60 protein-coding genes (2 of these 60 running past the window's edge) are annotated in these 57,671 nt (G+C 38.1%); 48 read left to right on the top strand and 12 right to left on the bottom strand.

The genetic code is table 11. The features are described 5' to 3' along the window. The 5 genes from ACZ5L8_RS01435 to ACZ5L8_RS01415 all read left to right on the top strand — a co-directional run. Positions 1-1,042: the 3' end of a S41 family peptidase gene (locus ACZ5L8_RS01435; protein ID WP_464439228.1), read on the top strand. 2,189 nt of this gene lie to the left of the window's left edge; only the last 1,042 of its 3,231 coding nucleotides appear in the window; the start codon falls outside the window, past its left edge; it ends in the stop codon at positions 1,040-1,042. A gap of 400 nt (positions 1,043-1,442) precedes the next feature. Beyond that, a complete protein-coding gene (locus tag ACZ5L8_RS01430) occupies positions 1,443-1,880 on the top strand; it encodes a thioredoxin family protein (protein WP_464439226.1) in 438 nt (145 codons plus the stop codon). A gap of 5 nt (positions 1,881-1,885) precedes the next feature. Beyond that, positions 1,886-2,869 carry an FAD:protein FMN transferase gene (locus tag ACZ5L8_RS01425; RefSeq protein ID WP_464439224.1) on the top strand — a complete coding sequence of 328 codons (984 nt, stop codon included), beginning with the start codon at positions 1,886-1,888 and terminating at the stop codon, positions 2,867-2,869. Next, positions 2,866-3,078: a DUF4266 domain-containing protein gene (locus ACZ5L8_RS01420; protein WP_462599247.1), complete on the top strand. Its 213-nt coding sequence runs from the start codon at positions 2,866-2,868 to the stop codon at positions 3,076-3,078. The genes ACZ5L8_RS01425 and ACZ5L8_RS01420 overlap by 4 nt, the downstream gene beginning before the upstream one ends. 11 nt (positions 3,079-3,089) lie before the next feature. After that, positions 3,090-4,421, top strand: coding sequence for a DUF3570 domain-containing protein (locus ACZ5L8_RS01415; RefSeq protein ID WP_464439222.1), 1,332 nt, complete (start codon positions 3,090-3,092; stop codon positions 4,419-4,421). A 3-nt stretch (positions 4,422-4,424) separates the two neighbouring features. Here ACZ5L8_RS01415 and ACZ5L8_RS01410 read toward each other — a convergent pair whose 3' ends face one another. Further along, positions 4,425-5,375, bottom strand: coding sequence for a sterol desaturase family protein (locus tag ACZ5L8_RS01410; RefSeq protein ID WP_464439220.1), 951 nt, complete (start codon positions 5,373-5,375; stop codon positions 4,425-4,427). 163 nt (positions 5,376-5,538) lie between these two features. Here ACZ5L8_RS01410 and ACZ5L8_RS01405 point away from each other — a divergent pair, with 163 nt between their 5' ends. Further along, a complete protein-coding gene (locus ACZ5L8_RS01405; protein ID WP_464439218.1) occupies positions 5,539-6,159 on the top strand; it encodes a tetratricopeptide repeat protein in 621 nt (206 codons plus the stop codon). Positions 6,160-6,215: 56 nt separating this feature from the next. Here ACZ5L8_RS01405 and ettA read toward each other — a convergent pair whose 3' ends face one another. From ettA to ACZ5L8_RS01390, 3 genes are all read right to left on the bottom strand, one after another. Beyond that, positions 6,216-7,907 carry an energy-dependent translational throttle protein EttA gene (ettA, locus tag ACZ5L8_RS01400; RefSeq protein WP_464439216.1) on the bottom strand — a complete coding sequence of 564 codons (1,692 nt, stop codon included), beginning with the start codon at positions 7,905-7,907 and terminating at the stop codon, positions 6,216-6,218. 423 nt (positions 7,908-8,330) lie between these two features. Continuing rightward, positions 8,331-8,792 carry a DinB family protein gene (locus tag ACZ5L8_RS01395; RefSeq protein WP_464439214.1) on the bottom strand — a complete coding sequence of 154 codons (462 nt, stop codon included), beginning with the start codon at positions 8,790-8,792 and terminating at the stop codon, positions 8,331-8,333. 10 nt (positions 8,793-8,802) lie between these two features. Then, positions 8,803-8,979 (bottom strand): CAL67264 family membrane protein, encoded by a 177-nt coding sequence (locus tag ACZ5L8_RS01390; RefSeq protein WP_464440897.1) that lies wholly within the window; start codon positions 8,977-8,979, stop codon positions 8,803-8,805. A 349-nt stretch (positions 8,980-9,328) separates the two neighbouring features. Between ACZ5L8_RS01390 and ACZ5L8_RS01385 the strand changes: the two genes are divergently transcribed. The 8 genes from ACZ5L8_RS01385 to ACZ5L8_RS01350 all read left to right on the top strand — a co-directional run bounded on the left by ACZ5L8_RS01385 (position 9,329) and on the right by ACZ5L8_RS01350 (position 18,062). Beyond that, positions 9,329-10,450: an acyltransferase family protein gene (locus tag ACZ5L8_RS01385; RefSeq protein WP_464439212.1), complete on the top strand. Its 1,122-nt coding sequence runs from the start codon at positions 9,329-9,331 to the stop codon at positions 10,448-10,450. 108 nt (positions 10,451-10,558) lie between these two features. Next, on the top strand, positions 10,559-11,404 hold the full coding sequence (locus tag ACZ5L8_RS01380; RefSeq protein ID WP_464439210.1) for an SDR family NAD(P)-dependent oxidoreductase: 846 nt from the start codon (positions 10,559-10,561) through the stop codon (positions 11,402-11,404). Positions 11,405-11,462: 58 nt separating this feature from the next. Then, a complete protein-coding gene (locus ACZ5L8_RS01375; RefSeq protein ID WP_464439208.1) occupies positions 11,463-12,383 on the top strand; it encodes a helix-turn-helix domain-containing protein in 921 nt (306 codons plus the stop codon). A gap of 156 nt (positions 12,384-12,539) precedes the next feature. Further along, the gene (locus tag ACZ5L8_RS01370) at positions 12,540-13,268 is read left to right on the top strand and encodes an ankyrin repeat domain-containing protein (RefSeq protein ID WP_464439206.1); all 729 of its coding nucleotides are present in this window, start codon (positions 12,540-12,542) and stop codon (positions 13,266-13,268) included. A gap of 320 nt (positions 13,269-13,588) precedes the next feature. Beyond that, on the top strand, positions 13,589-14,500 hold the full coding sequence (locus ACZ5L8_RS01365; RefSeq protein ID WP_464439204.1) for a DUF6263 family protein: 912 nt from the start codon (positions 13,589-13,591) through the stop codon (positions 14,498-14,500). Positions 14,501-14,509: 9 nt separating this feature from the next. Further along, positions 14,510-15,124 (top strand): HD domain-containing protein, encoded by a 615-nt coding sequence (locus ACZ5L8_RS01360; RefSeq protein WP_464439202.1) that lies wholly within the window; start codon positions 14,510-14,512, stop codon positions 15,122-15,124. Positions 15,125-15,320: 196 nt separating this feature from the next. Continuing rightward, positions 15,321-16,433, top strand: a complete 1,113-nt coding sequence (locus ACZ5L8_RS01355; RefSeq protein WP_464439200.1) for an acyltransferase family protein — start codon at positions 15,321-15,323, stop codon at positions 16,431-16,433. Positions 16,434-17,630: 1,197 nt separating this feature from the next. Then, positions 17,631-18,062: a hypothetical protein gene (locus ACZ5L8_RS01350; RefSeq protein WP_464439198.1), complete on the top strand. Its 432-nt coding sequence runs from the start codon at positions 17,631-17,633 to the stop codon at positions 18,060-18,062. A gap of 233 nt (positions 18,063-18,295) precedes the next feature. On the opposite strand, the gene ACZ5L8_RS01345 is transcribed toward ACZ5L8_RS01350, so the two are convergent. Beyond that, positions 18,296-18,937 (bottom strand): DUF6266 family protein, encoded by a 642-nt coding sequence (locus ACZ5L8_RS01345; RefSeq protein ID WP_464439196.1) that lies wholly within the window; start codon positions 18,935-18,937, stop codon positions 18,296-18,298. Between the two features lie 401 nt (positions 18,938-19,338). On the opposite strand from ACZ5L8_RS01345, the gene ACZ5L8_RS01340 reads away from it, so the two are divergent. From ACZ5L8_RS01340 to ACZ5L8_RS01235, 22 genes are all read left to right on the top strand, one after another. Then, on the top strand, positions 19,339-21,531 hold the full coding sequence (locus ACZ5L8_RS01340; protein WP_464439194.1) for a S8 family peptidase: 2,193 nt from the start codon (positions 19,339-19,341) through the stop codon (positions 21,529-21,531). Between the two features lie 221 nt (positions 21,532-21,752). Then, positions 21,753-22,394, top strand: a complete 642-nt coding sequence (locus ACZ5L8_RS01335) for a hypothetical protein (protein ID WP_464439192.1) — start codon at positions 21,753-21,755, stop codon at positions 22,392-22,394. 141 nt (positions 22,395-22,535) lie between these two features. After that, entirely contained in the window at positions 22,536-23,156 is a 621-nt protein-coding gene (locus ACZ5L8_RS01330; RefSeq protein ID WP_464439190.1) for a hypothetical protein, read from the top strand. A 128-nt stretch (positions 23,157-23,284) separates the two neighbouring features. Continuing rightward, complete coding sequence (locus ACZ5L8_RS01325) at positions 23,285-23,758, top strand: hypothetical protein (protein ID WP_464439188.1); 474 nt, start codon at positions 23,285-23,287, stop codon at positions 23,756-23,758. 128 nt (positions 23,759-23,886) lie between these two features. Then, positions 23,887-24,987: a toxin-antitoxin system YwqK family antitoxin gene (locus ACZ5L8_RS01320; RefSeq protein WP_464439186.1), complete on the top strand. Its 1,101-nt coding sequence runs from the start codon at positions 23,887-23,889 to the stop codon at positions 24,985-24,987. Positions 24,988-25,040: 53 nt separating this feature from the next. Then, complete coding sequence (locus tag ACZ5L8_RS01315; protein ID WP_464439184.1) at positions 25,041-25,970, top strand: hypothetical protein; 930 nt, start codon at positions 25,041-25,043, stop codon at positions 25,968-25,970. Between the two features lie 51 nt (positions 25,971-26,021). Beyond that, positions 26,022-26,498, top strand: coding sequence for an energy transducer TonB (locus ACZ5L8_RS01310; RefSeq protein WP_464439182.1), 477 nt, complete (start codon positions 26,022-26,024; stop codon positions 26,496-26,498). An 84-nt stretch (positions 26,499-26,582) separates the two neighbouring features. Continuing rightward, positions 26,583-27,146, top strand: a complete 564-nt coding sequence (locus ACZ5L8_RS01305; RefSeq protein ID WP_464439180.1) for a hypothetical protein — start codon at positions 26,583-26,585, stop codon at positions 27,144-27,146. Between the two features lie 105 nt (positions 27,147-27,251). After that, on the top strand, positions 27,252-27,602 hold the full coding sequence (locus ACZ5L8_RS01300; RefSeq protein WP_464439179.1) for a tRNA-binding protein: 351 nt from the start codon (positions 27,252-27,254) through the stop codon (positions 27,600-27,602). A gap of 95 nt (positions 27,603-27,697) precedes the next feature. Continuing rightward, the gene (locus ACZ5L8_RS01295; protein ID WP_464439177.1) at positions 27,698-28,192 is read left to right on the top strand and encodes a hypothetical protein; all 495 of its coding nucleotides are present in this window, start codon (positions 27,698-27,700) and stop codon (positions 28,190-28,192) included. A 271-nt stretch (positions 28,193-28,463) separates the two neighbouring features. Further along, the gene (locus ACZ5L8_RS01290; protein WP_464439175.1) at positions 28,464-31,025 is read left to right on the top strand and encodes an MORN repeat-containing protein; all 2,562 of its coding nucleotides are present in this window, start codon (positions 28,464-28,466) and stop codon (positions 31,023-31,025) included. A 188-nt stretch (positions 31,026-31,213) separates the two neighbouring features. Then, positions 31,214-31,690, top strand: coding sequence for a hypothetical protein (locus ACZ5L8_RS01285; protein WP_464439174.1), 477 nt, complete (start codon positions 31,214-31,216; stop codon positions 31,688-31,690). Positions 31,691-31,833: 143 nt separating this feature from the next. Continuing rightward, positions 31,834-32,370 (top strand): YcxB family protein, encoded by a 537-nt coding sequence (locus ACZ5L8_RS01280; RefSeq protein WP_464439172.1) that lies wholly within the window; start codon positions 31,834-31,836, stop codon positions 32,368-32,370. Further along, the gene (locus ACZ5L8_RS01275) at positions 32,361-32,963 is read left to right on the top strand and encodes a VOC family protein (RefSeq protein ID WP_464439170.1); all 603 of its coding nucleotides are present in this window, start codon (positions 32,361-32,363) and stop codon (positions 32,961-32,963) included. Before ACZ5L8_RS01280 ends, ACZ5L8_RS01275 begins: the two co-directional genes overlap by 10 nt. A gap of 95 nt (positions 32,964-33,058) precedes the next feature. Then, positions 33,059-33,658 (top strand): hypothetical protein, encoded by a 600-nt coding sequence (locus ACZ5L8_RS01270; RefSeq protein WP_464439168.1) that lies wholly within the window; start codon positions 33,059-33,061, stop codon positions 33,656-33,658. A gap of 132 nt (positions 33,659-33,790) precedes the next feature. Next, a complete protein-coding gene (locus ACZ5L8_RS01265) occupies positions 33,791-34,291 on the top strand; it encodes a hypothetical protein (protein WP_464439167.1) in 501 nt (166 codons plus the stop codon). Positions 34,292-34,408: 117 nt separating this feature from the next. Beyond that, complete coding sequence (locus ACZ5L8_RS01260) at positions 34,409-35,107, top strand: TVP38/TMEM64 family protein (RefSeq protein ID WP_464439166.1); 699 nt, start codon at positions 34,409-34,411, stop codon at positions 35,105-35,107. A 133-nt stretch (positions 35,108-35,240) separates the two neighbouring features. Next, complete coding sequence (locus tag ACZ5L8_RS01255) at positions 35,241-36,869, top strand: acyl-CoA carboxylase subunit beta (RefSeq protein ID WP_464439165.1); 1,629 nt, start codon at positions 35,241-35,243, stop codon at positions 36,867-36,869. 70 nt (positions 36,870-36,939) lie between these two features. Further along, the gene (locus ACZ5L8_RS01250) at positions 36,940-38,340 is read left to right on the top strand and encodes an MFS transporter (RefSeq protein ID WP_464439163.1); all 1,401 of its coding nucleotides are present in this window, start codon (positions 36,940-36,942) and stop codon (positions 38,338-38,340) included. 15 nt (positions 38,341-38,355) lie between these two features. Continuing rightward, positions 38,356-38,805 carry a large conductance mechanosensitive channel protein MscL gene (mscL, locus tag ACZ5L8_RS01245; RefSeq protein WP_464439161.1) on the top strand — a complete coding sequence of 150 codons (450 nt, stop codon included), beginning with the start codon at positions 38,356-38,358 and terminating at the stop codon, positions 38,803-38,805. A gap of 96 nt (positions 38,806-38,901) precedes the next feature. Then, positions 38,902-40,956, top strand: coding sequence for a polyphosphate kinase 1 (gene ppk1, locus ACZ5L8_RS01240; RefSeq protein WP_464439159.1), 2,055 nt, complete (start codon positions 38,902-38,904; stop codon positions 40,954-40,956). Continuing rightward, positions 40,956-41,807, top strand: coding sequence for a substrate-binding domain-containing protein (locus ACZ5L8_RS01235; protein ID WP_464439157.1), 852 nt, complete (start codon positions 40,956-40,958; stop codon positions 41,805-41,807). The genes ppk1 and ACZ5L8_RS01235 overlap by 1 nt, the downstream gene beginning before the upstream one ends. Positions 41,808-42,089: 282 nt before the next feature. On the opposite strand, the gene ung is transcribed toward ACZ5L8_RS01235, so the two are convergent. Further along, entirely contained in the window at positions 42,090-42,755 is a 666-nt protein-coding gene (ung, locus tag ACZ5L8_RS01230; protein WP_464439155.1) for a uracil-DNA glycosylase, read from the bottom strand. A 42-nt stretch (positions 42,756-42,797) separates the two neighbouring features. Between ung and ACZ5L8_RS01225 the strand changes: the two genes are divergently transcribed. Then, positions 42,798-44,972, top strand: a complete 2,175-nt coding sequence (locus ACZ5L8_RS01225; protein ID WP_464439153.1) for an endonuclease MutS2 — start codon at positions 42,798-42,800, stop codon at positions 44,970-44,972. Then, complete coding sequence (locus tag ACZ5L8_RS01220; protein ID WP_464439151.1) at positions 44,969-45,382, top strand: hypothetical protein; 414 nt, start codon at positions 44,969-44,971, stop codon at positions 45,380-45,382. Before ACZ5L8_RS01225 ends, ACZ5L8_RS01220 begins: the two co-directional genes overlap by 4 nt. Here the strand turns inward: ACZ5L8_RS01220 and ACZ5L8_RS01215 are convergent. Beyond that, on the bottom strand, positions 45,369-46,376 hold the full coding sequence (locus ACZ5L8_RS01215) for a 3-oxoacyl-ACP synthase III family protein (RefSeq protein ID WP_464439149.1): 1,008 nt from the start codon (positions 46,374-46,376) through the stop codon (positions 45,369-45,371). The genes ACZ5L8_RS01220 and ACZ5L8_RS01215 overlap by 14 nt on opposite strands. Positions 46,377-46,606: 230 nt before the next feature. Here ACZ5L8_RS01215 and ACZ5L8_RS01210 point away from each other — a divergent pair, with 230 nt between their 5' ends. The 5 genes from ACZ5L8_RS01210 (at position 46,607) to ACZ5L8_RS01190 (ending at position 50,136) form a co-directional block, all read left to right on the top strand. After that, positions 46,607-47,365, top strand: a complete 759-nt coding sequence (locus tag ACZ5L8_RS01210; protein WP_464439147.1) for a carboxypeptidase-like regulatory domain-containing protein — start codon at positions 46,607-46,609, stop codon at positions 47,363-47,365. Between the two features lie 3 nt (positions 47,366-47,368). After that, positions 47,369-48,079 carry a carboxypeptidase-like regulatory domain-containing protein gene (locus tag ACZ5L8_RS01205; protein ID WP_464439146.1) on the top strand — a complete coding sequence of 237 codons (711 nt, stop codon included), beginning with the start codon at positions 47,369-47,371 and terminating at the stop codon, positions 48,077-48,079. A gap of 68 nt (positions 48,080-48,147) precedes the next feature. Then, positions 48,148-48,645, top strand: a complete 498-nt coding sequence (locus tag ACZ5L8_RS01200) for a hypothetical protein (RefSeq protein WP_464439144.1) — start codon at positions 48,148-48,150, stop codon at positions 48,643-48,645. Between the two features lie 260 nt (positions 48,646-48,905). Then, the gene (locus tag ACZ5L8_RS01195; RefSeq protein ID WP_464439143.1) at positions 48,906-49,568 is read left to right on the top strand and encodes a YqcI/YcgG family protein; all 663 of its coding nucleotides are present in this window, start codon (positions 48,906-48,908) and stop codon (positions 49,566-49,568) included. A 1-nt stretch (position 49,569) separates the two neighbouring features. Further along, positions 49,570-50,136, top strand: coding sequence for a DUF1989 domain-containing protein (locus tag ACZ5L8_RS01190; RefSeq protein WP_464439141.1), 567 nt, complete (start codon positions 49,570-49,572; stop codon positions 50,134-50,136). On the opposite strand, the gene ACZ5L8_RS01185 is transcribed toward ACZ5L8_RS01190, so the two are convergent. From ACZ5L8_RS01185 to ACZ5L8_RS01165, 5 genes are all read right to left on the bottom strand, one after another. Then, positions 50,137-50,820: a peptidoglycan DD-metalloendopeptidase family protein gene (locus ACZ5L8_RS01185; protein WP_464439139.1), complete on the bottom strand. Its 684-nt coding sequence runs from the start codon at positions 50,818-50,820 to the stop codon at positions 50,137-50,139. It abuts the gene before it with no gap. 111 nt (positions 50,821-50,931) lie between these two features. Beyond that, positions 50,932-52,647 carry a hypothetical protein gene (locus ACZ5L8_RS01180; RefSeq protein WP_464439137.1) on the bottom strand — a complete coding sequence of 572 codons (1,716 nt, stop codon included), beginning with the start codon at positions 52,645-52,647 and terminating at the stop codon, positions 50,932-50,934. Between the two features lie 5 nt (positions 52,648-52,652). Further along, positions 52,653-53,276 carry a hypothetical protein gene (locus tag ACZ5L8_RS01175; RefSeq protein WP_464439135.1) on the bottom strand — a complete coding sequence of 208 codons (624 nt, stop codon included), beginning with the start codon at positions 53,274-53,276 and terminating at the stop codon, positions 52,653-52,655. Continuing rightward, entirely contained in the window at positions 53,260-53,751 is a 492-nt protein-coding gene (locus ACZ5L8_RS01170) for an RNA polymerase sigma factor (RefSeq protein ID WP_462599313.1), read from the bottom strand. Before ACZ5L8_RS01170 ends, ACZ5L8_RS01175 begins: the two co-directional genes overlap by 17 nt. Positions 53,752-54,049: 298 nt before the next feature. Then, positions 54,050-54,643, bottom strand: coding sequence for a trimeric intracellular cation channel family protein (locus ACZ5L8_RS01165; protein ID WP_464440895.1), 594 nt, complete (start codon positions 54,641-54,643; stop codon positions 54,050-54,052). Between the two features lie 105 nt (positions 54,644-54,748). On the opposite strand from ACZ5L8_RS01165, the gene ACZ5L8_RS01160 reads away from it, so the two are divergent. From ACZ5L8_RS01160 to ACZ5L8_RS01140, 5 genes are all read left to right on the top strand, one after another. Continuing rightward, positions 54,749-55,666, top strand: coding sequence for a sugar phosphate isomerase/epimerase family protein (locus ACZ5L8_RS01160; RefSeq protein ID WP_464439133.1), 918 nt, complete (start codon positions 54,749-54,751; stop codon positions 55,664-55,666). Positions 55,667-55,831: 165 nt separating this feature from the next. Further along, on the top strand, positions 55,832-56,065 hold the full coding sequence (locus ACZ5L8_RS01155; RefSeq protein WP_464439131.1) for a DUF7218 family protein: 234 nt from the start codon (positions 55,832-55,834) through the stop codon (positions 56,063-56,065). A 53-nt stretch (positions 56,066-56,118) separates the two neighbouring features. Then, a complete protein-coding gene (locus ACZ5L8_RS01150) occupies positions 56,119-56,538 on the top strand; it encodes a VOC family protein (protein WP_464439129.1) in 420 nt (139 codons plus the stop codon). Continuing rightward, positions 56,535-57,569 (top strand): AI-2E family transporter, encoded by a 1,035-nt coding sequence (locus ACZ5L8_RS01145; RefSeq protein WP_464439127.1) that lies wholly within the window; start codon positions 56,535-56,537, stop codon positions 57,567-57,569. Before ACZ5L8_RS01150 ends, ACZ5L8_RS01145 begins: the two co-directional genes overlap by 4 nt. Further along, on the top strand, positions 57,569-57,671 hold the start of the coding sequence (locus tag ACZ5L8_RS01140; protein ID WP_464439125.1) for a DCC1-like thiol-disulfide oxidoreductase family protein. It continues 383 nt past the right edge of the window; 103 of the gene's 486 nt are visible here — the first part of the coding sequence; it begins with the start codon at positions 57,569-57,571; its stop codon lies beyond the right edge, outside the window. Before ACZ5L8_RS01145 ends, ACZ5L8_RS01140 begins: the two co-directional genes overlap by 1 nt.

Genomic DNA, 57,671 nt, shown 5'->3' with positions numbered 1-57,671 from the left:
CTGGCAAATGTATCATGATGAGTATGCTAAGTTCTTACCGCATATCAATAACAATTATGACTTCCAGGAGTTGCTTAGCGAAATGCTAGGAGAGCTTAATGCTTCTCACACCGGTGGTCGCTATCGTCCTCGTCATGAGAATGGCGATTCTACAGCTTCTTTAGGTTTACTGTATGATGAAAGTTATACTGGCGAAGGAATCAAGATCTCTGAAGTTATCGCAGGTGGACCAGTGAACAAAGCAAACAACAAGATCAAAAAAGGTGATATCATTACCGCTATCAATGATCAAGAGATCAAAGCTGGTGACAACTGGAATAAATACCTTAATAACATTCAAGGAAAAAATGTCCTGCTTACTGTAAAAAGCGGTAGCAATACATTTTCACAAACCATCAAGCCAGAAAGCATGGGCTCTCAAAGTCAGCTTATGTACAAACGCTGGATTGATATGATGGAGCATAAAGTTGACTCTTTAAGTAATGGTCAACTGGGCTATGTTCACATCCGTGGGATGAACGATGGCAGTTTTAGAGAAGTGTATGACAACGCCATGGGCCGCAATCTTGACAAAAAAGGTCTTGTGGTAGATACCCGTTTTAACGGTGGTGGTTGGTTACATGATGATCTTAATACTTTCCTTAGCGGGAAAAAGTATCTAGAATTTGCACCACAGGGCAAAACCATAAAAGGCGGTGAATCTATGACCCGCTGGAACAAACCTAGCATTGTGGTAATGGGCGAAGGCAATTACAGTGATGCCTTTATCTTCCCGTATGTTTACAAGCAAAACGGCATAGGTAAACTTGTGGGTAAACCAGTTCCAGGAACAGGAACCGCTGTATGGTGGGAATCTCAGATAGATCCTACCATCGTATTTGGTATCCCAATGGTCGCTACAATAGGTAAAGAAGGCAGACCTACAGAGAACCTAGAATTAAAGCCAGACATTGATGTTGCCCTTCCGTATAACGGATTCTTAAATGGTGAAGACGCGCAGATACAAACTGCAGTTAAAGAACTTCTTAAAGAGGTAAAATAATTTGGCTTAAAGCCAAAAAAACTAAGAACCGCCCCAACCGGGCGGTTTTTTTATGCAAGCAATAAATTGATCAATAGATACCAATTTCTAAACTAACTATTTATGATTTTATAACATACAGCACTACCCTTGTGTAACAAATGTTACACAAGCCCGCCTGTTAAAATCCTTATTTTTACAAGTGCTTTTGTGCTCAGCGAACAACGATTTTTAGGGGTTTCGTTAAAGCATTGCACAATTCACAAAACCCAGTTGCACACTTAAGGGAATTTGGCGACTGGGTTCTTTTTTAAATATAATTCTGCTTCTCAAGACTCAATCTGGTGCTCGAGAACATTTCTTTTAACGTTACTAAAAACCAATAGACAAAAAGTTTCGTTAATTTTATATAGACCCCAATATGAAAAAGTTACTCCCCATACTCCTATTCTTCATCAGCTTAAATGCTTTTGCACAAGAGTGGCAAACAGATTTGGCTGCAGCCAAAAAAACAGCGTCACAAGAGAACAAAGAGATTTTACTCGTATTTCAAGGGTCAGACTGGTGTGCGCCGTGCATTAAGTTAGATCGCGAACTGTGGAGTACAGATGAATTTAAAAAGTATGCCGCAGATCATTATGTGATGTTGCAAGCAGACTTCCCGCGTAAGAAAAAGAACGCCCTACCAGAAGCACAACAAAAAAAGAATAACGCACTTGCTGAAAAATATAACAGCAACGGCATCTTCCCACTTGTAGTTAAGCTAGACAAAACGGGAAAAGTGCTTGGCAAGACCAGTTACACACCGGGTACATCTGTGCAAGAGTATATCAAAGTTTTTAACTCCTTTAAATCTTAGAAGACTTGCGCAACACCACGCTAACCATATTTGCTTTTCTTTTTATACAGTTTGCGCACGCGCAGCAAACCTTTAAAGAAACGCTTAAACTTATGGGTAGCAGATTTGACATCACGGTTGTTGCTCAAGATGCTACACAAGCAAAAAAAGATATTGATCTCGCTGTCGCAGAAATCACTCGTATAGAAAAACTCATCTCCTCTTGGGATGCAAACTCACAAACATCACTCATTAATCGCAATGCCGGAATACAGCCGGTAAAAGTTGCTCCCGAGCTTTTTAACCTTATTGTGCGCGCTATAGGAATTTCAAAACTTACTGATGGCGCCTTTGATATAAGTTACGCCAGTATGGATAAGATCTGGTATTTTGATGGCAGCATGAAAGCAATGCCTAGCGCCGAAGCTATCAAAAACTCGGTTGCGAATGTGGGTTTTAAAAATATCATTCTTGACAAAGAGAACAGCACAGTTTTCTTAAAGAACAAAGGAATGAAAATAGGTTTTGGAGCCATAGGTAAAGGATATGCGGCAGACATGGCAAAAAATCTACTTATCGAAAAAGGAGTTACCGCTGGTATCATAAACGCCTCAGGCGATATGAATACTTGGGGTAAACAACCAGACGGTTCAGACTGGAAGGTTGCTATCACAAATCCGCTAGATAAGAACAAGGCCTTTGCACTGTTGCCCATCACACATGGCGCAGTGGTGACTTCTGGTAATTATGAGAAGTATGTTACCTTCAACGGCACAAAATATACACACATTATTGATCCACGCTCAGGTTATCCTTCTACAGGGATCCTGAGCGTTACTGTTTTTGCTCCTAAGGCAGAACTGGCAGATGCGCTAGCAACATCAGTTTTTGTAATGGGCAAAGATGTAGGCCTAGATCGCATTGAACAATTACCCCAAATTGATTGTATCATCATTGATGACAAAGGCGGCATTCACACCACCTCAAATATTAAAATAGACCAGCTATGAAAATAAAGATCCTCATCGCTTGCTTTGCTATCAGCTCGCTCACATCGTGTGTGGCGGTAAAAGAATACGAAAAGATCGCTATCAATGACCCAGACATGGCCTTAAGCGATAAACCCTGCGACAGAAATATCTCAACATTTCATTCATACCGCGAGGCAGCCTCAGGCGGTAACGGCGGTAAAACTGGCGGTGGTTGTGGTTGTAACTAAACAATAAGCGTATGAAAACTCAATTACTTAAAAACACGGTCTTATTCTTCGCTTTTGTCTCGATGTGCCTTTCGGCGAAAGCCCAACAAACAGAAGATCAAACAGCATACAAAAAACGTGTTCTTGAAACCACTGAAGTTGACTTGCTAAGCAGCTATTATGGTCAGGATGGTAACAATGCTGCCGTGAGCGGGGGTTTAGGAACTGAAGAACTTACTGATGCTACGGGAACAATTATCGTTTCTATCCCGCTTAACGATGATGATGTTTTGACAATAGATGGCGGAGTTTCTGCCTACACTTCTGCATCTTCCAGTAATGTAGATCCTTTTGATACTACGCAAGGTGCTGATCCTTTTGTTGCAAGCTCAGGTGCTTCGGGCTCAGACTTATGGTCTAATTTTAATATAAATTACAGTCATAGCAGCGATGATCGCAATCGCATCTGGACGGCAAAAGCGTCTGTCGCAAATGAGTATGATTATTTCTCAGTGGGTTTTGGCGGAAGCTATAACTATCTTTTTAATGAGAAGAACACAGAGGTAGGCATCAAAGCAAATGTCTATCTCGACCAGTGGAAAGCGATCTATCCTATCGAGCTACGACCGTTTGCAGAAGGCGGCGAGGGAATGAACAACTTTCTTTTCTTGATCTATGCGATAGAGGGTAATGCCAACTATAATCCTAATTTTACTGAGTTTGATAATGAATCTCGCAACTCGTATTCTGTAGGTTTTAATTTTTCTCAAATCTTATCCAGAAAACTGCAAACCTCTGTCGTGCTTGATCTGGTTTCTCAAAATGGATTATTGAGCACGCCATTTCAGCGTGTGTATTTTGCTGACAAGCAAGATTCTTTTATTGAAGACTTCCAGTTGGCTGATGATATAGAACGTTTGCCAGACTCTCGCTTTAAGATAGCTGCTGGTGCTCGGCTTAATTACTACGTTAATGAGTTTGTTGTTCTACGCAGTTTTTACAGGTATTACACAGACAATTGGGGAATCAATTCTCACACGGCAAGTCTTGAAGTCCCTGTAAAACTAGGAAGTAAATTCACTGTGTATCCTTCATATCGTTTCTATCAACAAACAGCTGCAGATTATTTTGCGCCTTATGAAATGAACCTTTCTACAGATGAGTTTTATACTTCAGATTATGATCTATCTGATTATACTGCAAATCAATTTGGGATAGGTGTTTCTTACACAGACATTTTTACAAAGTTCAATATCTGGAAGCTTGGTTTAAAAAGTATTGATATTAAGTACGACCATTATGATAGAGATACTGGTCTTAAAGCAGATATCATTACTGCGGGAATAAAATTTGTGCAGAATTAAGAATTACTCTTCTGCCACAAGTTGTAATTGCTGCTCACGCTCTTGACGCATTTCTTTTCGCATTTGCTTAATGGTCTGGGTGCTGCCGTCGTGACTCCAGCCTGGAGGAGCTAAGGCGTACATCATTTTGTAATACCAGTTGTTTGTCTTTTTCATATCCTGCCAGATATTCTTGTACTCATGCGTTAAGATGGTGTACAGATTATATGAGTTAGGCGGAGTTGTAACTCCATATTCAATATCGATCTCGTCATCCAGCTCTTTGTGCGTACCAAATATTCTATCAAAAATATTCAGAATACCTCCATGGTTTTTGTCCATGTACTCAATATTACGTGCATGATGCACTTGATGCATGGTATGAGTATTTATGAACTTCTCAAAGAATCCTAGCTTCTTGATGTACTGAGTATGCAGCTGAAACTGCCACAACGCTTCTATACCTAGACATACCACAAGCATTTCTGGCGGGAAGCCTATAATAACTATCCATAAGTAAAAGAATGGCTTGTATAAAATGGTAAACCAACCGTTTCTAATAGCCGTCCCCAGATTAAAATTATCTGATGAGTGATGCACAATATGTGCCGCCCACAAGATTCTTACCATATGATTCTGTCTATGGAACCAGTAATACGTAAAATCGTCTGCTAACATGCACAGCAACCATACATACCAAGCATAACTAAAGGATTCCCAACCGAAGATATTTTGGCGAATGCCATCTACTTCTGGATTAAAAAGGTCATACACAAAATTGAAAATAAAGATCGTGGCCACTGTTTTTACCAGCGCACCTATGATCGCAGAACCTACACCCAGCGCCAAGCTACTTAAAAAGTCCTTCCAGTGATAAAGGTCTTTTCGGCCAAATTTCTTACTATGCGCAAGCTCCATAATAATAAAGCCCAGAAAGCAAGGAACACCATAAACAAGTGGATTTGTAAAACTCATGAATTGTCTTTAATCGCAGGTTAGCCGTCAATATAAGGGTTAGCTGCTAGAAATGAACAACGATCTATATTTTATTTATTGTTATCCAGTTAAAAAGCAACAGCTCTAGGATAAAATGTAACATAAGCCTGCAAAAACCTACCTATAATCAAACCAAACCATTATGCTAGGCGGAGGCGGCTCAATACAGGGAATGATCACCTCATTGCGCAATAACAAGAATTTGTTGCGCAAAGGCAATCGGTTTAATAGAGACGACTTTTTCTTAAGAACAAATAAGAACGATCTCACCGCAAACCTAGGCAAGATCAAAGACAAAGAAGCTTCTCCAGAAGTATTAAAAGCAATTAGGCTTAAAGCCAAAAAAAGCAGCAAGCAACACAAGGCTATTTCGGTATTACTATCTGTCGCGTTCATGATTCTTGCCGCATGGAGTTTTTATTCCTTTTATAAAGCATGGAACGCTCCACCTCCGGGAATTTCACAAGAAGAGATCTTAGCTAAAAAACAGAAAGACTATTACTACTATATAGAAGATGGTGACAAATGGTTTGGCCAACGCAAATGGCATAATGCAGCATTTCAATATCGCAAGGCAATGCTGTTGTTTCCGCAGGATTATGATGCGAATTATAGACTTGCGCTAGCGTACAAGGCTTCATGTAAATTTGATTTTGAAGATTGCGATAAAGCAGAAAAAGTGCTTCAGAAGTTAGAAAGAGCTTCAAGTAAAAGTGAGATACTCACCCTGCGCAAAGAGCTAGACTCACTGATGGGCAAATAAAAAACCCGCTCACAGTAATGAGCGGGTTTGATTCTTTTTGGCTTTAAGCCAAAACATTATCTCGTTAATTTCTTGTATTTAATACGCTTAGGCATTAGATCTCCGCCCAGACGTTTTTTCTTATTCTCTTCATAATCAGAGAAACCACCTTCAAAGAAATACACTTGACTATCTCCCTCAAAAGCAAGAATGTGCGTACAAATTCTATCAAGGAACCAACGGTCGTGAGAGATCACCACTGCACAACCTGCAAAGTTCTCAAGACCTTCTTCTAGGGCACGTAGCGTGTTTACATCAAGGTCGTTTGTAGGCTCATCCAGGAGCAATACGTTTCCTTCTTCTTTAAGGGTCATCGCTAGGTGCAGACGGTTGCGCTCACCACCAGAGAGTTTATCTACTTTCTTGTTTTGTTCGCTTCCGCTAAAATTAAAACGACTTAAGTACGCTCTAGAATTTACCTGACGGCCACCCATCATCACCAGTTCCTGACCATCGCTAAAGTTCTCCCAAATTGATTTATCTGGATCAATATTAGAGTGCGATTGATCTACATAAGCGATCTGCGCTGTATTTCCTACTTCAAAATTACCTTGATCTGGTTCTATCTCGCCCATGATCATTTTAAAGATGGTGGTTTTACCAGCACCGTTAGGACCAATGATCCCTACAATACCCGCCTGCGGAAGGTTGAAGTTAAGATTTTCATAAAGTAACTTATCTCCAAAGGCTTTAGAAACACCCTTAGCCTCAATCACATTAGTTCCCAGACGTGGACCATTAGGGATGTAGATCTCTAGCTTTTCGTCAGTTTGTTTTTGATCCTGACTCATCAATTTATCGTAGTTGTTCAAACGGGCTTTTTGTTTCGCCTGGCGACCTTTTGGTGCCATTTTCACCCATTCTAACTCGCGTTCTAATGTCTTTTGACGCTTGCTCGCTTGTTTTTGCTCTTGCGCCATACGCTTCGACTTCTGGTCTAACCAAGAAGAATAGTTCCCCTTCCATGGGATGCCTTCTCCACGGTCTAGCTCAAGGATCCATCCAGCAACATTATCTAAGAAATAACGGTCATGCGTTACTGCTATCACCGTTCCCTTATATTGCGCTAAGTGATGCTCTAACCAATGTACACTTTCGGCATCAAGGTGGTTAGTAGGCTCATCCAGTAGTAATACATCTGGCTCTTGTAAAAGCAAACGACATAAAGCAACACGGCGACGCTCACCTCCAGAGAGTACTCCTATTTTTTGATTAGCTGGTGGCGTGCGCAATGCATCCATCGCGATCTCTAGTTTATTATCAAGTTCCCATGCACCACGAGCATCGATCTCATCTTGTAGCTCTGCCTGGCGGTTCATAAGCTTCTCCATCTTATCAGGATCGCTATACACCTCTTCTAGCCCAAACATATCATTGATCTTGTTGTACTCGTCAAGAATAGCTACCGTTTCTGCAGCTCCTTCACGCACAACTTCAAGAACCGTTTTCTCATCATCCAGTTGAGGCTCCTGCTCTAATAATCCCACCGAATATCCCGGAGAGAACACCACATCTCCTTGATAGTTCTTATCTACCCCTGCAATGATCTTAAGCAAAGTAGATTTACCACTACCGTTAAGACCTAGGATACCAATTTTAGCCCCATAAAAGAAACTGAGGTATATATTTTTTAATACTGGCGTGTTTGCGCCTGGGTGCGTCTTAGTCACACCACTCATTGAAAAGATAACCTTATTATCGTCGCTCATGTATTTTATTTTATTTGCTAGTCTATTTTAGTATATAAAGCATCAAACTACTATAAATTCATATACTTATTCATATTAAGTGTAATTGTGCAAAATTATCAATTACCTAAGTTTTTTAAGACAAAGTGAAAAGATATTATTTAATCAAGGAATAAAGAAGAAAATAAGTAAGTGGTGTGCAAAAAACCATCAAAAGTAAAGTGGAGATGATTTTTTTCTTAGAGAACCAATCTGTTTGATTTTGACTCGCTTTAATGAAAATAAATACGAGCATTCCAATCCATAAAATAGGGTATATTATTAAAAGAATCATTGCTCGTCCACCTGCGGCATTAATCTCATACTGTATACACAGCAGATTAACTAGAATATATAGCAATGTTGCTTTTAAAAGAAAATAATTCAAATTAATAGAATATAAAATTACTCCTCATACGCTCCCAGCAACCGCAGAAGCACAACCATTTGACCCGTATGATATGCTGTATGCTCGATCACCAGCATAACCTCTCGTAACAGCGTTTGATCATCGCCATTTTTCACAACTTTGGTAAGGTCATTCTCACGAATAAAGAGCGTTAACTGCTCGCGGTGCGCAAAGTAATCATCGATCAAGTTTTGCCATTCGCTGGCTGTGGGCTTTGATTTAGATGGCCAGTAATCTTCAGGCCATTGCGGAGTTTTATATGCGTCAGAAACACAAAAGTCTAAAATGTCTTTTTGTGCATAGGTGATGTGATACAACAACTCATAAATAGAATATGGCAATCCGTGAGGGCGCTCCCCTACTTTATCAGCATCAATATCTTCAAGCAATTGCCCTAGCGGAGTAAACGCTTCACCACCATTTAAATGCTTGATCAGTTGTCTTTTTACCTCATCCATATTTAGTCATTTACACGCGTCCCTTTAACGCATTGAATACCCAAGCAATGGCAAAGAAACCTATACCCACAGAGGCAAAACCCCAACCTGCAACATCTGCATATCTGTAAGCACCTAGCGTGATAAGGATAACGCCCATTAAGATCATTATAAAGGTTGCCCAGCCTAAAACAGTATTCTTATTCATCATATTCATATATGTTATGGCGCCTCATTCGCCTTAGGGCGATGACCGGGTCATCCGCTATATCTTTTTAAAAATCCGATGGTTTTTAAAAAGGATGCCGCTACTACCCCTGGCGCGAGTTCTAAAATCGTGGCAAAGAAAACAAAATTTTGCGTCATTGTGCTTTTCGCAAAAGCGAGATCATATAACACGCTGATTTTAAAACACATTCAATCTAATGCATTTTTTATTGAGAAGGTTTTAATAAAAAGATAAAGTGTTCTTAAATCAATGCGTTGAGGATTAATTGTAACCTTTACACTTATTTTAACATTATTTCACTTTATTTGTGTTCCTAACCCAATGAGCAATGCAGCAAAATACTTCTACTCAGGAAGCCTTAACCACAAAAAAACACTTTAAAATATTAGATGGTCTCCGCGGACTAGCAGCCATTGCTGTTGTTGTTTTTCACTTTATGGAATTTGTGGAGCCAGACTATAACGACAACTTTATTGCGCATAGTTACCTGGCAGTAGATTTTTTCTTTTGTCTTTCTGGGTTTGTGATCGCGTATGCTTACGACAGTCGTATTGCGACTATTGGGTTTACTAAGTTTATCAAGCTTAGACTTATACGTTTACATCCGCTGGTGATGATAGGTGCTATCATTGGTTTGATCTCTTTTGTGATTGATCCTTTTAGTGATCTTTTTGCTCAATATGGCTCAACGGAAACGCTACTGATGTTCTTATCATCTGCGCTGATGATACCTTACGCAGTTGTGGATGAACGTTACTTCAATATTTTTCACCTTAATCCGCCTACGTGGTCGTTGTTCTGGGAATATATTGCAAACATCGCTTATGCGCTGTTCTTATTCAGGTTGCGTAAGAACCTCTTGTGGATAGCAACTTTGATCGCTGCTGTGATTTTATTTTATGCTTCTCATGATGCGGGTTATTTAGCTATTGGTTGGGGTGGTGAGAACTTCTGGGGTGGCGCCGCTCGTATTTTGTTCTCCTTTCTTGCAGGAATGCTTATTTACAGAACGCGTTTTATCATTCCTAACCGTATTGGTTTTTTTGGCTTAAGCCTACTCCTTCTTGCGGCATTTGTTTTTCCGTTTATTGAAGAGTACAACTGGCTTATCGATCCATTACTCGTGGTGGTTTACTTCCCGCTTATCGTTGCGCTGGGCGCAGGATCTACTTTAGATAAGTCTCTTGAGAAGGTTTGTGACCTATCTGGTAGAATAAGCTATCCGCTGTATATGATTCACTATCCATTTTTATGGCTTTACCTCAGCATGCTAGAGAAGAATGTAATTCCGGAGCAATACATCAACGCTAGCGTATGGATAGGTGTTCTTGACCTTGTTGTGCTATCCTACATAGTGATGCGTTTTATAGATGAACCTATCAGGAAGAAGCTCAAAACTCGAATGAAGCAAAAGGCAGCGCGTAAAGAGGCTGCCAGATCAATGGCTTAGCGTTCTATTATTTCTCTTTTCGGCTATTCTGCTACAAGCATCCTGTATTCAGTTACAAAAGCCGCTATGTCATGCGCCAACTTTGCATTGTATTTAAAACAATAGAACATGACAACACAAGAGAATACAGGCAAAGTATGGTTTATTACAGGAGCTTCTAGAGGCTTTGGACGTATATGGACGGAAGCCGCGCTAGAACGCGGAGACAAGGTTGCTGCAACCGCTAGAGATATTAATAGTATTGCTGCCCTTAAGGAGCAATATGGTGATAATGTACTCACCCTTACCTTAGATGTTACTAAAAAAAAACAGGCAGAAAAGGCTATCAAAGACGCCTTTGAGTATTTCGGTAAAGTTGATATCGTACTCAACAATGCAGGATATTCATTGGTGGGAACTATTGAAGAATCTTCAGTTGAGGATGTTAAGGCTATGTACGAGACTAATGTCTTTGGACCTTTGCACGTCGTTCATGCGGCATTACCCTTTTTGCGTAAGCAAGGTTATGGTCATATCATGGGTACTTCTAGTAATCTAGGGCATCTAGCGTATCCTGTAATAGGATATTATTGCTCTACAAAATGGGCTTTTGAAGCTATTCATGAGAGTCTGGCACAGGAGATCGCACAATTCAACATTAAGGTTACCATTATTGAGCCGGGTGCCTATGCAACCGAGTTTGGCAGTGACAAATCACTTAAGTTCGCTGAAGGTATGGAACTTTACGGCCCATACAAGCAACAATTCTTTGAACGTTTACAAACCTTAGAGCGCGGCAATCCAGACGCTACACCACAAGCATTATTTAAAGTAGCAGATGCTGAGAATCCGCCATTGCGTTTTCACCTGGGTAGCAATAATCTTACAGAGGTAAGTAATGCTTATGAAGCTCGTCTAAACGAGTGGAAAGCGTGGGATGATATATCTCGTAGCGCTCAAGGCGAAAAGGAATAGTATTTAATATCAAATTACCGGTATCACCACCTGATGCCGGTTTTTTAAAGATGTTGTAATGAAAAAGAAAGAAGACAGTCCGTATAAATTTAGATCCATTGCAGATGCGCATAGAGAGTTTGGTTTACCAGAACCAAAGCATCCCCTTATCAGCCTGATAGGTGGTGAAGCTAATCAACAGGCAAGCATACCTGCAGGAGCACATATTCTTAACTTTTACAAGATCTCTTATAAACCCAACTTACAAGGACGCCTTAAATACGGGCGTGATTATTATGACTTTAATGAGGGCGGACTCCTATTTGCCGCACCCAATCAAATCATAGGTACAGACGAAGCTAATAGTGCCGCTTGCGAGTATTCTTTATACACCCTGCTTATACACCCAGACTTCTTTATAGGCAATGCCATGGCGCAAGACATTAAAGAATATGGTTTCTTTGCTTATGACACTAATGAAGCCCTTCACCCCTCTCAAGAAGAAAAAGCCACAATGCTTTCTATCTTTAAGATGATAGAAACAGAGCTTAACAATCGCCTGGACAACTTTAGCCAGAGCGTTGTGATCTCGCAGATCAGTTTGTTGCTAAACTTTGCAGATCGGTTCTATCACCGTCAATTTATTACCCGTAAGGGAGCGAGTAATGACATCATTGTCACGCTAGAAAAATACTTAAAGCAGTATTTAGATTCTGAGGCAAGTAATCACGGCATCCCATCAGTACAATCGCTCGCCGCTGTGGTAAATCTTTCTCCCAGTTATCTTAGCGATATGCTGCGCAGTCTTACCGGGCGCAATGCACAGCAGTTCATACACGATATGCTAATTGCAAAAGCTAAAGAATTGCTTTCTACCACAAACCTATCCATAAGTGAGATCGCCTATTTACTAGGCTTTGAGCATTCACAGTCCTTCAGTCGTATGTTTAAAACCCAAACCGAACAAACTCCGCTATCCTTTAGAAAAGCATTTAACTAGTTTTATTGCGATTAGTTTTCTCTCGCTTTCGCGAAAGCGACATATACTTTATAACTTGTCTCATAATTTTAGTCAAAATGTAGAATTGAATATTTTAACTATATTCGGTGCTTATATACATATCTGTTTTATTTTAAAACTTCATAGTCAGGCATCATGAAAAAAGCACTACTTCTCCTTTTCCTATTTTCAACGTTTATCGGGTATTCTCAAAAGCTTTATAAGGCTGTTGAAAATAAAGACCTTCTTAAAGTTCAGCATCTGGTTGAAAAAGGAGCTGACGTTAATGAATATGCTAAAAACGGACTCTTCCCGTTATGGAGAGCCACAGCAGATAACAGTTATGAAATAGCAAAATTCCTTATTGAAAACGGTGCTAATGTAAATCAAGAAAATAAAGTTGAGCCAGGTAAATCAACACCTCTACAATATCCTTATCAGGAAGGTTATTATGATATTATAAAATTGCTCATTGATAATGGAGCAGATGTGAACTATAAAGGTTTTCATGATTTTACACCCATTTGTATCGCTGCTAGAAATGGACACCTAGAGGTGATTAAACTTCTGGGAGATAGTGGCGCCGAGGTAGATTTCAGAGCTGATGATGGCGCTACTCCTTTAGAGCATGCTGCTTCAAAAGGGCATTATGAAGTTTGTAAGTATTTAATAGAAAACGGCGCAGATGTGAATAATGTAGATACTGAAGGTGACTTTGCCTTGGGTGAAGCTGCTAAAAGAGGATATCTAGACATTATTCAATTACTTATAGATAATGGCGCTGATCTTAGCATAGAGAATGCAGAAAAGATGACTGCACTTGATATTGCTAAAAGACAAGGACAGAAGAAAACCGCTGACCTCATTGAAAAGCACATGAAGTAAGTGAGCGGATACTTATTCACTGCATAGATACAAATTCAGAATCCACGTAATAAGTCTACTCTTCTCATCCCAATTGAGAAATTAGAACAGTAGCTATCCTTTTCGCGGAAGCGTTATAAAGCAAATATAATTATAGCTTTTGCTGTAACATTCTAAGTGCTCAGCACACTTGTTCTTACACAAGAGCGTAAAGTTCTTTTGGACACTTGCTTTTTTAGTTTATAGAGCATCGTAAGAAGCGTTAAAAACTATATTTGCAGTCCCACTAGACTTTGATTGCTCCCTGAAATAAATAAACATACACTTTAACCAAACTCCACATGCGTACTATTTTCTCCCTAATCTTAGGCTTTCTGATCTTTACAAACCTTAATGCTCAAAAAAAAGACCTCTCTCTTGATCTACAAGTAGGTAATACTTATAAACAAAGCAGTGCTGTATCTCTTACCATGGGGCAGCAGATGGGCGGTCAACTAATGAACATAAAAATGACCATTAGCGGCTCTAATGACTTTACCGTAAAAGACCTTAAAGACGGTGCTTATACTATGGAAACTAAGTACACAGCATTAAAGATGAAAATGGAAATGCCTCAAGGCACCATGGAATATAGTTCTGACGGCACAGGTGAAGATCTAATCTCAAAAATGCTTAACGGTATGGTTAGCAAACCATTTACCGTAGTATTAAGTAAAAAAGGTAAAGTATTAGCCATCAATGATTATGATAAGCTTTGGGATGTAGCCTTTGCTAGTATTCCTGAAATATCTGAAGAAAACAAGGCTCAGATACAAGAAGAAATTAAACAAAGCTATGGTGCTGATGCGCTTAAAGGTAATATTGAAGCGGCAACAGCTATTTACTCAGAAACTCCTGTAGAAAAAGGCGATTCGTGGGATATTACGACTAGTCTAGATAGTACTATATCTTTAAATCAAAATTCAACGTACACCTATGTTGACACTACTCCCGATTATACACTTATCAGCGGGAAGGCTACGCTTACTTCTTCTAAAGAGAGCGTGAAGTCTGCAGCTGGCGAAATGGAATATGCGCTTGATGGTACAAATACCTCAACGATCAAAGTAGATAATGCATCAGGGTGGATCATTGAAGCTGTAATAGATCAAAACATTAAAGGCAGCATTTCTATTGAAGGCAATCCTGCAATGCCAGACGGTATGACCATCCCTATGGAGGTTACCTCTACCTCTACAGTGACTAATAAGTAACATTACAATTTGGACTTACAAAGCATATTTTCAAATCTTATCGCTAAGTACTCTGACGACATAGAATACAATAATCTATGCTGGAGTGAAATATGCAATAGTTACACGTCCAAAGGAAGGTATTATCATGATCTTTCTCACTTAGAGAATATGCTAGAAGAAATAGAAAAGGTAAAGGACATGGTCAATGATCTAGATGCTTTATACTTTTCTATTTTTTATCATGATATTGTTTACAAGCCTCTTAAAAATAACAATGAGCACAAAAGCGCATTAATTTTTAATAAGAACATCTCTAAAACACGCTTTAAGAATATTGCTGCATGTATGCAACAAATAGAGGCTACTAAGAAGCATGAGTTTGCTACTGAAAAGGATACTAACATTCTGCTTGACTTGGACCTTTTAGTCTTAGGCCAGTCTGCAGCAAGCTATGATGCTTATGCTATCAATGTTAGGAAAGAATATCAGATGGTTCCTACCTTCATGTATAATTCTGGCAGAAAAAAAGTACTTGAGCACTTTTTAAACATGAATAGCATTTATAAGACTGCTTACTTTCAGAATAAGTATGAGCTTAACGCCAAAGAAAATCTAGAACGAGAACTACGCTCGTTTACCTAATAACATCCCAGATGTTCATGGATCTTACATTTGTCCTTTTCGCGGAAGCGTTATACTAAAGCATCTGCAACAGATCGCTGAAGTCTTTGAATATTAATCCTAAAAAGCAAGGTGTAATAAGCAGGGTTTTTATATTATTGTTAAAAATAATATAAAACGGTAGTTACCGTAACTACAACCAACCATAACCCTTCTAATGAGTACTACTAAATTGCCTACTAAACCGCACTACCAGATCCTTGACGGACTTAGAGGTGTTGCGGCAGTGATCGTTGTTTGCTTTCACCTTACTGAGCCGTTATCTACCAGCAGTCTTGATAATGTGGTTAATCATGGCTACCTGGCGGTAGATTTTTTCTTCCTGCTGTCTGGTTTTGTAATAGGCTATGCGTATGATGACCGGTGGAAGAAACTCACCTTTGGCGGTTTTATGAAGCGTAGGCTAATACGTCTGCAACCATTAGTGATCCTAGGGATGACATTGGGCGCCATTGGTTTTTATTTTACAGATTCGGCGATATGGCCCATGATAAATACGGTACCGGTATGGAAGTTATTCATCGTGATGCTTATAGGCTACACCCTTATCCCTCTACCCTTATCTATGGATATTCGCGGTTGGGAAGAGATGCACCCGCTTAATAGTGTGGGATGGTCGCTCTTCTTTGAATATGTAGCTAATATATTATACGCTTTAGGTTTACGTAAACTGTCTAATAAAGCGCTTACCATATTTGTGATCCTTGCAGGGGCGGCGCTTGTGCATCTTGCCATCACTAGCCCTAGCGGAGATATCGCCGGCGGATGGACACTTAATGTAAAGCATATGCGCATTGGTATCACGCGTACCTTGTTCCCGTTCTTTGCGGGATTGTTGCTCTCTCGTGTAGCTAAACCTAGATACATCAAGAACGCCTTCTTGTGGTGCGGACTGCTACTGGCCGTTGTACTTTTTATGCCTAGAATAGGTGGTGCAGAGCATCTGTGGGCTAATGGCCTGTATGAGTCTATTTGTATCATTATCCTTTTTCCGCTTATCGTGTATATAGGCGCTAGCGGTGCGGTACATACTAAACGCGAAAAGAGTATTTGCAAGTTTTTAGGCGATCTGTCTTATCCCTTGTATATGACGCATTACGTTCTGGTATATTTTTATGTGGCTTGGGTAAGCAACAATGAAGGCATCACCCTTGCCGGCGCACTACCCATGGCACTGCTCACATTCGCCGGATCTATCGTACTTGCCTACATTAGCTTAAAATGGTTTGATGAACCTGTGCGTGCATGGCTGCGAAAGAAATATAGATAGATTTGAGTACAAAGTATTGAGTAGTTAGTACAAAGACTGTTATTAACGGTAGAGTTCTAAGTACTTCGTACTTTTCACAGAAATTACGAAAGCGGAAAGTAGAAAGTAGAAATGGGTGAAGGGTGCTGGAAGTTGGAAGATGGATGTTAGACTTATGACTAATACGCAAGCGGTAATCAAGCGAAGCCGAGATGCAACCACTTAGTACTTTGTACTCAATACCCTGTACTAACTTATAACTTCTCCTCACTCCCCGCTTCCAACTTCCATCTCTTCCCGGTCATCGAGCGGAGCGGAGATAAAACTTTGTACCAATATTCAAATATCCTGTTCTCATTATACTTTCTTCTTTTTTCCATTGATGAAAAAAGAAACAAAAAAATCTAGGCTGATTTTAAATTTCTTGAATTGAAAGAAAACCTTTTTATCATGCGTATGAGAAACCGCTGCGCTAGTCTCATACTCCACAGCCAGCGCTGCAAAGCTTTTCTACAATTACTACGAAATTTAAAAGTAGGCCGAGTAAGCAAGACCGCAAAGAAAGATGACCTTAGACAAATCCAGTTCATCAATCGAAGTCGAGATGCAACCTCTTTGTACTCTGTACTCAATACTTCGTACTAACTTTTCTTTTCTCTATTTTCTATTTTCTAATTTCTAATTTCTACTTTCAAAACTCCCTTCTCCCCGCTTCCAACCTCCATCTCTTCCCGTTCATCGAGCGGAGCCGAGATGCAACCACTTCGTACTTTGTACTCAATACTCTGTACTAACTTATAACTTCTCCCCACTTCCCGCTTCTTCTACACCCAAACGATATTTTTATTATTTTAGAGCAGATATTAAAGACACCTCAATTAAAAGTTATGGGACTTGGTGCTGGTCATGTAATGGATATGATCAATCGGTTAAAGGATAATCGATCACAACGCCCTTCTACACGTGCAAAATTTAAAGAAGGCAATAGAGATACTAGCTCTAGATCACCAATTAAGAGTCTGCCTCCAGTTTACAAAATACCAGATAAAGAAACTCTTAACGCTATAAAACAAGAGATAAAGCTGCAAGCCAAAATCAGGAAAACAAAGAACAGGCGTTTTTTAATGCTGTTTACCCTCTGCATAGTTTTTACTATTGCACTGATACTATGGCTCAGTGTATAAATTCTATTTGGCTTAAAGCCAAAAACAATTAAATATGATTAAACGCATAAAGCGCTGCTTGATCGCAGTGATACTATTACAATCCTTGGTCATTATTGGTATACCTGCCGCGCATGGATATGCGCTGTTGAGTATGATTGAGGCTGTTGCCGTAGGTATGATCGTGCGTGGTGCTATTCAGTTTAATGCAGAATACCCTTTGCAACCACTAATACTAGCAGGAGTACTTTTATCTCTAGCTGCCAAAATCTTTATTATCATACTACTGTGCCTTAAAAATATGCAAGGCAGAATACTTTCAGTAGTGATCAGTTTGGCAATACTACTATTAGGTTTTGTTTTGGTATTTATACAGACATTAAGCTATGATAGCTTTCTTGCTATAGTTATGCTAGGAAGTAGCATCCCATTCTTGATGTATTGGGGACGCTCAATATATTTAATTTACATAGACCACAAATATTAGAGCTTACCTTAACAAAATTCTTGCGTACTCAATTCTTTGTACTCTTTACTAACTACTTAATACTCCACAAGGACTGAGGGACGAAGGATAAACGACGAGCGACGAATTAAGAAATACGAAAACGGAAAGTAGAAATACGAGCTACGAGCTACGAGCAACGAACAACGAGCAACAAACAACTACTCGATACTTTGTACTCAATACTCTGTACTAACTTCTCTATTTTCTAATTTCTATTTTCTACTTTCAATTTTCCCCAAAAAACTACTCAAAGACACCATGCTATGCACCACATCTCTAAAGGTAGCCCACACCACCAGATCATGACCGTGGGCGTCTGGCGGTAGATCGATGTGGACACTGCCGGCATCCCGCTGTGCGATATCCTCAAAAAAGAAAAACCGTTTTGTAATCGTACTATACGCGATCACCGTGAGCAGGTCATCACTATATGCAAAACCGTGACCCGAGTTGTTTTCCCAATTAATAGATAAGGAGTTTTCGGCTTTCGCCAAAAGGGGTGCTTGCAACCCCCGCAGCAATCCCGCGCTAATGAGTGCCTTCTCATAATTGATCACAAAATCATCACCATCAGCCACAACCACCTCTTTGAGGTAATACGATTTGGCTTGATCATACCTATTGCGGGAACCCGCAGGAGAAGTAAACGTCTCTTTAAGAAACCCCTTTAACGGATTGAGAAATTGCGTTACCGTAGCAAACCGCCGCTGATTACGTTTTTGCGCCGCACTAAATTTGCGCTTCTTATATACAGGACGGGTACGCAGTATATCTTGATCGCGCCACCGCGCGCCCACCACCGTACCTACCTTACCACTAAAGCCACCTAGTATACCTTCTTCTAGTTTTCCCATGATATTGATACTTAGCATTTTAAACCCTATCAAGATAATACTTAATTCGCTGTAAAACAAGGGGTTACCCAAGTACGCGTCGGGTTTACTTCGACATTTCTTCGAGAATGCTTCGAGAATTGCCCGTATTTACTGGGGTTTACCGAAGGATCCTCGAAGAAAACTCGGAACACTGTCGTAAAAAAACCGAAGGATATACCCGCATATCCGGATGAGATTTGGAAGAAAAAATCAAAAAAACAGAAGATAAAACAGCTGAAAAATGCGGGATAGAAAACTGTAAATGAATATATTTAACATCTTTAAAGCCGACCTAATAGTACAGACTTCATAAACTCATAAGGTTAAATGATTATTTTAGTGTGGATTTAACAAGTTGTGCATAATGCTAAAACATTAATATGAGTAAAAAAAGATTTCATTTTGAAATTCCAGGTGATAACATCCGAAATGAGAAATATGATAAATCTGGATTTTCACCTTCTGTTAAAAGATTAAATCATGCTGAACATGGTCAAAGACTTCAACTTCAATCACAGAGGTTTATTGAAGTCGAATTTAAAAAGAAGGATATAAAATATACGGACGACCTTTTTTTACAAATTGAAACTCCTAAAGAAATAACATTAAAAAGCCAAAAACTTAAAATTGAAGATTTAGGATTTCAAATTTTATCTTATTCTAAAAATAATTCTTCAATAGGAACAGCATCAATTGGAAAGGAAAATTTTCAAAAGTTTGAGAGTCGCCTCGACCAATATATACATACAAAAGAACATAAAGGAAAATCATATTTTTCTCCAATTGAAAACCTTTCCAGTATTCCTCCAGAAGATAAGATAAAAGATGATTTAGATTTCGAATCTGATGAAGAGGTAGAGATTTTAATTAACCTTTTTAATGTAATTAAACCAAAGGAAATTTTAGCAGTAGCAAATTCCATTTCTGAAGAATTGAGAAACTTTAGTGAATTGGTTGAACAACGAAGTTTTTCAAATGGGGTAACAACAATATACTCAAAACTTCAAGCAAAAAACATTGCCAATATTGCTTCAGAATTCTCAACTATTAAAGAAATAAAACCAAGTCAAACATTTTATGCGCCTCAATCTTTAACAACCGAGAATCTTCCCAATCCTTTAAAAGTAAATGATCCACAATCTGAATCAATGGTTTGTATCATTGACTCTGGAATAAGGTCAACAAATAAAGTATTGAACCCTTTTGTCAAAGATAGGATTATCAAACTTCCAGTTGGATCAATAGATTGTGCATATGATCATGGTACTTTTGTGGCTAGTAGATGTATTTTCGGAGATAGTATTGATAGTTGTTTAGGATCTCATGAATTGAATCCATATTGTTATATTTTAGATGTTTCAGTGTTTGGTAAGAATGCTTTAAATAATGTTCTTGGACCTAATGAATTTCACTTAAAGTGTGTGTTAGAAGACACTTTAAATCAATACTCTGAAACTGTAAAAGTCTACAATCTTTCATTAGGATCTGGAGTGGCTATTAATGATAATCAATATTCTGATCTAGTAAAATTAATAGACGCATTAGCAAAAAAACATAAGGTTCTATTTATTATAGCCGCAGGTAATATTAATGCTCCATTAGGAGATTTCCCTACAGAACATTTTGGAAGTCCTTTAGCAAGAATAAATACACCTGCAGAATCACTTCTAGGATTAACAGTTGGCTCAATTGCTAAACATGTAAATAATGATTCTTTATCAGGTATCGATTTCACTTCTCCATTTTCAAGAATAGGCCCGGGTGCAGACACTGGAATTAAACCAGAAGTTGTAGCTCATGGTGGTAATTATATCAAACCTTATAATCCATCACCAAGAATAGCAACTTATGGTATTAGTAATGATGGTAACAATCTTGCTGTAGATAATGGTACAAGTTACTCGGCTCCTCTAGTTTCAATGTTTGCTCAAAAATTATTTGATGCCTATCCTCAAAGTGATCCAAATTTAGTTAAAGGTTTACTTTGTCACTTTACCGACATTAGAAATAAACATGAGGAACTAACGGATTCTGAAAGAACGTATACTGGTTTTGGAGAACCAAATATTGAAATGGCTCTTGAAGCCGGAAAACATAACGCTGCTTACATTTATGAAGGTCAACTCGATCAAGATAGATATCAATTCATAAAATTTCATGTTCCGTCGACTTTGCGAGTTGGGGAAGAAAATTCAAAATTAAAAGTAAAAATTATCATAGCATATGATCCACCTGTAAATCCGGATAACGAAATTGAATATTCGGAGACAAGAATTTCAGCTGCCTTATTTAAAAAAACAAAGACTGGAATGAAGAAAATAACAATATCAGGGGAAGACCCTTGGAATCCTTTAATACGATTTGAAAAGTCCTTTACACGTGCATATTTACATGGTGATTGGGAACTAAGATTAAGATTATTTACAAGAGGTAATGTTAAAGAAGAATATTTACAAGATTATTCGGTGGTAATAGAACTTATAGATGAAGATGGTGGCACTGATGTTTATTCAGATATATCAAAAGAATTTGCTACTATCTACGAAACTATAAAAATAGAGTTAGCAGCTTAGCACTATGCATAACAACTGTTCATCGTCAATAAGCGTTGTAAAAAACTTGACCAACGAACTAATACTAAGCTTATAAGTCATCTCACCTACTCCTGTAACTTGTAATAGCCGAGACCCCCGTAAAACGATTAACAAAAAAAGTGAACAGAGAATATCATCTATCTTTTTGTAAGATCTGCACAAATAGGAGATCTTCATTACAAGAAGGAATTATTTGTGGCTTGACTAATAAAATTGCAGCATTTGAAAAAGACTGTTCTCACTTCAGAGTCGATGAACTTGAATTGAACAAATTAAAAAAGCGTTTTGAAGTAGAAATAGAATATAATTATCCAACAACTAAACTAGACAGAATCTTTAGTGAAAGAGAGTTTAAAAGACCCAAAAAGAATCGAAAGAGAAAGTATTTATCGAAAGAGAAAACTCACGGATTAGAATTTAAAAAGGACAAAAACTATGACAAACAAATTCTAATAATGCTAGGAATAATAATTGGAATACTACTTTACGGAAATTACAAAAATGACTATTCGTGGGATTTCAATTCTATGAATATTATTGGTGTTTTAATAATGCTCATTTTATCTATATACTTCTTTTATAGAGGTTTTTATCATAAATATGAAACATTAGTTTCTATTGATGAAAATGGTATTCACCAAAAAGAAAAAACTCTGTATTGGAATAATATATTGGACTATGGAATTATAAAAGGCAGAGGTGATAACTCAATGGAGAAAAAAATAATCATTGCAACAACTTCATCTGGAATACAAAAAATCGATATTTCGGAATTAAATGTTACTCCAGAAGAATTTGTAGAAATTATAGAACTAAATAAAAAAACGTTTTACAATAGCTAAGCATTCATCTTGCCGTCACAACTTTCAATAATTTTTGCACAAAAAGTTTAACTTTAGAAAGCAAGAAACAAAACTGGTGATCTTGAGAGACCTTTCATCTAAGATTATAACTTGGGATAGCTGTAAACCAATAACAGCAATATGAAAAAACTAATATTAATATTATTTCTTGTATTGTTTTCCTGTAAATCGGGATCTAACTCACCTATTACATCTTCTGATACTTGCATTACTAAAGAACAAAAAGAAATTTTCAAAACAGCAGTAAGATTATTTGAATATAAACTGCAAGAGCAATATTCTGATATTTCAACAGAATTTGCGTATTTTGAATTCGTATCAGATTTGGCAGATAGAGAGATACCTATTGACTTTTTTAAAGATTCCCTAGAAATAGAAATCAGGAATATGAATTTATGGGCTGAATCAAAACGCACTGAAGAAGAAACAACCTTTGAAAAACAAATATTCAATGTTGATTCAATGAATCCAATACGAGTAAAATTAAATCCTGACTTTTCAACTTGTCTTGCAAGTAAAATTGACTGGAGAATTGGGACAAGTTTTTTCTTGAAAATGAACTCACAATATAGATTAAGTCCTGCGCTTGCCAAAAAACAGATTTTCAATACTAGTACAAGTGAACGTGACATGAAACAATTTGAAAGTAGATTGGCTATAGTTCTTGGATTTTATTACCAAACAATGTTTAATATAAAAAATACTGTTCCCAATAACGAAGCCTTAGTATTGCCGGAATAGCCTCCTATACGTATTGCACAAAAAGTTTAACTTTAGAGAGCAAGTGAGAAAACCGGTGATCTTGTAAGTCCGTTCTGCTACTCCTCTAACTTGTGATTACTGCAGACCAATGACTGCAATATGACAAAATGAAAAAGTCAATAGTTGAAACATATCCAAATGCTTGGGATTTTGTTAACTCTGACAAGCAGATGAGATCGAGGGCTGGTGATTTAAGAATTGAATATGTTGACTTGTTCGAAATTGCAATAGGTGCGCCATTAGGTAGAGAGGCTTACTTGGTCACAGATGACAAAAGACTTCTTATAGACAACTGGTGCGCTGGACCACCTATTTGGGATAAAGAAGGAAAAAAGGTGGCTATCCCTAAATGGACTAGGACTTTTTGGAAAGGAACTTTGCAGCAGCTAATTGTGATTGACTTATCAACTGGAGAAAAGATCACTTACAAAAGAAGATTTCATGTTCTTGATCTTAGAGGTTTTAACAAAAACAAAATCTACGGATATGACAGTCCGAGGTATAAACCAAAGACAATCGAATTTAATCTTGCAAAAGAAAAAATTGAAACAAAAACTAAAATACCTATTGCTAATAACTAAGCATTCGTATTGTCGTCACAGCTTTCTACACGTATTGCACAAAAAGTTTAACTTTAGAGAGCAAGAAACAGGACTAGCAACCTTATAGGTGCTCATATTCAATACCGATAAGAATAAAAGAACTAATTATGAGATCAACACTCACATTCATTTTTCTAGCAGCATTCGCATTTAAATCATTTGCTTGTACTTGTTCTATTAAACCTCTTTTCACTACAAAAGAAGACTTAAGCGAATATAGCTTCATCGCTCACGTAAAAATAACTGGCATTCAAGAAGCTGAAAATATTAATACAGATTACTATGCGCATCAAATGAATTTTGAAATCATAGAGTTATATAAGGGAGAACAGATCCAGAATATTATTGTTTCAGGCTCTCACCCATTACTCAAAGGTTGGACATCTTGTGATCTAAGAGAAAAAATTGGTGATGAGTGGATAATTTTTGGCTATAACAATAAGTACTACAAAAAGTTAACTACCGGTTATTGTACGCGTTCAAAAAGAATTAAAAGTTCTAATGGATATGAAGATATAAGATATACAGACCAACCCGTCTTAAAAACTCAATTAAAAAAATTATTTGATAAAGAACAGATTGTAAAGTATTATGAAGGTAAGAGAGTAGAATTTTACCCTAACGGGAATAAGCAATTAGAGGAGAATTATGAAGATGGCCTTTTAAATGGCACAAGAACATTGTGGTTTCCTAACGATACTCTTCAAAGTAAGCAAACCTATAGTAATGGTTTAAAAGATGGAGTATTTAAATGGTTCTCAAAGAATGGACAATTAAATAAAATTGAAAAGTTTAAAAATGATATTCCCATTGATACAACCACGATGTGGAGAGAAATAAACACTTCAGATTTAAATTTAAAAATCTATTCAGACCTTAACCAAGTTAATTTACAAGAGGCTAAAGAAGTACTTTCTAAAAAAAGGCTTTGGATACAAAGAATCTATAACGACAAAGGACAGTTAGTATCAAATATAGAATTTCATCAAAGTGGAGAAAAGTATGAAGAGACAATATATTTTCCTGAGCAAAAGAAGGAAATAAATAGATTCTTTTACGAAAATGGTGTACTACGCTCTGAACAGTTTCATATAAACAGAAAGGATACAGGAGTTTATAAAGAGTGGGATGAGAACGGAAAATTACTTAGGTCTTGGGAATATGATGAAAAAGGAGAAATCATTAAATCATCAATAAAAGAATTTTAAAAGGACGTGAATTGTATCAGGAAAATATCGTCACACTGCCATAAACTACAATAATGAAAAGAACACTCATCTTACTTTTAATACTTATTGTAGTTATTGCGTGTAAACAGAAAAGCCAAGACAAGGAACAAACAACAAATCAAAAAAATACGTTTACAGAAGTCATTACAGAAGAGTATGAATTGTACAAACCTAATGAAACGGTTAAGGGTGTTTTGATCTTATTCGGTGGTTATCCTGAAAAAGCTGATGATATTAAAAGGGAATCTCAGATTCTTGACATTGCCAGAGAAAATGGTATTGCTGTTATACTGTCAAACTTTAATCAAACACTATGGCTTAAGGATAGTGAAAAACATCAACTCGCAGAACAGCTTCAACAAATAGTTATTGAACATCAATTGCCAACAGATAATATTTATATAGGTGGCTTTTCAAGCGGTGGTGTTGTAAGCCTTTTGATCAGTGATTTTATAGTTGGGATGAAGCAATACTATATAGACCCAAAAGGAGTGTTTATAGTAGATTCGCCCATAGACTTGGTTGCCTTGTATAGATCCTCTGAGAAAAATATAGAAAGAAACTTTTCAGAACCATCCATTCAAGAAAGCACTTGGCTTTTAGAAACGCTAGGCAACACATTTGGTAACCCAAATGAGAATATTGAGGACTATGAGAAAAATGCCGTCTTTACCTACAGCACAGATAATATTTCTAATCTTAAAAGATTAAAGCAAACTAAGATCAGGCTTTACACAGAACCAGACACATTGTGGTGGCAAGAAAACCGCATGGCTGATTATGATCAAATGAATGCCTTTTATATTAAAGCGTTATCAGAAAGTCTTACCGAGAAAGGTTTCAAGCATGTTGAATATATCCCGACCACTGATAAAGGGTATAGGGCAAATGGCGACAGACATCCTCACAGTTGGTCAATAATAGATAAAAAAGACCTGATAAAGTGGATGCTCAAAGAATAGACACTTTGAATAATAATAGTAATAATAATAATAGCCACAACACCTAAATCAATGAAAAAAATACTTCTTTCAGCCTTTGCTGTATTCCTGTTCTTCTTTTGCACAAATACAATGTATAGTCAGATAGGCGATATGGTCGCCATCATGCAAGTAGACGAGCCTATACCTGGGGTCTGTAATAACGCAAAGGTGATCTCTATTTTACCTTTTCCCGGTAACGGTCAAAAAAAAGCTAAAGCACCTCTAAAAGATGAGGAGATCACTAAACTGCTAAACACAGAGGTGGCTTTCTTAAAAGATAAACCCGCTTATAATGATAAGGGTATGGTGGCGTTGATCATCAACTGTAAAGGTGAGATGGTGCGATGTGAAATAGACAACAAAACCCAGAGCCCAGAACTTGATCAGCAGATCGTAGCTGTCTTTGCTGAGATGAAAAAATGGAAACCAGGAACCTTAAAAGGCAAAGCAGTAGACACGTCAGTATTGTATAGTTTTGAAATAAAAGAGGGAGTGATTTCGCTATAGCGAAAAAAAGCAAGCCACGATATATACACATACGTTGCACGGCGGGACGCTTTGCTGAGGTTAACTGATAATAGAACAAACATTATGAGAAACATTATATTCCTATCAATATTTATTTTAACCTCTATTAGTGCGATTTGTCAAGAATCAGAACTAGCAAATATAAGAGCTAGTTATAGCCTTGGAGAAAACACTAAAAAACTAATTGAGCAAAATGACCTAAAAGAGATACAATCTGAATTTGGAGAAACAGATAAGGTGGATAATCTGATTGCTGCAATTAAAAGTGAAAAATTCAAGAGTGCAGCATATAAATTAGACACTGACATGTATTTTAATCCAGACATCAATAAATATGTCTTTGCTATTTATAGTTCTAAATGGATTAGAACAGAATCTCAATGGGGGCTTAGTGATTACTTATTTGTAATCGAGTTAATAATTGATAATGATGGTTTAAATAATAAACCAAAAGTAATTAGAAGAAGAATAGTAGTAGAAAGTTCTGATCTAAAGAAGTGGTGGCAATCATTGATGGATAGTTATCACGAACCAAAATTTCAAAGAGCTATATGGGCCGAGAAATACAAGCTTTTTCCCCCTCCTCCACCGCCACCACAAACAACAGCTTGGTTGAATAAGAATTGAGTTGTTGTCATAAAAAACACCGCGTTAAAAGGTCTAGATTTTATACACATACTTGCACTTACCTTTGCTACAGAAACAAATCAAAAACATTAAGGCAATAGAAAAATGAAAGACACAGAGGAAAAGGAGTTAACCTGGAAGGAGTTTACACATGTAGAGATGAGAGTGGGAACTATAATTTCGGCAGAGGTATTTAAAGAAGTGCGCAACCCGGCTTATAAAATGATCATAGATTTTGGCGCATTAGGAACTAGAAAAACTTCTGCGCAGATCACTAAGCTCTACACTGTGGAAGAAGTGATAGGAAAACAAATAATTGCTGTGGTGAACTTCCCTCCCAAACAAATCGCCAATATTATGAGTGAATGTTTGGTTCTGGGCGGTGTGGGAGAAGACGGCGAGGTTACCCTTATAGAACCAGAACGCAAAGTAGCCAATGGAACTCGAATAGGGTAAAATGATGTCTTGCATTAGCTGTAAGTTGCTGTTTTTAAATCTAAAACAACTAAGTTTAATGCTGTATAGTACATTTATTCTTAGCCCAAATCTTTGTGCATCATATGACAACTGATCTTATAGATATAGATTACATCTACAACCATAGGCTTTATAAAATCTGGAAAGGCTTACTGGTGATCTATGGTGTACTCTTGATCTTTTTGACCAAAGATAATGGGTTTGAAACCCTTATTAAATATGAATATCTAATAACGGTAGTTTCCCAGATCTTTTTTATTTCTTGGATAGTCATCTTTATTCTAAAAACATTGATGTTTTCGCGAGTTGGTAAGCTATCAACCGATCAAGACAGATTAGTTATAGATCTTAAGGATAATAGGCAAATAGTTGATTTAAATATGGTTAAAGAAATAACCTTAGGAAAGCATAGTAGAAAATTCTATCATTTAGAAGTCTTAGAACATGACCTAGTCCTTGAACTTGATAAGTCACAGCTCAATGCGCTAAAGCATATCTTAACGCAACAAGACATTAATATTAAACATAGCCTACTTACTGATAGGATATCTACGTGGTTTAGAAAATGACCTAAGTATCCCTAAGAGTTAACCTACATCTCTGCATATTAAAATACATCCCAATACTCACGCTGGTATGAGTAGGAATTTTGTCAGGCTATCCCTCACTACAAGATTTACTTTACAAGCTCTAGAGGCAATAATAATATACGTCAACTGTCGTATGTTTTTAATCGGCAAGCTCTTCTAAATTGCATTCATTACTAATGAGGTATATCACGACGTCTTCGCATATGTTGATCGTCGATAGCCTATTGCAATTAGAAAAACTTAGCCCTCTATGAGACATTCTACAGCTTTTAATAAGATAAGACTAAGCATACTGGTCGTTTTTGTTCTATTGTGCACAAACAGCTTACGATCTCAAGTGATAGTAGATAGAACTAATGCTCCACTAAATCCCACTGGCCCGTACTCACTTTATGCTCAAAATTATAATACAAAAGATGATGTAGCTTCTATTGACTATACTCTTTATGACAAAAACGGGAAACCCATAGATGACAGGATCACCTACGATAAGGAGATCGCCAAGCAAAATAAAATGATCTTTCATAAAGTAGACAATGGTTTTATAACAGAAATAGTAGATTATAAACGTCCAGAAGCTATAAAAACATACCAGTACAGCAACGGTTTAATTACAAGAGAAGAAAATAAGTTTTGGATCTATAATTATAAATATGATAGCCAAAAGAGATTAATTGAAAAGCAAGCAGAAAGTAAAAACGGAGAGAGAAGTAATTATATAACCACCTATTCTTATAAAAATCTCCCTGAGGATAAGCTACAGGTTAATCTTAAAACTGAATATGATAAGGATTTAAAAGCTAGTACTTCGATAATGATTTTTAAAGATGGATTAGTCCTTAAGAATATAGTTTCCGATAATTATACCTATTCGTTTGATCACAAAGGTAATTGGATATATAAAAGCTGGAATAGCCTTGGTGCCAATGAAATATATAGATATATTATTTATTATTCAGACTTAGAAAAAATACAAAAGGATGGTTATCTAAAATGGAGAATAGAATATCTACGTAAAACGCAAATCCCCATACCATTCCCTCTTTTAAATGGTCGTACTATACAAAATAACAAGGCCATCTCGCCTCAAAGAGTTTTAGACGATGGAGGATTATTCTATTTGCCTTTATCAAAAGAATATTACTATGGGGCAGACGCCTATAGTAAAGATAGACCCATTGGCACTACAGGAATGGCAAAACAGATATCCTCAGGTCACGAAGCCATTTTACAAACTAACGGAACTGGTGTACTTCAAATCTACCAAAGAACAAAAATCACAAAAGGTAGAAGTGTATTTTGGGGTAAATCATACTTTACTTATGACACTATTTTAAAAAAGGGGTTTTATAACAAAAACTACAAAACAGCAGAGAAAACATTTTTACCCACAAAAGTCATAGAAGGAGACACCTATGTTTACGGTGTTAATCCTGAAAAAGGAAAATATGCTATTTATTTAAATGGTTTATCTCTAGACGCAAGTAAACTAAGCCTATGGAAGTTTACCAAAGAAGGTGACCCTATAGTTATGTATGATGGTAAACCCGTTGCAATTCTTGAAGGCTATTTTGATATTAAAGAAACTATGCTTGCAGTTGCAAAACCCTATGCAGGTGAGCAATTATTCAATTCTCTTAAGGATGTTAAAGGGTCTAGCAATAGTTCTATTTCAACAAACCAAACCAATAAAACTCCCACCAATAGTTCCTGTATTGCAGGCGACTGTACAAATGGCTATGGAACTTATGTTTTAAAAAATGGCACTAGACTTATAGGTTTTTTTAAAGATGGTAAAGCACATGGCTATACAAGATTTTTCTATACAAATGGTGACGTTTTTGGTGGAGAATATATTAATGGAAACCGTACAGGTTATGGGATCTATAATTGGAAAGAAACCAATGAGATGTATTATGGACAGTATAAAGATGGAAAACGTCATGGCTATGGCTATTTCTACAAAGGTGAAGAATTAGTCCAAGCCGGTATATATACTGAAGGTAAATTAACCACTGATTACACAACCGAATATCTCAATAAAAAATCGGCCGACAAAAAGTGTTCAGGTAATTGTCAAAATGGTTTTGGCTCCATGCTCCTAGATAATGGTGATTACTATATTGGGTTCTTTAAAAATGGAATTCAATATAAAATAGGCACATACAAGTGGAGAAATAATGGCGCTATTTACTATGGTGAGTGGAACAGTCAAGGCAACCTTAGTGGTTCAGGTATGTATGTTACAGATACCTTTTACTATTGTGGTGATTTTGACGATAATGGTAGAATAACTGGACTAGGTGTAAAAACCGATAGAAAAACTAATAAAGATATCTATGGTTTATTTGAAAATGGAAATTTAGTTAAGGACTATGCAACTAATGGTACAGTAATACATACCCTCCTCCAAGATACCAGTTCTAAACATAATAACACACAAAACAGCTATAACTCTGAACTACAAGATAAAGTCATGCAAGCTATGGCACAATCTTATGTAAACACCTATCACAAAAAAGGCAAAGAGGCGTTTAAAAAAATGTTAGTAGATTATCATAATACAATTGCCCTTCTCTCAACAGATTCAATGTTAAACGAAGAGCATACTACAACATTTAAGCTTATTTATAAAATAGACAAAGTAGTTGCTCACAAATATTTTTTAAACCTACCTGATCCTTATTTCCGTACAAATACAAGTAAAATTCTAGCAGGACTGACCAATGATGAACGCACCTTTATAATAGAAGAGTCTAAAAAAATGACCCGCAAATACACCTTAAAAGATGAGTATAAACCCAAGAATTGATATCACAGATCTTCATAAATAACAAAACAGCCGTACAACACCACACATAACTCCTTGTCTCTATAAGCATTACAGATGTTTTTAAAATGATTGTAGTATCTTACCGCTTTCGCGAAAAGGTTCTAGCTAGTATCACACACAAACAGATCATATCCAGAACCGTTGCAGAAACCATCGATTAAGAAACAATGCAGCCCATATTCATCAATAAAGAAATAGCACCCAAAGCAAATTGGCGCACTATAAGCTTAAATGTACTTTTGAATAGTGGTATACCTTTACTTCTTTTTATACCTATCACTTATATGCTAGAAGGAGATATGGAGTTTAGTTACATACTATGTACAGTTTTTATTGTATTATCCACTACTAAAATGTTCTTTTCAAAGGAGCTTGCTTCAATTTATATAGATAATGATAAAAAGGCAGTTATCCTCAATAGGAAAAACAGTTTTGAGATTATTAGCACAAAAACTTTTAAACTTGATGAGACAGATTTAACTCCTATTACCCAATCTAAAAAAGCGTTAGAATTTGATCTTTCAAATAAGAACAATTATGTTACAATTAGTTCAAAGACAAAGGGAATCTCTAAATCAGATATCCTTACTATTTATAGCATTCTAAAAGATGAACTTGGCTTTAAAGTCATCACAATGAAGTAATAATTCAACTTTGTGTTGTTTTGTTATCCCATTCAACGTATTAGATAGTTTGTAAAATTTATCTTAGCCGTAGTTTTATTTATTTGGCTGCAGCCAAATAACTCCTAATACAACACACATACATTACACTACTAAAGGTCAGCATGCATATTAGTTTTCAACTCAGCAATGAAGATTTTATAACGTTTATGTTGTACAACTCTTCAAGATCAAAATTGCAAAAACAAAGACGACTCCGCGTTAGAATATTAATACCTGTGATCTACATCTGTTTTGGGATATATTCTTTTTACAAGAATGATGCTTCTGTCTTAGGTATCGTTTTTCTGGTAATAGGTATCCTATGGTTTGCCTTCTACCCTTTCTATTCAAGGTGGAGATCCAAAGAATATTATAGAAAACACGTAGAAGAAAATCACAAGAACAGAGTTAACAAAACGGTAGATATCACAATTGATGAAAACTCCATAAAAGCAGAAGATCCCACTTCTACAAGCATAATAAAAGGAGGTGAATTAAAGGAGCTGATCGAAACTCAAAACCATTATTTCATAAAACTCAATACTGATCAAGTGCTTATATTCCCAAAAAAATCAATTGAAAACCCAGCAGAATTTACAAAGCGTATAACTACCTTAGGAGCAACGTATGTAAACGAACTCAACTGGAAATGGAAATAAGACTCCTCCCCGCTCTAATTCTTGCTATCGCGTTGACCTCATGTGGCAATGCAGATAAAAATAACACGCATAAAACGGTTGAAGATACAAACGCTATTCACACAGACAGCCTTAAAACCAGTGAAAATATGACACATCAAAAGATCACACCGTACCTGTGGGTAGAAAAAGATGCTAAAGCTGTAGCAGACTATTATCTGTCCATCTTTAAAGACGGCAAACTGATAGATTATCGCACATTTGACAGCGAAGAGAGCGGCAATGAAGCCGGTATTGAGACCGCCATCATCGAGGTTGCGGGCATGGAGTTTAGCATTCTAGCCGCAGGACCGTTATTTAAATTCAATGAGGCGGTATCTTTTGTCATTAACACAAAAGATCAAGCAGAGACAGATTATTACTGGGAAGCCCTCACCGCAAACGGCGGCGAAGAAGGCTCTTGCGGTTGGTTAAAAGACAAATACGGACTATCATGGCAAGTGATCCCGACAGAATATTTTGACCTCATCCACAGTGAAGACCCAACCGTGCGCAAAAAAGCAATGGAGAATACCTTAAAACAAAAGAAGATCATCCTAGCAGAGCTTAAATAGAGTTAGTTTAGATTTGTGATTTATTCATTTGGCTTAAAGCCAAAAAACATCTCATGCGATAATAGATCAAACATTAATAACTAAACAAACCCCCAATGAAAAAAGCAGTATTCACGATCTCATTATTTCTTGTTACCACGATAAGTTTTGCGCAAGACTATAAGACAAATATTAAAACAGAATTCTCAGAATATTTGCACGCAATAATCAATAAGGATTTTGAAAAATCAATGAATTATATAGTTCCTGAGTTCTTTGAGTTTTTCCCAAAAAGTCAAATGATAAAGTTAATGGATCAGCTTTTTAATGATCCTGAGATGGAATTTGTGTTAAAGGAGGCTGAGATCAAGACCATACATGATGCTCAAAAGATCGAGGATAAATACTATGCTTTTCTTACTTACAGCAATCAAATGAATATAAAGTTTCTCCTTGATGATGAAGGTGAAGAGCAAACGGCTGATGAGAAGAAAATGTATAACAATATAATGATGTTGTCATTTGAGAAAACCTTTGGAGAAGGAAATGTGAATTACGATGAAGAAACAGAATTCTATGAGATCTATGTTGAGAAAGACGTTTATGCGGTCTCTGTAAATGGCAAGACAGACTGGAAGTTCTTAGTTATTGAAAAAGGACAAAAACCTCTTCTCTCTAAGATCTTACCTAAGGAACTTGCTGACACTTTAGAATAAAACGTTCTGCAACCTCATCTTGCATCTACGATAGCGCCACGAGAAATAGGTAAATTCAAATCTTCCATATTTCTTCTGGTCTAAAACTGTAGAACTTTATATATTCAGCGAGATTAAAGCATTACAGTTTTCATGAAAATACTATTTCTATTTATAGCCTTAAGCGCATCACAGATCATGTTAGGCCAAGTGACTTATACTCCCATATTTATTGATCCATGTACAGAAGAACCGGTTGAAGACTTAATATGGTGGGTCTCTGATGAAAATATGCATTACGGTAATGAATATCTAGGAATGCCCACCGCTACTCTTCCTAAACCGGGAATTTACCAGTTAACGAGTCCTGTGTCCAGAAAACCTATTGAAATCCATATTACACAAGAGGGTGTTGTGAAAGATACTTTTAATCTTAAGAAACTGGATTATATGGTGTACATAGGCGTGCCAAACAAACCTGCTACTTACTTTATTTGCGATCCAGATAATCTGGCAAATGGTAAGGTTACAGATTATTTCCACAATGGGAATATACGTGAAGAAGGCACCTTTAAAGATGGTGTGATCATAGACACTTTAAAGACATACAGCAGATCTGGTGAGCTTCTTGATGCCATACCGCCGCAGCAATAGTGTTGCTAAAAAGGTTTTATTCTTTTGGCTTAAAGCCAAAAATCTTCATATAACCTTAAGATATCATCGTATTAGAAAATCTTAAATTCCCGATTAGCTAAACTTTCAAGAAATTTAATGTCAAAAAAGTCAACCTCATCTGGCGGAAACATCCCTTTATATCTTTCAATCACTCTTGTTGCAGGCCTTGTTGCCGCATATTTTTTTATTCCTGAGGTTCAGGATTTTTTTAATGAAGCTTGGCAGGTGCTCACCAGTAATGATGAAGAACGCATCAGGGCTTGGGTAGATGGTTTTGGCTGGTATGGGCCGCTTGTGCTTATCATCGCGATGATCGCTCAGATGTTTTTATTAGTCATTCCATCAGTGGCGCTTATGGTCGTAGCGATCCTCGCTTATGGTCCGGTATGGGGAAGTATCCTTGTTTTTGCTGCGGTGTTTTGCGCTTCGTCCGTGGGATATTTTATTGGTAATCTTTTGGGTGAAAAATTTGTACTTAAACTACTAGGAAAAAAGAACGAACAAAAAGTAGAAGGCTTCCTTGAAGATTATGGTTTATGGGCAGTGATCATCACTAGGATCAATCCGTTTTTATCTAATGACGCCATTAGCTTTGTATGCGGAATCCTGAAAATGAACTACTGGAAGTTCATCTCTGCCACCTTGATAGGTATTGCACCGCTCACCATTTTTATCGCCATCCTTGGCCGAAATTCTGACAGCCTTAAAACAGGTTTGATCTGGGGTTCTGTGGTAAGTCTTTTGGGCTTTGGCGCTTACGTGTGGTGGGACAAAAAGCGTAAGAAAAACGCTTAATTCGCTCCTGCAGACTTTCATCTTTTAAGTTTCTCTAAACAAATTATTGCTACGTCATAACCTGTGGTTTTCGTATTTTCGTCTGATGCGCGTTTGGCGTATTTGGCTTAAGCCAAAAAAATAAAACCACGCTATGGATTTAAATTTCAATAAGAACGAAGATCACAATAAATTACAGGTATCAGACCTGAAACATCGCCTGAAGAAAGTAAAACTGGGCGGCGGTGAAAAACGTATTGCAAAACAGCATGCTAATGGTAAGATGACGGCGCGAGAGCGTATAGATTTCTTACTGGACGATGCAGAAAAAGCAATTGAAATAGGTGCTTTTGTAGGTGACGGGATGTACGAAGAGCATGGCGGTTGCCCTAGCGGCGGCGTGGTTGTAAAAATAGGTCATGTAAAAGGCAAGCAATGTATCGTGGTGGCTAACGATGCCACAGTAAAAGCCGGAGCGTGGTTCCCGATCACCGCAAAAAAGAACCTGCGCGCACAAGAAATAAGTATAGAAAACAAACTACCCATTATTTACTTGGTAGATAGCGCTGGCGTTTACTTACCGATGCAAGACGAGATCTTCCCAGATAAAGAACATTTTGGTAGAATTTTTCGCAACAATGCGATCATGAGCAGCATGGGCATTACGCAGATCGCTGCGGTGATGGGCAGTTGCGTTGCCGGTGGTGCATATTTACCAATCATGAGCGACGAGGCTTTGATCGTTGATAAAACAGGAAGTATTTTCTTAGCAGGAAGCTATCTGGTTAAAGCGGCGATTGGCGAATCTATTGACAATGAAACTTTGGGCGGAGCCACGACACACTGCGAGATCAGTGGCGTGACAGATTATAAAGCGACAGATGATAGAGATGCGCTAACCCGTATTCAGAACGTGATGGATAAGATAGGCGATTTTGATAAAGCGGGTTATAATAGGGCTGTCGCCAAAAAACCTACCGAAGATCCTAATGACATCTATGGCTTGCTTCCGCGAAAGCGCAGCGACCAGTATGACATGATGGAAATCATAAAACGCCTCGTTGACGGTAGTGAATTTGATGAATACAAAGCTGGCTATGGTCAAACGATCATCACTGGTTATGCGCGTATCGATGGCTGGGCAGTAGGCATCGTGGCAAATCAACGCAAGGTTGTAAAAACTAAAAAAGGTGAAATGCAGTTTGGCGGTGTGATCTATAGCGATAGCGCAGATAAAGCAACGCGTTTTATTGCAAACTGTAATCAAAAGAAAATACCGCTTGTATTCTTACAAGATGTCACAGGCTTTATGGTAGGAAGTAAAAGTGAACATGGCGGTATCATAAAAGACGGTGCTAAAATGGTGAATGCGGTAAGCAATAGCGTTGTGCCAAAATTCACTGTGGTAATAGGCAACAGCTATGGTGCTGGTAATTATGCGATGTGCGGTAAGGCGTACGATCCTAGATTGATCTTTGCATGGCCTAGCGCAGAACTTGCTGTAATGAGCGGTAATAGCGCAGCTAAAGTATTGTTGCAGATTGAAACTGCTTCACTTAAAAAGCAAGGTAAAGAGATCACTCCAGAGGTTGAAAAAGAACTTTTTGACAAGATCAAATCCAGATACGACGAGCAGGTTTCTCCATACTATGCAGCCGCAAGATTATGGACGGACGCTGTGATAGATCCGCTAGACACTCGCAAATGGATATCTACCGGGATCGAAGCGGCAAACCACGCTCCTATTGAGAAAGATTTTAACCTTGGCGTGATACAAGTATAATGCTTGTAATGCTCGCTTATATTGAGATGCAAAAAGATATACTATCTTTAGTAAGATCAAAATATAGCATATGTCTAAAGCATCTTTATTAAAAAATAAACCCAAGCTTAGTTTCTGGCAAATCTGGAACATGAGTTTTGGTTTCTTGGGAATTCAATTTGGTTTTGCCCTACAAGGCGGTTTTATGTCACGTATCTTCCAGACACTGGGAGCAAGTGAAGAAGAAATTCCGCTTTTATGGATCGCGGCACCGCTTACCGGTTTGATCGTGCAGCCTATTATTGGTTATTTAAGTGATAAAACTTGGCATCCCAGATTAGGAAGACGCAGACCTTATTTTCTTATCGGTGCGATTCTTAGTTCGCTGGCATTATTTTTTGCGCCATACTCCTCTGCGCTGTGGATGGCGGCTGGTTTCTTATGGGTTTTAGATGCATCCATTAATGTGAGTATGGAGCCCTTTAGAGCCTTAGTTGCAGATAAACTCCCAGAATCTCAACGCTCGTATGGCTTTGTTGTACAAACGTTGATCATTGGTATAGGCACTTGGGTTGCCAGTAATTTACCGTGGCTTGTTAATCAACTAGGCGTAAGTAATCAAGCAGATCCAGGGGTAATTCCTCCTTCAGTGAAGATCGCATTTGCGATAGGAGCCTTTGTGTTTATTGCGAGTATTCTCTACACTATTTTCACGACAGATGAATATCCGCCAGAAGATCTGGAAGCGTTTAAAGGAGAGAAGGCAAATAGTAAAGGAACTTTTGTAAAAGACATTCTAGAGAATATAGGGAGCATGCCCACCACAATGCGCAAGCTTGGGCTAATACAATTTTTCAGTTGGTTTGCTTTTTTCACGATGTGGAGTTTAGCAACACCAGCACTCACTGAGCATGTGTTTGATGCACCTGCACCCGTTGAAAAATCCTTTAATATGGAAGATGTTCAGCAGCAAGAAGCATTTACTGTTGCTAACAAGAAGTATCAGGATGCTGCTGACACCGTAGGTTCGGCGATGGGAGTTTATGGACTTTCATCGATGGTCTTTGCGCTTTTGCTTACCTTTTACTCTGCAAAACGCAGCCTTAACCGAAAATACACACACCTTATCTCATTACTTCTCGGTGGTGTAGGATTTATAAGTATGTTCTATGCTAGCAGTGCAGCCGTGCTCTCCTTAAGTTTTCTGCTCGTAGGGATCGCTTGGGGCAGTATTCTTTCAATGCCATACGCAATGCTTTCAAGCACGATAGATCCTAAAAAAATGGGAATGTACATGGGACTTTTCAATATGTTTATCGTCATCCCACAAATTATCGCAGCCTTGGGCGGCGTCAATTTCGTTTATAAACTTTTGGGCGAAAGCACAATCAATGCCATGATCATATCAGGAATCAGTTTGATCTTAGCTGCATTCTCAAATTTATTAATCACAGAAAAAGCAGCGATATCGTATATCGCGCCACAAGAATAATTTTTTATTACGCTTATGCGAAAATTACTCAGAGACTTCAAAGAATTTGCCATTAAAGGAAATATGATAGACATCGCCATAGGTGTTATCATTGGTGCTGCATTTAATAAAGTGGTGGATGCGCTGGTAAAACAGATCTTTATGCCACCGCTCACCATGCTTACAGATGGCGTAAACTGGAAGAACAAAAAATGGATTCTTGAACCTGCACAGATCGTTAATGGCGAAGTGGTAAAAGAAGAAGTCGCGATGGGTTATGGCATCTTGATAGAAACTGCTGTAGATTTTCTCATCATTGCGATCACGGTTTTTATCGTAGTAAAATTCATGAATAGCCTTAAAGCAAAAGCTGAAGATCCTAAAAATGAAACCGTCGCAACACCCAAGAATATTGAACTTCTAGATCGCATAGGCGACCTGCTTGAGAAGCAAAACGAAATGCTTCAAACTAAAGATCAGGAGTAAAGAAAAATATAACTCACCGGTATTTTCCTTTTAACAAAAGCTTAATCCACCTCTGGATTAGGCTTTTGTATTTTTAGCCACAAGCAAAAAATAAGCATGACAACAGAAGATCAGCAAAATATAGTTCACCGGGACATTAACTGGTTAAGTTTTAATGAGCGCGTTTTACAGGAAGCAGAAGACAAAAGGTACAATCCGCTTTACGAACGCATGAAATTCCTGGCGATCTTTTCTTCTAATCTAGATGAGTTTTTTAGAGTGCGAGTTTCTCAATTGCGTCAAATGAAACGCGTTGAAAAAAGCATACGCAAGAAGTTATCACTGCGCCCTAACAAGACGGTAAAAGAGATCCTGAGCAGAGTTAAAGAACAGCAGATCCGTTTTGGAAAAATATACAAAGAGCAAATCGTACCAGAGCTCGAAGAAAACGGAATCTATCTCCTGCCTGCAGAAGATTATAATGAGATGCAAACAGATCTTGCAAACATCTGGTACAAAACACATCTCAAAGAACACATACAAACGCAGGTCGTTAAATTATCAAGTTCCTCAACGGTGTTTTTAGACAACCAGGCATTGTACTTCTGTGTCACTTTTAAAAATGAATCAGAGCTAGGTTTTGTGAATATTCCCGTTAATGAGGCTACGCGATTTGTGGAGTTATGCTCAGACGGCGACAAACATTATATCACTTACATTGATGATATTATAAGACATAAGATCCCAGAGTTTTTTGCAGATAAAGAGATCGCTGGCATTTATGAAATTAAACTTTCGCGAGATGCTGAGCTGTATCTTGATGATGAGTTAGACGGCATTCTTGCAGAGCGTATTTACAAATCGCTACATCAACGTATGGAAGGTCAGCCCACGCGTTTGCTGTATGATTCAGCGATGGAAAAACCTGATGTAAAACGTCTAAGAAAACTGCTCAATCTGGGTAAAATTGACATGATGCCAGGTGGCAGATATCACAATTTTAATGACTTTTTTAAATTCCCAGATCCTTCTGATAATCCTAAATTGAAGTATGAAAAGCTAGAACCATTGCCACATAAGGTTTTGGCTACAGCCAAAAACTACTTCACAGCTATAGCAGAAAAAGATCAATTGGTTCACTTCCCGTTCATGAGTTTTAACTATGTAGAAGAGCTTATGGAGCAAGCCGCGGAAGATCCAGATGTCACCGAAATTAAGATCTCATTCTATAGAATTGCGGAAGAATCAAGATTGACCTCTGCCCTTGTAAAAGCATTACAAAACGGAAAAAAGGTTTTCATATTTGTGGAAGCAAAAGCCCGTTTTGACGAAGAGAACAATATTGAGTGGGGAAGAAAATTTGAAGAAAAAGGAGCGCGTGTGATCTATAGTTATCCGCGCATTAAGGTGCACAGCAAAATCCTTATGATCCGTAGAAACGAGGGCGAAAAAAGTAGAAGATACGCCTATATAGGCACTGGCAACTTTAATGGTAATACAGCAAAGATCTATACAGACCACGGACTTTTTACTGCGCACAAAAAGATCACTAAAGAGCTTAACCGTGTATTTAGAGTGCTAGAAGGCGAACTTATCATTCCACGCAACAAGCATCTGCTGGTTTCTCCTTTTACGACGCGCAGAACCTTTGAAAAACTGATTCATCAAGAGATCGAAAATGCACGTTCTGGCAAAAAAGCTAAGATCACGGCAAAGATGAATCAGCTTGAAGATGTTGAGATGATACAATTGTTGTATAAGGCGAGTCAGGCGGGCGTTGAAATTAGACTTATCGTACGCGGATTCTCTTCATTGATACCTGGTGTTAAAGGCTTAAGCGAGAATATATATATCACAAGTATTGTAGACCGTTTTCTTGAGCATGGGCGTATTTATCTATTTCATAACGATGGCGAAGAGCAAATGTACATGGGCTCTGCAGACTGGATGACGCGTAACCTAGATCGTCGTATCGAGGTGCTTGCTCCTATCTATGATGAGGATATCTTTGCAGAACTTAAAGCGATACTAGAAATACAACTTAAGGATAATCAAAAGGCACGTATTCACGACAAAGACGAGAAAAATACTTTTGTGAAAGTACAAGATGGTGAAGCAGAAATTCGATCGCAATATGTCATTTATGATTATCTAAAAAAGACACATAACTAATGCAAAAAATAAGACTAGCCGGCGTACCAGAACATTTTAACTTCCCTGTGCATCAAGGCATAGAAAGCGGAGTTTTTAAAGACAATGGCTTTGAAGTAGAATGGCATGAATATCCAGACGGCACCGGCGCCATGAACAAATCATTACGCGCTGGCGATGTTGATATGGCGATCATCTTGCTAGAAGGCGTGGTGCGTGATATTGCAAATGGCAATCCCACACAGATCGTGCAGAATTATGTCTCGTCGCCATTGCTTTGGGGCATTCACGTTGCGGCAGACAGTAAATTTAAAACGCAAGAAGATCTACAAAGCGCTCGCATTGCGATAAGCAGGTACGGCTCTGGCTCACATCTTATGGCTTATTTGCATGCAGATGCAATGGGCTGGGATACCAGCGATCTTAAGTTTGTTGAGATCGGTACTTTAGATGGCGCGATAGAAGCCTTGAGTAATGACAAAGCCGACTATTTTATGTGGGAACATTTTACCACAAAGCCGGTAGTAGATAAAGGAATTTTCAGATGGCTGGGAGATTTCCCTACGCCGTGGAGCAGTTTTGTTATCGTTGCCACGAAAAGTTTTCTTGAAGAAAATGCTGAATTAGGAAGGCAATTTTTAGACCAGCTCAACATTCTTACAAAAGATTTCAAAAACTCCTACAGCCTTTCTAAAACGTTGTCGGATAGATATTTACAAAAAGAAGAAGACGTTGAAAAATGGCTCTTAAAGACACAATGGTCTCAAAAACAAGTAGATAACCACGAAATTAAGCGTGTTTTGGACAGATTAACGCAATTGCAAATACTTGAAAATCCAATAGATAGTGAAAATTTTTTAAGAAATATTTAATATAAAATTTACATTTTTTCTTACAACCTAATCGATTTATTTGCGCACTTTTGTCTAAAAGCTACGAAAATCAAATAATTCTTTAATCATGGGTGTATTTTTAATTATTCTAGGAGCCCTGCTTTTCATCAACTTAATTTTGTTTCACTTCAGTAGAAATCCTGATCCGCAAGCAAAGAAAAAAGAAAAGTGGACCTAATCGCAAACTTAAATGTAACCCCCTAAAAAATTTAACCCGAGCTCTCGCTCGGGTTTATTTTTGGTGTAAACCTAATAAAACTTCTACCACTCAATAGCAGGCTTACCCTTCTCTTCTAAAAAAGCATTTGTCTGACTGAAATGTTTATTCCCAAACCAAAGTCCGCGGTTTGCACTAAGCGGCGATGGATGACCACTGCTTAAAACAAGATGCCTGTTTCTATCTACTTTTGCAGCCTTCTTTTTTGCATAACCGCCCCAAAGCAAGAAAACGACATTCTCCTTTTGTGCTGAGATCACTTCAATAACTTTATCTGTAAACTGCTCCCAGCCTTTACCTTGATGCGATCCTGCTTGATGCGCGCGCACGGTAAGCGTAGCATTAAGTAGCAAAACGCCTTGTTTTGCCCAGCGCTCTAGATTGCCGTTTTGAGGAAAAGGCTTACCCAGATCCTGCTCTATTTCTTTAAAAATATTGATCAACGACGGCGGCATCGCCACACCTTCATTAACTGAGAAACACAAACCATGCGCCTGCCCTACTCCGTGATAAGGATCCTGACCCAAGATCACGACCTTAACATCATCTAGCGCACAAAAATCAAACGCATTAAAGATCTGACTTCCTTTCGGGAAACATTTATGTGCTGTATATTCCTCTTTTACAAAATCTGTAAGCGCATTGAAGTAAGGTTTATTAAACTCGCCTTTCAACGCAGCCTTCCAGCTTTGCTCTATGCTAACATTCATTAATTACCTAATTTTGCTGAGCCTTAAAAATAGGCATTTGCTATGATAAAAATTCATTCTAAGACACTCAGGGATCTTGAGTTTCCCACGGTTTGTGAACAGGTTTCTGCGCTTTGTACTACAGATAAAGGTAAAGAGCGTGCTTTGGCTTTAAAGCCAAAAAGATCTTACCGCAAGACCATGATTTCTCTGCATCAGACTAATGAATACGTCAATAGTAAATTGCAAGAAAGCGCAATTCCTAATCACGGTTTTGATCCTATTGATAATGAGCTAAAAATGCTTGCGATAGAGCAAACCATTCTTGAAACAGGAAGTTTTAGAAAAATAGGCAGCATCTCTGAAACTGTAAATACACATTTGCGTTTCTTTAAAAAATATGGCGAGCTCTACCCTAACCTTGCGATGCTCGTGCAAGAAACAGAGTATACCACAATTATCGTGGATGCTATTAATGCTGTTATTGATCGCTTTGGCGAAATAAAAGACGATGCGTCACCGCTGCTTAAACAAATACGCCAACAGATCAATGTTGTAAAAGGCCGCATAAACAGTAGTTTTGCTTCGGCATTGAGCACGTATAATAATTACGGTTATCTTGACGAAATACGAGAAACCGTCGTTGACAATGTGCGCGTTCTTGCCGTGCAAGCCATGCACCGCCGCAAAGTAAAAGGTAGTATTCTGGGGAATTCTAAAACCGGAAGCATTGTTTACATTCAGCCGGAAGCAACCATGCAAAATCAGCGTGAGTTGAATAACCTTGAATATGAAGAAAAAGAAGAGGTAAAACGCATACGCAGAGAACTTACAGAAAAGTTGAGACCGCATCGCGAATTGCTTGCTGAATATCAAATTCTACTGGCTAAAATAGATGTCATTTCCGCGAAAGCGAAATATGCCGAAAAGATAAATGCTGTCTTGCCTACGATCACAAAAGATCGCGAAATCGAACTGAAAGAAGCGTATCACCCGCTATTGTATCTTTCAAACAAAAAGCGTGGCGAAGATACCTATCCACAAGACATAAAGCTGGACGAAAAGAACCGCATCATTGTGATAAGCGGTCCTAACGCCGGCGGTAAAAGTATTACTTTAAAGACCGTTGGTCTGCTTCAGGTGATGTTGCAAAGCGGTATTTTAATTCCTGTGCATGAGTATTCTAGATTTTGTTTTTTTGATAAGATCTTGACAGATATTGGCGATAATCAAAGTATAGAAAACCACCTCAGCACGTACAGCTACCGCTTGAAGAACATGAATTATTTCATCAGGAAGTGCGATGATAAAACGCTATTTCTTATTGATGAATTTGGTACCGGTAGTGATCCTGAGTTGGGTGGCGCTCTTGCGGAAACTTTTCTTGAGGTTTTTCATGAAAAAGGAAGTTATGGCATCATCACGACGCATTATGCAAACTTGAAAATGATGGCTAATGAAACCGAAGCTATCATCAATGCAAATATGCTTTTTGATGCTCGCACGTTGCAACCGCTTTTTAAACTGCATGTGGGCGAAGCAGGAAGTTCGTTCACCTTTGAGGTCGCGCAAAAAAACGGAATACCATATTCGTTGATCAATCGTTCTAAGAAAAAAGTAGAGCGCGGTAAAATACGTTTTGACAAGAGTATCGCAGATCTTCAAAAAGAGCGCAGCAAACTGGCAAAAACCACAACTTCGCTTAAGTCTCAAGAGCAAGAAGCTATAAAGCAACAAAAGGAATTGGAGCACACTACAAATCGCATACAGCAGAAGCTCGAGAGCTATCAAGAACTATATGACAGTAACCAACGCATGATCTACCTGGGTCAAAAACTAGATGATCTGGCAGAGAAATTTTTCTATGATAAGAATAAGAAAAAGCTCGTAGGCGAAATGGTTAAACTGGTGCAAATAGAAAACAGCAAACGCCAGAAACAATCTGCTAAACAAAAACGCATAGAGAAAGCTAAAGAACGTAAAGTTCAGCAAGAAGCGCAGCAGAAGGTTAATGTGATCCGCAAGAAAAAGCAAGAAGAGAAAAAACAACAAGAAAAAGTTGAAGCTGCAAAACCTAAGGTTACCATTAAAGTGGGTGATAAAGTGAGATTACCTGATGGCCGTGCTGTGGGCACCGTTGATAGTATTGAGAAAGGTAAAGCCACGGTAGATTATGGCATGTTTACCACAAAGGTGGATGTTGATCAATTAGAGTTTGTACAGAAGGGGAAATCATGATAGAATCTTTACCTAATAACGCATTGACCAAGAAAGTGCTTTCTTCAATGGAGCGTGAAAAAGCGTATCATTATGCTGCTAAAGAAGATAGGTTTAGATTACAGAGACGATCTTTTCGTAATAAATATAGAATAACAGGAAAACTCACAGAAAAGAACAGGTTTAAGATCAAAAGTAGATTTAAACACCCATGGATTCATTGGCTGTTCTTCATCTCTGGATTTGTTTTTGCTATTTATGCCTTGATCAATGGAGCTTGGCTAGCAACAGCCATCTTGTTTTTATTTTTTCTCACATTACTTATAGTCCATAAACTTCAGGCTCAAAAAGAGCTGAAGATTTTCTTTGAGAACTTTAGATTTCATCAAAAACTAGTGCAAGAAACAGACGCTAAGTTTACCAACGAATAATCGCACTTCCCCAGGTAAATCCGCTACCAAAAGCTGCAAGAACTACAAGATCTCCTTTGTTGATCTTTCCTTCTTCCCATGCTTCAGTTAGCGCGATCGGGATGGAAGCTGCAGTTGTATTTCCGTATTTCTGGATATTATTATACACTTGGTCATCACTTAAGCGAAATTGCTTCTGTACAAATTGACTGATCCTTAAGTTCGCTTGATGCGGGATCATCATGTTTATGTCTTCCGCCGCAAGGCCATTTGCCTCAAGACCTTCATTGATCACTTCTGCAAATCGCACCACCGCGTTTTTAAACACAAACTGTCCGTTCATGTAAGGATAGTAAGGTATATCCTCCTGCGGATTGGTTTCAATGATCTCTGGCACCCATTGCTCTGTGCTTGGTCCCTTTAGCGAAAGCTCTAAAGCATGCTCACCTTCACTATGCAAATGCGTAGATAAGATTCCGCCTTCGCCTTCTTCTGCCCTGCTCAAAACTGCCGCTCCTGCACCGTCACCAAAAATCACACTCACGCTACGACCACGCGTAGTAAAGTCTAGACCGCCACTATGATTTTCAGAACCTATGACAAGGATGTTTTTGTACATTCCGGTTTTGATAAATTGATCTGCAGTAGAGATCGCATACACAAAACCACTACATTGATTACGCACATCTAAAGCAGGAACCGTGCGCATCCCAAGCATTTCTTGCACTTGCACGCCACAACCTGGGAAGTAATAATCTGGACTCAAGGTTGCAAAAACGATCATATCGATATCTTTTGGCGAAAGCCCAGCCCGCTCGATCGCGATTTTTGCAGCTTTCACTCCCATTTTTGCTGTGCTGTTGCCATCACCTTTTTTAATATGGCGACGTTCTTTGATACCCGTGCGCTCTTGTATCCAAGCGTCATTTGTATCCATGAGCTTTGCAAGATCATCATTTGTTACTACATTTTCGGGAACATAAGAACCCAGACCAGCTATTTTAGAAGTGTACATATGCTTAGAAATTAACAGAGCCACAAAACAAGTGGCTCATTGAATAGGAAAGATACCATTTCCTCAAAATTTTGCATCAAAAATAGCATTTGTTTAATATGCACGCATAGTATTTTACCTGAAATTATAATTCGCAAATCTTTGTAGTTGCCTTACGGCGAAAAAGCAACAACTCTATAACGATAAAGAATATGAAATATCTCAAAGGTTTTCAGTATCTTTAATGATGTATGTATTTTAAGATCAACATCCCTGAGCCTTGCGGCGAAAACTGGCACGACATGACTCCCACAGAGCAAGGAAAATTCTGTGCAAGTTGCGAGAAAGAAGTTATTGACTTCACAAATTACACAGACAGCGAACTCGCAAGTAAACTAAAGAACGGCGAGAAACTTTGTGGTCGGTTTTCAACAAAACAAATTGACAGAGACCTTTTCGCGCCAAGCGAAAGAGGAAAAACTTCCTGGAAGCTTGTTGCAAGTTTCACAACACTCATGGCAATGGCTAGCGGAGCGTTTGCTCAAGGAGAACCAGCACTTTCTTACTCCCAATACAAGGATGGTAAAACCGATAAGGACCATCCTACAGAATCAAACCCTGAAAAGTTCAAGATCAAAGAGAAAACCAACGCTGACAATTTACCAAAGGTTGTTGATGGCTTACGCGTTTTTGAGGGCGTTGTCATAGACAATGAGGGCTTACCAATGCCAGCAGCGACGGTGATTCTTGAAGGAACAGAATACCAGACGCTTACTGATTTTGACGGAAAATATAGTTTAAAAGTGCCCATTGAAATTTTAGCTGAAGAAAGTAAATTAGGTTTTTACTATGTAGGCTTTGAACCTTCATATAAGTCTGTAAAAAATTATAAATACTGTAGCATAACCATGGACTATTCAGTATCAGGACAATTTGATATTGAGATTCATTCTAAAAGCATGAAAAAACCACGCTCACGCTGGATGCATTTTCGTAAATCTAAATACTAGATCATGTACTTCAAGATCAACATCCCTGAGCCTTGCGGCGAAAACTGGCACGACATGACTCCCACAGAGCAAGGAAAATTCTGTGCAAGTTGCGAGAAAGAAGTGATTGACTTTACAAAGTATACAGACAGCGAGATCGCAAACCGTTTTAAAAATGGTAAACATCTGTGTGGAAGATTTAGAGCTGGCCAATTAGAAAGAGAAATTTTCGCGCCAAGCGAAAAAAGAAGAACTCCCTGGAAGCTCGTTGCAAGTTTTACAACGCTAATGGCAATGGCTGGCGGAGCGTTTGCTCAGGATGATAAAAACCCAAAAACGGAGCAAATAGAAAGCCCAGCCAAAAAAAATACTGATCCAAAAACAAAACTCATTAAAGGAAATGTTACCGCTGATGATGATTTTCCACTACCTGGTGCAGCAGTAGAATTGATTGGTACCAATTACTCTACAGTACCTGACTTTGATGGGAATTACGAAATGGAAGTGCCTATTAACTCTATAAATGAGAATAGTCAGGTAAAAATATCCTACGTTGGCTATTTAGATATTATCAAACCTATAAATAGTGCCGAGACCTGTAAGATGCAGCAAGATCTGTCCAAAATGGAAGAGGTCCTCGTTGTAGGTTTAGCAATTTCCAGAGGAATTAAAGTGAGTAAATCTTCTAATTCAGGAAGAAAACCACGCTCACGCTGGATGCGCCGGCATCGCTAAATCCTTAACATTATCTTATCGCAAGAATTATAAACTTTAATTTACTTTCGATAAAAATAATTTTTACAATGAAATATTTAATTCCTCTTTTTGCTGCGGCTCTTTTATTCTCGTCTTGCGACGACACCCGCGCAAAACTACATGAAGAATATCTTGAATTTGTAATGCACACAGATGATCTTGACTCTGTGCACGCAGCGATGACCGAAAAGCATGAAGGGCTTAAAAGTCAAAGTATGACCTTGCAAGAGCGCCTTGCTGATCTAGAAATGACAGATTCTGCTGCATTGAGTGACTTGATGGCTCATCAAGAAATGCTCAATACACAAGCGCAAAAACTTAGCGACATACAAGCTATTATTAACACGCATCAAAGTATGGATGATGATATGGTTAAAAATAGTGATGACCTTACCGCTATGAGCGAAAAGATCAAAGAGATTAACACTAACAACGAGAAAATCTCAGAAAATCTTGAAAAGATCAAAAGTGAATTAAACAAAATTCACGAAGATCAACAAGAGATCAAAAAAGGTCTAGCAAAAGAAGATTCTACAGAGATCTAACTTATTATAATTAATAATAAAATTTAAAGCAGCTAAAATCTGTTTTTAAAAACAAGATCAAGGAGCGCAGTAATTGTCGCTCCTTTTTTATGGCTTTCGCCAAAGGCATTTTTACTGGTAACAGCTTTATACACTGATTTTTTACAAGTATTTGATCCATGTTGCTAATTGCATTCGTCGTTAAATAATTCACAATTAAGAACGTATAGAAGAACTAAGAATAATATTATCGATAATTTTAATTGTTAGAAAAATCAGCTATGAAATCAATCAACAATACAAGTTCATCGATAATTTCTAGGTCAGAAATTGCTGATGTGAGTAAAGAATTTGAGAAATTCTTTGCAAAAAATGCACATTCATCATTAGAAGACGATCAGTTTACACTTCGCACGTATGATGCTTTAGGTTCTCAAAAAACAGCAATCGAACTTCTTGCTGATATTGAAGATCATCTTAAATTTTGCCAGAATAACGATAACGATTGCGCAGAATTTGTTGCCATCTTCCCTAAGCGTAAATATTATACAGAAGCGCAGTTTGAAAAATTACTTTGGAAGCAATTGCGTTACCTTCATCTTGTAGACATACACCCATGGAAAAAGCAAACCGCTCACGAATTAAAAGATGATCAGTTTTTTTTCAGTGTGTTAGGTAAATCGTTCTATGTGATCGGGATGCATCCCAGCAGCGAACAGAAAAACAGAAAAAGTCCGTATCCAGCTATGATCTTTTCTCAACGTGAGTTGAGTGAGTCCTTTTCGCGAAAGCGAAAAATCACAGCGATTAATGAGTTTAATGTGTTGCAAGATCACACGCAAGAAACGCAAGCTATTATTGATGAGACTGCGTTAAAACTTAATGCGAGGCAATATGGCCGCGGGCACGCCATGAAGGTGCTTAGAAAATCTCAAAATCCATAAAATGCTTACCACAGAAAAGAATACCAAAGCAAAAAAAGGGTGCGCTTTTGTACTGCGCAAAGGAGATCAACTCAAGATCACTGACCATTCTGGCGGGAATATTTGCAACATGATCTTATTTAATGCGCGTAATATTGATGAGAAATTATGCGCCGGCAAAACATTAGAAATTGAGAAAACGATCGCTTTGAGCACCGGTAATTTTCTTTGGAGTAATCGCAATAATAAGTTGGTTGAGATCCTCAAAGACACACATAAAAACAATGATATTTTGATGCCGCCGTGCCAATCAAAGGATAAAGAATTTGATTCCTGCCTTACGCATATGCTAGATAGTTTGAGGAACTTTAGCATTAAAAAAGATGATATTTCTAACGCTTTTAATGTTTTTAAAAATGTGAGTATTGATAGTGATGGTACGCTTAACGCGAAAAGTTCTAAGAGTAACGCCGGTGATCATCTAATTTTTAAAGCATGCACAGATGTAATCGTAGGATTAACAGCAGAAGAATTTTTAGCTGAAGATCAAACTCCTGAAGGTGTTACTTATGAAATTTTAAAGCAGTAATTAGATCTTAAGAATAAGATTAGGATCTGGACAATTAGATAAATAAAAACTTCTAAGTGATTGCGTGCAAACGCCCGGGTAATCTCCCTTTTTGCCTTGCAGATCACGTATCAATTGAAAGTGTAAATGTGGCGCATAATCACCATTTTCAAAAGGTTCACCAAGTTTTGCGATCACATCGCCAGTTGAAACTTTTTCTCCTACTTCAATAACATCTAGAGACAATCTTGATAGATGCCCATAAAGAGAATAAAAGATCTGACCGTCAAAATTATGTTCAAGGATTATACATGGGCCGTAGTCGCCATGATTTGCATTGTCTGCAAAGCTGTGAACTCTTCCTTCTAGTGGTGCAAGAATTTCGGTGCCGGCTGCGCACCAAAGATCAACTCCCAGATGAATATTGCGACGCTCTTGTTGCGCATCAGAAAAATAGATGCTACGATCATAAATACTGCGCTGCTCATCATAACCTCCATAAGCGATCTTTCCTCCTGCTCTTTCAATTATCAAATCAACATAATCACTAATTGAACGAGAAGAAGATGTGTCAAATTCGGTTAGTTCTGCATTGGTTTTAGACAGATCAAGAGATACGTAATCTGCTTGATCAAAACCTTGAACCACCGGAGTGAATTTCGCCGTAAGGCCAACTAAAAAATCTGAGAATTCTTCATTAGTCATGGCGCAAAAATAAAAATGTTTTGTGGGCTTTTGCTATGATTTACATCAAAAAGAGATCCCGCACAATGGCGGGATCTCAAGCTAAACTAAAACACTATAAAAATCAATTATCTAATTTACTACTACGTCACTAAATTTTGCTGAGATAGAAATTGAACTATCTGTATTGCGCGATTTATTGAAGCCATTTACCATTTTGCTATCAAAGCTTTGCATCACTTTAGTATCCAGTTTTTTAGGATAATTCAAGTTACTGCGTGTGCCTGTGTAATTAAAATGGAATGCCGCATCTGGAAGTCTTAACACTAGATCACTATTCTCTAGATTGATATTAAGACTGTTGAAATTTTTACCAACTTTTGGGATCGAAAGTTCTCCAAAAGTCCCTGAGATTATCGCGCTATCATTAAGCTCGTTTATTACCACATTACTCGCACGAGCGTCCATATTGATCTTCTCTACTTCACCGATCACACAGTCTTTTACATAACTACTGCGCATTGTACCGTTACTCCACTTCTCGATCTTTACTGGGCTGTATGCTACTGCTAGTATGGTTTTATCTCCGTCTATATTTTGTGCAACAAGATCTCCGTGAGAAAGACTTAAACGTGCGTTAACCGCGTCTCCTAGATCAACATTACCATGACGAATATTAAGATTAAGCAATGCTGACTTAGGCTTACGAATTACAATTTTTCTAGCGCCTTTTGCAGCTGGCTTATTGCTTCTCATGTTGCCAGAGCTAAAACTCACTATAGTCCTGATGTTTCCATTCTCGTCCTGCTCTACTCGTTTTTCAAAGTTACCTTCAGTCTGTTTTGCCCATTGCTCCATCTGTTTACCAAGGTTTTCACCCCAAGCTTCCATTTCCTTACCAAAATTTGCTCCCCAGGCATCCATACCTTTCTCTAATTGTTTCCCGAAGGTTTCACCCCAAGCTTCCATGTTTCCACCAAATTGCTTTGCAAAGTTCTGCCCCCAAGCTTCCATGTCTTTACCTAAGTCATCTCCCCACTTCTCCATTTCAACAAGCCACTTCTCTACATCTGCCACTGAAGCGTTAGTATTGTACTTCTTATTCAATCTTGCAACGTAGGCCTTTTTATCTTTCTCATAAATATCATGATCAAAGTCAAGGTTACGCGTAGTTCCAAATGGTGATTGCGGTAATCCTAGGTTATCTCCCATTTTGCGCTCCCACTTCTTCCTCATTTCAGAGTTTTCAACCTTCCATTTTTCCATGGCTTTGTCAAAATCTTTACCAAAGCTCGCTTCTACCTTGCGATTGTACTCATCTATATATTTCTCACCATCACGCTTAAAGGCGTCATAATCAAATTTAATATTACTCACACCCTGATAATATTCTCTAGGCAGCGGTTTTCCTGCAAATCCTTCTATCATAGGGCCTACAAGATTTTCCATCACTGGTTGCATTACAGATAGAGAAGAACGTATAAGCTCATCCATACCACCACCCATAGGCATACGCCCCATGGCAAAACCACCGCCGCTCTGGCTTATGCTGTTTATGCGAATCACATTACTATTTCCTTGAATATGCATTCTCCAGTTTGCCTTAAGCTGATCTATCTCATCATCTGTAAGACCATCAGTCTCTAGATATGCCTCTACCTCTACCTCATCTTTGTTCCAGTCTTCAAAAACAACATCACAGTTTTGAGAATCAAGATTGATATTAACATCATCATTTACATTAAATCGCTCCTTGACCTTTGTGGTTTTATCCTGAGCCCAAGCCTGCGGCAGGGCCACTAATACCAGGAAAAGTAATAGGCTATATCTTTTCAATGTTACATTCATAGCTTTTAAATTGTATAGGATTTTGTATCATCAGCACTTGCGGCTACACCGGGAGCTGTTGATTCATTTTTAAGTTCATTTAATTTTTCTTTGAGTCTAAAAAGAAGATCTAGACGCAATTGTAAATTAGAGATAAGTGCAGATACAGATTGCTCATTAACACCCACTTCAGTCATTTCTTCATTGAGTTTTGAATACTCCATATTAAGCTCTTCTAGCTGAGTCATAAAAGAATCTATAAGCGCTTTGTTCTCTGGAGTTACCTGAAGCTGTGCAAGCTCAACATTGATGCTTGCCAGGTAATAATCCTCAACTTTCTTAAACTCTGGTGACATGTCACTAAGCTTTACCTGTTGCGCAGGTGTCTCTACGCTTGTTTCAGTAAGTGCAGGAGTATCTTCATCCATACCATCAGACGATAGTGGATTAAACATCAACAAACCACCTACTGCAAATACTACCACGATCGCTGCAGCGATCTTCATCCACATAAATCTATTGCTGGTAGATTGGCTTTCGCCAAATTCTTCATCAAGACGCGCCATAAAACGCTTCTCGTGGCCTAAGGGCAGATTACCACCTGGCAAACCCTTATCGTTTTTAAACAGTTCTCTAATATCCTGTGCCATGATAATGATGTTTTAATTTCTCCTGTAACTTTTTCTTACCTCTATGCACTAGTGTGCGCGATGCTACTTCAGTAATATCTAGTATTTCTGAAATTTCTTGATGATCATAACCTTCTATTAAAAAAAGCATCACCGCATATCTATATCGCTCCGGCAGGTCCTCAATGGCTTCTTTGATCTGGTCTAGTGTAATACCATCTTCAACACTCCAATCCATCTGGTCATCTACCGTACCTAAAACTTGCTCGTTAATGGCTGTTAGTTCTAACTTTTTAGCCTTGAGCATATCAATACTTCTGTTGATCACTATTCTTTTAAGCCACGCGCCAAAGGTCACCTCACCATTATACTGGTGAAGCTTAGTAAAGGCCTTTACAAAACCTTCTTGCATCGCTTCCTCTGCATCTGCTGCATTCTTCAAGAACCTGAAAGCCACAAAGTACATTCCATCGCTGTACTTGCGATAAAGCTGCATTTGAGCTCTCCGGTCATTTTTCTTGCATCGCTCTAGGATATCAGAAATTGACAAAATTTCGTTTTTGGTTAGCTGTTAATCACCCTAAATACGATAGTGAACAGGGCGTGTTGCAAAATGTGAGATTTTTTTTCGCCGCTAAGGCAATAATTTTGCACACTCACAACAAACAGCTTAGTTATTAAATAATTACGTTTTAAAAATCCTTAGTTCCACCGTACTAAGAATTAATATAAAGGTAGAAAACGCCGTGTAATTGCGCTATTTTCTATTTGGCTGCAGCCAAAAAAACAAATCTTTAAGACAAAGTAGGAAGTTTAAGCTCATACTTCACAGCCAGTAATCGCACAGTAATAATTGCGCTAATGGAGATAATATAAGCAGTCTCTTCATTAAAAAGATTAAGACTGATAAAATAGATCACGCCGCCCAGAATACAAGCCGTGGCGTAGATCTCTTTCCTGAAGATCACCGGGATCTCATTACACAAAATATCCCGTATCACACCGCCAAAGGAAGCACTCATCGTTCCCAGCGCAACGCAAATTACAGGATGTAAACCTACTTCAAGACCTTTCTCAAGACCTATTAAAGTAAAGACGGCTAAACCCATGGTGTCAAAAAGCAAAAGTGAGGTGCGCAACCTCTCTAAAGATCGTCTTAGCAAAACACCAATGATCACAGCGATAAAAATGGAGTAGATATAATTAAGGTCAAACATCCATCCCACAGGTATTTTACCGATAAGCACATCTCGCAAAGTCCCGCCGCCTATTGCAGTAACAAACGCCACGATCAAAATCCCAAAAGGATCAAGACGCTTATTTATCGCAACCAGCACACCAGAAATCGCAAAAAAGAATGTACCTATAAGATCAATTAAATATAAAATCAACTTAAAATGGATTTAAATCTTTGCTTTACCAATTGTTTCATAGTAAAGCAATCTAATAATTTGATATATTGCAATACTAAACATTTAGCAAATTAATAAACCATGAAAAAATATTATTTATCTAAGGTATTTCTGCTAGGACTTCTTGCACTTGCCTCTTGTAAAGACAACACTTCAAAACAAGAATCTACAACTGAAGCAAATAACGAAACCGTTGTAGAAGAAACAGCACACTTTGGTGGAGCAACTTTGTACAGTGTAAGAGATGCTATGGCAACAGAACCTAAGAAAACGATCAAAGCAGTTTCAGACATAGGTTATGAATTTATAGAAGCTACAAATTATGAAGATGGTAAATTCTACGGTATGACTCCGCAGGATTTTAAAGCCTATCTTGATTCTGTAGATCTTAAGCCATTAAGCGCGCACATGGGTATGGTTACTATGGAAAATGCAGATACGCTTATCGCAGATGTTAAGGCTGCTGGTTTTAAATATTTTGTGATTCCTGTGCCTCCTATGGGTATGTTCACCTTTGATCCAGAAACTAGAACACTAGGCATGAAAGGAACTAAAGATGAGCTTAAAGACATCTTAGTTACTCTAGGAGAAAAATGTAATGCTGCAGGTCTACAGCTATTATATCACAACCATGATTTTGAATTTAAGCCAGGCGAAGACAACATGGCGATGATAGATTATCTATTGCAAAACACAGATCCTGCTTTAGTAAACTTCCAGATGGATCTATATTGGGTAACAAAAGCTGGCGCAGACCCAGTTGCTTACTTTAATGAGTATCCTGGTCGTTTTAAGATCTGGCACGTTAAAGACATGGATAAAGAAGGAAGATTTGCTCCTGTAGGTGAAGGTACAATTGACTTTAAGCGCATTTATGATGCTCGCGAAAAGTCTGGTATGGAATATTATATCGTTGAGCAAGATCAAACCTTTAATCATGAGCCGTTAGAAGCGATAGAGATAAGCCACAACAATCTTACGAAGTTTGGATTTGAATAGGCCCCAAATTTCAGTTAAGCGGAACCAGTCAATCTTTTGGCTGGTTTTTTTTTGGCTTAAAGCCAAAAGGAATTCTTTATAAATCTCTGTTAATCGTAAGGCTTGCGGCTGCTACCTTTTGTAATTTTAAATGCACTTAGATCCTTAAATTTATACCACAGAAACATGTCGCCTGTAAAAAATGAAGCGCAGTACGAAGCGCTACGAGACAAAGGTTATAGCAAAGAAAAAGCAGCTCGCATCGCAAACACACCAGATGCTGGCAAAAAAGGAGGAAAAGCTAAACCTTATGAAGAATGGACAAAGGATGAACTTTATGATCAGGCAAAAAACGTGGGAATTGATGGTCGCAGCACCATGAAAAAAGCTGAACTCATCAAAGCCTTACGCAACAATTAATCGTATTTTAAAACCTTTGGCGAAAGCCAAAAATCAATAACAACTAACCAATTATGCCAGCACCTTTTCACCTTGCAATTCCTGTTTATGATGTGCCTTTAGCACGCAAATTTTATCGCGACACGCTAGAGCTTAGCGAAGGTCGCAGCAGCGAAGAATGGGTAGATTTTGATTTTTTTGGTCATCAACTGGTGATTCATTTTAAACCTAAAGAAGAGACCGCAACCACGCATCATAACGAGGTAGACGGCAAGCATGTGCCTGTGCCGCATTTTGGCGTTGTGCTAGATTGGGATGATTTTCACGCTTTCGCGGAAAAGCTAAAAACTAAAGGCGTTGAGTTTGTCATTGAGCCTTACATACGTTTTGAAGGTTTACCTGGCGAGCAAGCAACGATGTTCTTTTACGACCCTTGCGGAAATGCGTTAGAATTCAAAAGTTTTAAAGATCTAAGTCAACTATTCGCTAAATGAAACAAATAAGACCTCAACTGGTAAGACAGGTTTTTCACATCCTGCTCATTGTATTGCTGCTATATTTAATTTTTAAAGAAATGATGCCGTATCTCTCTGGGATACTTGGCGCCATAACTTTGCACGTCATCTTTAGAGGCTGGATGAAAAAATTAACAAACCGCGGATGGAATCGCAGTCTAGCAGCAGCGGTATTAATGATCTTTTCGTTTTTAGCCATTCTTGTTCCGGTAGGCGGACTCGTGATGATGCTTACCTCAAAGATCAGCGATGCGGTAAAAAATTCTGAAAAGGTAATAAGCGCCGTTAAAGATCAAGTTTCACAATGGGAAACAGACTTGCATTATGACCTTAGCAGCAGTATAGATACAAACAGCATTACAAGTTGGCTCTCTGATAATTTGCAATCTCTAGCCGGCGGAACTTTTAATACAGTGATCGCAATAAGTATCATGTATTTTTTGCTTTATTACATGCTTACTAATCGCACTAAACTTAGAGAAAGCTTGTATGATTATATACCGTTAGGCGATAGCGACCTGCAAACAATAGGAGAAGAAAGTGCAAAAATGGTAAGAGCAAATGCATTAGGAATTCCTCTGGTAGCACTGGCTCAAGGTATTGTTGCATTGATAGGTTTTTTCATCTTTGGTGTGCCAGATCCATTTTTCTGGTTTGTGATCACCACCGTAGGATCTATGATCCCATTTGTGGGGACATTGCTAGGTATTGTTCCGGTTGTCATTTTATTATACTCTTCTGGAGAAACTGGGCAAGCCATTGGGATCGCTTTATATGGACTCATCGTAGTAGGATCTACTGATAATATTATTCGCATGTATGTGCTAGAAAGACTTGACGACGTTCATCCTTTAGTTACTTTAATAGGTGTAATTGTTGGCGTTCCGTTATTTGGGTTTATAGGATTGATCTTTGGTCCGTTGCTTATCAGTTTATTTCTTCTTATCGTTAAGATCTACAAAGAAGAGTATGGAGCCAGAGAAGCTCCTGATGCCGAAAAAGAACTCTGATGTTTACCAAGTTTAAGACAACCAACTTCCCTCCCGAAAGTAAATCAATACTCGTTTGGGATGGTAAATGTGGCTTTTGTAAATATTGGGTTACCCGCTGGA

The organism is Leeuwenhoekiella obamensis, assembly GCF_055391795.1.
This window is presented reverse-complemented; position numbering and strand designations above follow the sequence as displayed.

Coding starts and splice junctions, on each gene's coding strand:
- ACZ5L8_RS01195 (WP_464439143.1), top strand. CDS start 48,906: ATGAAATCAATCAACAATACAAGTTCATCGATAATTTCTAGGTCAGAA.
- ACZ5L8_RS01325 (WP_464439188.1), top strand. CDS start 23,285: ATGAAAAAGTCAATAGTTGAAACATATCCAAATGCTTGGGATTTTGTT.
- ACZ5L8_RS01390 (WP_464440897.1), bottom strand. CDS start 8,979: ATGAATAAGAATACTGTTTTAGGCTGGGCAACCTTTATAATGATCTTA.
- ACZ5L8_RS01260 (WP_464439166.1), top strand. CDS start 34,409: ATGTCAAAAAAGTCAACCTCATCTGGCGGAAACATCCCTTTATATCTT.
- ACZ5L8_RS01405 (WP_464439218.1), top strand. CDS start 5,539: ATGCTAGGCGGAGGCGGCTCAATACAGGGAATGATCACCTCATTGCGC.
- ACZ5L8_RS01235 (WP_464439157.1), top strand. CDS start 40,956: ATGCAAAAAATAAGACTAGCCGGCGTACCAGAACATTTTAACTTCCCT.
- ACZ5L8_RS01250 (WP_464439163.1), top strand. CDS start 36,940: ATGTCTAAAGCATCTTTATTAAAAAATAAACCCAAGCTTAGTTTCTGG.
- ACZ5L8_RS01210 (WP_464439147.1), top strand. CDS start 46,607: ATGTATTTTAAGATCAACATCCCTGAGCCTTGCGGCGAAAACTGGCAC.
- ACZ5L8_RS01170 (WP_462599313.1), bottom strand. CDS start 53,751: ATGCAGCTTTATCGCAAGTACAGCGATGGAATGTACTTTGTGGCTTTC.
- ACZ5L8_RS01205 (WP_464439146.1), top strand. CDS start 47,369: ATGTACTTCAAGATCAACATCCCTGAGCCTTGCGGCGAAAACTGGCAC.
- mscL (WP_464439161.1), top strand. CDS start 38,356: ATGCGAAAATTACTCAGAGACTTCAAAGAATTTGCCATTAAAGGAAAT.
- ACZ5L8_RS01155 (WP_464439131.1), top strand. CDS start 55,832: ATGTCGCCTGTAAAAAATGAAGCGCAGTACGAAGCGCTACGAGACAAA.
- ettA (WP_464439216.1), bottom strand. CDS start 7,907: ATGAGCGACGATAATAAGGTTATCTTTTCAATGAGTGGTGTGACTAAG.
- ACZ5L8_RS01415 (WP_464439222.1), top strand. CDS start 3,090: ATGAAAACTCAATTACTTAAAAACACGGTCTTATTCTTCGCTTTTGTC.
- ACZ5L8_RS01160 (WP_464439133.1), top strand. CDS start 54,749: ATGAAAAAATATTATTTATCTAAGGTATTTCTGCTAGGACTTCTTGCA.
- ACZ5L8_RS01355 (WP_464439200.1), top strand. CDS start 15,321: ATGAGTACTACTAAATTGCCTACTAAACCGCACTACCAGATCCTTGAC.
- ACZ5L8_RS01310 (WP_464439182.1), top strand. CDS start 26,022: ATGAAAAAAATACTTCTTTCAGCCTTTGCTGTATTCCTGTTCTTCTTT.
- ACZ5L8_RS01345 (WP_464439196.1), bottom strand. CDS start 18,937: ATGGGAAAACTAGAAGAAGGTATACTAGGTGGCTTTAGTGGTAAGGTA.
- ACZ5L8_RS01275 (WP_464439170.1), top strand. CDS start 32,361: ATGGAAATAAGACTCCTCCCCGCTCTAATTCTTGCTATCGCGTTGACC.
- ACZ5L8_RS01285 (WP_464439174.1), top strand. CDS start 31,214: ATGCAGCCCATATTCATCAATAAAGAAATAGCACCCAAAGCAAATTGG.
- ACZ5L8_RS01150 (WP_464439129.1), top strand. CDS start 56,119: ATGCCAGCACCTTTTCACCTTGCAATTCCTGTTTATGATGTGCCTTTA.
- ACZ5L8_RS01190 (WP_464439141.1), top strand. CDS start 49,570: ATGCTTACCACAGAAAAGAATACCAAAGCAAAAAAAGGGTGCGCTTTT.
- ppk1 (WP_464439159.1), top strand. CDS start 38,902: ATGACAACAGAAGATCAGCAAAATATAGTTCACCGGGACATTAACTGG.
- ACZ5L8_RS01420 (WP_462599247.1), top strand. CDS start 2,866: ATGAAAATAAAGATCCTCATCGCTTGCTTTGCTATCAGCTCGCTCACA.
- ACZ5L8_RS01430 (WP_464439226.1), top strand. CDS start 1,443: ATGAAAAAGTTACTCCCCATACTCCTATTCTTCATCAGCTTAAATGCT.
- ACZ5L8_RS01145 (WP_464439127.1), top strand. CDS start 56,535: ATGAAACAAATAAGACCTCAACTGGTAAGACAGGTTTTTCACATCCTG.
- ACZ5L8_RS01410 (WP_464439220.1), bottom strand. CDS start 5,375: ATGAGTTTTACAAATCCACTTGTTTATGGTGTTCCTTGCTTTCTGGGC.
- ACZ5L8_RS01350 (WP_464439198.1), top strand. CDS start 17,631: ATGATTAAACGCATAAAGCGCTGCTTGATCGCAGTGATACTATTACAA.
- ACZ5L8_RS01320 (WP_464439186.1), top strand. CDS start 23,887: ATGAGATCAACACTCACATTCATTTTTCTAGCAGCATTCGCATTTAAA.
- ACZ5L8_RS01380 (WP_464439210.1), top strand. CDS start 10,559: ATGACAACACAAGAGAATACAGGCAAAGTATGGTTTATTACAGGAGCT.
- ACZ5L8_RS01200 (WP_464439144.1), top strand. CDS start 48,148: ATGAAATATTTAATTCCTCTTTTTGCTGCGGCTCTTTTATTCTCGTCT.
- ACZ5L8_RS01375 (WP_464439208.1), top strand. CDS start 11,463: ATGAAAAAGAAAGAAGACAGTCCGTATAAATTTAGATCCATTGCAGAT.
- ACZ5L8_RS01225 (WP_464439153.1), top strand. CDS start 42,798: ATGATAAAAATTCATTCTAAGACACTCAGGGATCTTGAGTTTCCCACG.
- ACZ5L8_RS01220 (WP_464439151.1), top strand. CDS start 44,969: ATGATAGAATCTTTACCTAATAACGCATTGACCAAGAAAGTGCTTTCT.
- ACZ5L8_RS01265 (WP_464439167.1), top strand. CDS start 33,791: ATGAAAATACTATTTCTATTTATAGCCTTAAGCGCATCACAGATCATG.
- ACZ5L8_RS01215 (WP_464439149.1), bottom strand. CDS start 46,376: ATGTACACTTCTAAAATAGCTGGTCTGGGTTCTTATGTTCCCGAAAAT.
- ACZ5L8_RS01330 (WP_464439190.1), top strand. CDS start 22,536: ATGAAAAAACTAATATTAATATTATTTCTTGTATTGTTTTCCTGTAAA.
- ACZ5L8_RS01370 (WP_464439206.1), top strand. CDS start 12,540: ATGAAAAAAGCACTACTTCTCCTTTTCCTATTTTCAACGTTTATCGGG.
- ACZ5L8_RS01305 (WP_464439180.1), top strand. CDS start 26,583: ATGAGAAACATTATATTCCTATCAATATTTATTTTAACCTCTATTAGT.
- ACZ5L8_RS01290 (WP_464439175.1), top strand. CDS start 28,464: ATGAGACATTCTACAGCTTTTAATAAGATAAGACTAAGCATACTGGTC.
- ACZ5L8_RS01385 (WP_464439212.1), top strand. CDS start 9,329: ATGCAGCAAAATACTTCTACTCAGGAAGCCTTAACCACAAAAAAACAC.
- ACZ5L8_RS01340 (WP_464439194.1), top strand. CDS start 19,339: ATGAGTAAAAAAAGATTTCATTTTGAAATTCCAGGTGATAACATCCGA.
- ACZ5L8_RS01365 (WP_464439204.1), top strand. CDS start 13,589: ATGCGTACTATTTTCTCCCTAATCTTAGGCTTTCTGATCTTTACAAAC.
- ACZ5L8_RS01255 (WP_464439165.1), top strand. CDS start 35,241: ATGGATTTAAATTTCAATAAGAACGAAGATCACAATAAATTACAGGTA.
- ACZ5L8_RS01280 (WP_464439172.1), top strand. CDS start 31,834: ATGCATATTAGTTTTCAACTCAGCAATGAAGATTTTATAACGTTTATG.
- ung (WP_464439155.1), bottom strand. CDS start 42,755: ATGAATGTTAGCATAGAGCAAAGCTGGAAGGCTGCGTTGAAAGGCGAG.
- ACZ5L8_RS01270 (WP_464439168.1), top strand. CDS start 33,059: ATGAAAAAAGCAGTATTCACGATCTCATTATTTCTTGTTACCACGATA.
- ACZ5L8_RS01175 (WP_464439135.1), bottom strand. CDS start 53,276: ATGGCACAGGATATTAGAGAACTGTTTAAAAACGATAAGGGTTTGCCA.
- ACZ5L8_RS01185 (WP_464439139.1), bottom strand. CDS start 50,820: ATGACTAATGAAGAATTCTCAGATTTTTTAGTTGGCCTTACGGCGAAA.
- ACZ5L8_RS01300 (WP_464439179.1), top strand. CDS start 27,252: ATGAAAGACACAGAGGAAAAGGAGTTAACCTGGAAGGAGTTTACACAT.
- ACZ5L8_RS01180 (WP_464439137.1), bottom strand. CDS start 52,647: ATGAATGTAACATTGAAAAGATATAGCCTATTACTTTTCCTGGTATTA.
- ACZ5L8_RS01395 (WP_464439214.1), bottom strand. CDS start 8,792: ATGGATGAGGTAAAAAGACAACTGATCAAGCATTTAAATGGTGGTGAA.
- ACZ5L8_RS01315 (WP_464439184.1), top strand. CDS start 25,041: ATGAAAAGAACACTCATCTTACTTTTAATACTTATTGTAGTTATTGCG.